45 protein-coding genes, 2 tRNA genes and 1 pseudogene (2 of these 48 cut by a window edge) are annotated in these 57,671 nt (G+C 56.2%); 21 read left to right on the forward strand and 27 right to left on the reverse strand.

The window, feature by feature from the left end; genetic code table 11:
• The 6 genes from ACZ25R_RS23495 to ACZ25R_RS23520 all read left to right on the forward strand — a co-directional run.
• On the forward strand, window positions 1-893 hold the 3' portion of the coding sequence (locus ACZ25R_RS23495) for a GumC family protein (protein WP_472462365.1). Its footprint begins 586 nt before the window's first position; the window shows 893 of its 1,479 coding nt (coding positions 587-1,479); its start codon lies off the left edge, out of view; the stop codon is at window positions 891-893.
• A 17-nt stretch (window positions 894-910) separates the two neighbouring features.
• Window positions 911-2,239 carry an O-antigen ligase family protein gene (locus ACZ25R_RS23500; protein ID WP_472462366.1) on the forward strand — a complete coding sequence of 443 codons (1,329 nt, stop codon included), beginning with the start codon at window positions 911-913 and terminating at the stop codon, window positions 2,237-2,239.
• Window positions 2,232-3,008, forward strand: coding sequence for a polysaccharide deacetylase family protein (locus tag ACZ25R_RS23505; RefSeq protein WP_472462367.1), 777 nt, complete (start codon window positions 2,232-2,234; stop codon window positions 3,006-3,008). Before ACZ25R_RS23500 ends, ACZ25R_RS23505 begins: the two co-directional genes overlap by 8 nt.
• Complete coding sequence (locus ACZ25R_RS23510) at window positions 3,005-4,246, forward strand: glycosyltransferase family 4 protein (protein ID WP_472462368.1); 1,242 nt, start codon at window positions 3,005-3,007, stop codon at window positions 4,244-4,246. The genes ACZ25R_RS23505 and ACZ25R_RS23510 overlap by 4 nt, the downstream gene beginning before the upstream one ends.
• Window positions 4,246-5,400, forward strand: coding sequence for a glycosyltransferase family 4 protein (locus tag ACZ25R_RS23515; protein WP_472462369.1), 1,155 nt, complete (start codon window positions 4,246-4,248; stop codon window positions 5,398-5,400). The genes ACZ25R_RS23510 and ACZ25R_RS23515 overlap by 1 nt, the downstream gene beginning before the upstream one ends.
• A 115-nt stretch (window positions 5,401-5,515) precedes the next feature.
• The gene (locus ACZ25R_RS23520; RefSeq protein ID WP_472462370.1) at window positions 5,516-6,739 is read left to right on the forward strand and encodes a hypothetical protein; all 1,224 of its coding nucleotides are present in this window, start codon (window positions 5,516-5,518) and stop codon (window positions 6,737-6,739) included.
• 176 nt (window positions 6,740-6,915) lie between these two features.
• On the opposite strand, the pseudogene ACZ25R_RS23525 reads toward ACZ25R_RS23520, so the two are convergent.
• From ACZ25R_RS23525 to ACZ25R_RS23540, 4 genes and pseudogenes are all read right to left on the reverse strand, one after another.
• Window positions 6,916-7,050: pseudogene (locus tag ACZ25R_RS23525) on the reverse strand (amidohydrolase); the annotation flags it as partial.
• A gap of 191 nt (window positions 7,051-7,241) precedes the next feature.
• Complete coding sequence (locus ACZ25R_RS23530) at window positions 7,242-8,777, reverse strand: hypothetical protein (RefSeq protein ID WP_472462371.1); 1,536 nt, start codon at window positions 8,775-8,777, stop codon at window positions 7,242-7,244.
• 387 nt (window positions 8,778-9,164) lie between these two features.
• Window positions 9,165-10,415, reverse strand: a complete 1,251-nt coding sequence (locus tag ACZ25R_RS23535; protein WP_472462372.1) for a tyrosine-type recombinase/integrase — start codon at window positions 10,413-10,415, stop codon at window positions 9,165-9,167.
• The gene (locus ACZ25R_RS23540; RefSeq protein ID WP_472462373.1) at window positions 10,416-10,874 is read right to left on the reverse strand and encodes an Arc family DNA-binding protein; all 459 of its coding nucleotides are present in this window, start codon (window positions 10,872-10,874) and stop codon (window positions 10,416-10,418) included.
• 126 nt (window positions 10,875-11,000) lie between these two features.
• Between ACZ25R_RS23540 and ACZ25R_RS23545 the strand changes: the two genes are divergently transcribed.
• From ACZ25R_RS23545 to ACZ25R_RS23570, 6 genes are all read left to right on the forward strand, one after another.
• Window positions 11,001-11,189, forward strand: coding sequence for a DNA-binding protein (locus ACZ25R_RS23545; RefSeq protein ID WP_472462374.1), 189 nt, complete (start codon window positions 11,001-11,003; stop codon window positions 11,187-11,189).
• A gap of 390 nt (window positions 11,190-11,579) precedes the next feature.
• Entirely contained in the window at window positions 11,580-11,774 is a 195-nt protein-coding gene (locus ACZ25R_RS23550; protein WP_472462375.1) for a hypothetical protein, read from the forward strand.
• A gap of 762 nt (window positions 11,775-12,536) precedes the next feature.
• On the forward strand, window positions 12,537-12,887 hold the full coding sequence (locus tag ACZ25R_RS23555; RefSeq protein ID WP_472462376.1) for a DUF6074 family protein: 351 nt from the start codon (window positions 12,537-12,539) through the stop codon (window positions 12,885-12,887).
• A 157-nt stretch (window positions 12,888-13,044) separates the two neighbouring features.
• Window positions 13,045-13,656 carry a hypothetical protein gene (locus ACZ25R_RS23560; protein ID WP_472462377.1) on the forward strand — a complete coding sequence of 204 codons (612 nt, stop codon included), beginning with the start codon at window positions 13,045-13,047 and terminating at the stop codon, window positions 13,654-13,656.
• Window positions 13,657-13,672: 16 nt separating this feature from the next.
• Entirely contained in the window at window positions 13,673-15,073 is a 1,401-nt protein-coding gene (locus ACZ25R_RS23565; RefSeq protein ID WP_472462378.1) for a helicase HerA-like domain-containing protein, read from the forward strand.
• A 123-nt stretch (window positions 15,074-15,196) separates the two neighbouring features.
• Entirely contained in the window at window positions 15,197-16,099 is a 903-nt protein-coding gene (locus ACZ25R_RS23570) for a DNA adenine methylase (protein ID WP_472462379.1), read from the forward strand.
• Here the strand turns inward: ACZ25R_RS23570 and ACZ25R_RS23575 are convergent.
• Together ACZ25R_RS23575 and ACZ25R_RS23580 are read right to left on the reverse strand one after the other, a co-directional pair.
• The gene (locus ACZ25R_RS23575) at window positions 16,071-17,156 is read right to left on the reverse strand and encodes a hypothetical protein (RefSeq protein ID WP_472462380.1); all 1,086 of its coding nucleotides are present in this window, start codon (window positions 17,154-17,156) and stop codon (window positions 16,071-16,073) included. The two genes, ACZ25R_RS23570 and ACZ25R_RS23575, sit on opposite strands and share 29 nt — an antisense overlap.
• Window positions 17,143-18,324, reverse strand: a complete 1,182-nt coding sequence (locus tag ACZ25R_RS23580; protein ID WP_472462381.1) for a ParB/Srx family N-terminal domain-containing protein — start codon at window positions 18,322-18,324, stop codon at window positions 17,143-17,145. The genes ACZ25R_RS23575 and ACZ25R_RS23580 overlap by 14 nt, the downstream gene beginning before the upstream one ends.
• A gap of 194 nt (window positions 18,325-18,518) precedes the next feature.
• On the opposite strand from ACZ25R_RS23580, the gene ACZ25R_RS23585 reads away from it, so the two are divergent.
• Window positions 18,519-19,472: a hypothetical protein gene (locus ACZ25R_RS23585; RefSeq protein ID WP_472462382.1), complete on the forward strand. Its 954-nt coding sequence runs from the start codon at window positions 18,519-18,521 to the stop codon at window positions 19,470-19,472.
• Window positions 19,473-19,842: 370 nt separating this feature from the next.
• Here ACZ25R_RS23585 and ACZ25R_RS23590 read toward each other — a convergent pair whose 3' ends face one another.
• Entirely contained in the window at window positions 19,843-20,253 is a 411-nt protein-coding gene (locus ACZ25R_RS23590; protein ID WP_472462383.1) for a hypothetical protein, read from the reverse strand.
• A 99-nt stretch (window positions 20,254-20,352) separates the two neighbouring features.
• On the opposite strand from ACZ25R_RS23590, the gene ACZ25R_RS23595 reads away from it, so the two are divergent.
• Complete coding sequence (locus ACZ25R_RS23595; RefSeq protein WP_472462384.1) at window positions 20,353-22,602, forward strand: phage tail tape measure protein; 2,250 nt, start codon at window positions 20,353-20,355, stop codon at window positions 22,600-22,602.
• Window positions 22,603-22,663: 61 nt separating this feature from the next.
• Here ACZ25R_RS23595 and ACZ25R_RS23600 read toward each other — a convergent pair whose 3' ends face one another.
• The 5 genes from ACZ25R_RS23600 to ACZ25R_RS23620 all read right to left on the reverse strand — a co-directional run bounded on the left by ACZ25R_RS23600 (window position 22,664) and on the right by ACZ25R_RS23620 (window position 37,806).
• On the reverse strand, window positions 22,664-24,238 hold the full coding sequence (locus ACZ25R_RS23600; protein WP_472462385.1) for an HlyD family type I secretion periplasmic adaptor subunit: 1,575 nt from the start codon (window positions 24,236-24,238) through the stop codon (window positions 22,664-22,666).
• Window positions 24,235-26,421, reverse strand: a complete 2,187-nt coding sequence (locus ACZ25R_RS23605; protein ID WP_472462386.1) for a type I secretion system permease/ATPase — start codon at window positions 26,419-26,421, stop codon at window positions 24,235-24,237. The genes ACZ25R_RS23600 and ACZ25R_RS23605 overlap by 4 nt, the downstream gene beginning before the upstream one ends.
• Before the next feature lie 197 nt (window positions 26,422-26,618).
• The gene (locus ACZ25R_RS23610) at window positions 26,619-26,969 is read right to left on the reverse strand and encodes an Ig-like domain-containing protein (protein WP_472462387.1); all 351 of its coding nucleotides are present in this window, start codon (window positions 26,967-26,969) and stop codon (window positions 26,619-26,621) included.
• Window positions 26,970-27,097: 128 nt separating this feature from the next.
• On the reverse strand, window positions 27,098-36,544 hold the full coding sequence (locus ACZ25R_RS23615) for a beta strand repeat-containing protein (protein ID WP_472462388.1): 9,447 nt from the start codon (window positions 36,542-36,544) through the stop codon (window positions 27,098-27,100).
• Window positions 36,545-36,954: 410 nt separating this feature from the next.
• Entirely contained in the window at window positions 36,955-37,806 is an 852-nt protein-coding gene (locus ACZ25R_RS23620) for a tetratricopeptide repeat protein (RefSeq protein ID WP_472462389.1), read from the reverse strand.
• Window positions 37,807-39,804: 1,998 nt separating this feature from the next.
• Here ACZ25R_RS23620 and ACZ25R_RS23625 point away from each other — a divergent pair.
• Window positions 39,805-41,007 carry an integrase gene (locus ACZ25R_RS23625; RefSeq protein WP_472462390.1) on the forward strand — a complete coding sequence of 401 codons (1,203 nt, stop codon included), beginning with the start codon at window positions 39,805-39,807 and terminating at the stop codon, window positions 41,005-41,007.
• On the opposite strand, the gene ACZ25R_RS23630 is transcribed toward ACZ25R_RS23625, so the two are convergent.
• The 3 genes from ACZ25R_RS23630 to ACZ25R_RS23640 form a co-directional block, all read right to left on the reverse strand.
• Complete coding sequence (locus ACZ25R_RS23630; protein ID WP_472462391.1) at window positions 40,970-41,197, reverse strand: hypothetical protein; 228 nt, start codon at window positions 41,195-41,197, stop codon at window positions 40,970-40,972. The genes ACZ25R_RS23625 and ACZ25R_RS23630 overlap by 38 nt on opposite strands.
• Window positions 41,198-41,534: 337 nt before the next feature.
• Window positions 41,535-41,611: transfer RNA gene (locus ACZ25R_RS23635), tRNA-Arg, on the reverse strand.
• Between the two features lie 89 nt (window positions 41,612-41,700).
• Window positions 41,701-42,870 carry a M20 aminoacylase family protein gene (locus ACZ25R_RS23640; RefSeq protein WP_472462392.1) on the reverse strand — a complete coding sequence of 390 codons (1,170 nt, stop codon included), beginning with the start codon at window positions 42,868-42,870 and terminating at the stop codon, window positions 41,701-41,703.
• 179 nt (window positions 42,871-43,049) lie between these two features.
• On the opposite strand from ACZ25R_RS23640, the gene ACZ25R_RS23645 reads away from it, so the two are divergent.
• Together ACZ25R_RS23645 and ACZ25R_RS23650 are read left to right on the forward strand one after the other, a co-directional pair.
• Window positions 43,050-44,165: a D-alanyl-D-alanine carboxypeptidase family protein gene (locus ACZ25R_RS23645; protein ID WP_472462393.1), complete on the forward strand. Its 1,116-nt coding sequence runs from the start codon at window positions 43,050-43,052 to the stop codon at window positions 44,163-44,165.
• A 22-nt stretch (window positions 44,166-44,187) separates the two neighbouring features.
• Entirely contained in the window at window positions 44,188-45,357 is a 1,170-nt protein-coding gene (locus ACZ25R_RS23650; RefSeq protein WP_472462394.1) for a CobW family GTP-binding protein, read from the forward strand.
• A 180-nt stretch (window positions 45,358-45,537) separates the two neighbouring features.
• Here ACZ25R_RS23650 and ACZ25R_RS23655 read toward each other — a convergent pair whose 3' ends face one another.
• Both ACZ25R_RS23655 and ACZ25R_RS23660 read right to left on the reverse strand, forming a co-directional pair.
• A complete protein-coding gene (locus ACZ25R_RS23655; protein WP_472462395.1) occupies window positions 45,538-45,762 on the reverse strand; it encodes a sulfurtransferase TusA family protein in 225 nt (74 codons plus the stop codon).
• Window positions 45,763-45,795: 33 nt separating this feature from the next.
• Window positions 45,796-47,070 carry a hypothetical protein gene (locus ACZ25R_RS23660; protein WP_472462396.1) on the reverse strand — a complete coding sequence of 425 codons (1,275 nt, stop codon included), beginning with the start codon at window positions 47,068-47,070 and terminating at the stop codon, window positions 45,796-45,798.
• Window positions 47,071-47,389: 319 nt separating this feature from the next.
• Between ACZ25R_RS23660 and ACZ25R_RS23665 the strand changes: the two genes are divergently transcribed.
• Together ACZ25R_RS23665 and ACZ25R_RS23670 are read left to right on the forward strand one after the other, a co-directional pair.
• The gene (locus tag ACZ25R_RS23665) at window positions 47,390-47,842 is read left to right on the forward strand and encodes an SRPBCC family protein (protein ID WP_472462397.1); all 453 of its coding nucleotides are present in this window, start codon (window positions 47,390-47,392) and stop codon (window positions 47,840-47,842) included.
• Complete coding sequence (locus ACZ25R_RS23670; RefSeq protein WP_346305807.1) at window positions 47,835-48,377, forward strand: GNAT family N-acetyltransferase; 543 nt, start codon at window positions 47,835-47,837, stop codon at window positions 48,375-48,377. The genes ACZ25R_RS23665 and ACZ25R_RS23670 overlap by 8 nt, the downstream gene beginning before the upstream one ends.
• 34 nt (window positions 48,378-48,411) lie before the next feature.
• Here the strand turns inward: ACZ25R_RS23670 and ACZ25R_RS23675 are convergent, their stop codons facing one another.
• Window positions 48,412-48,687, reverse strand: coding sequence for an HU family DNA-binding protein (locus tag ACZ25R_RS23675; RefSeq protein WP_091880272.1), 276 nt, complete (start codon window positions 48,685-48,687; stop codon window positions 48,412-48,414).
• 171 nt (window positions 48,688-48,858) lie between these two features.
• Window positions 48,859-49,833: a LysR family transcriptional regulator gene (locus tag ACZ25R_RS23680; RefSeq protein WP_472462398.1), complete on the reverse strand. Its 975-nt coding sequence runs from the start codon at window positions 49,831-49,833 to the stop codon at window positions 48,859-48,861.
• Window positions 49,834-50,001: 168 nt separating this feature from the next.
• Between ACZ25R_RS23680 and ACZ25R_RS23685 the strand changes: the two genes are divergently transcribed.
• Window positions 50,002-50,955 (forward strand): ring-cleaving dioxygenase, encoded by a 954-nt coding sequence (locus ACZ25R_RS23685; RefSeq protein ID WP_472462399.1) that lies wholly within the window; start codon window positions 50,002-50,004, stop codon window positions 50,953-50,955.
• Window positions 50,956-51,110: 155 nt separating this feature from the next.
• Here ACZ25R_RS23685 and ACZ25R_RS23690 read toward each other — a convergent pair whose 3' ends face one another.
• The 3 genes from ACZ25R_RS23690 to ACZ25R_RS23700 form a co-directional block, all read right to left on the reverse strand.
• Complete coding sequence (locus ACZ25R_RS23690) at window positions 51,111-52,670, reverse strand: VOC family protein (RefSeq protein WP_472462400.1); 1,560 nt, start codon at window positions 52,668-52,670, stop codon at window positions 51,111-51,113.
• 217 nt (window positions 52,671-52,887) lie between these two features.
• Entirely contained in the window at window positions 52,888-53,037 is a 150-nt protein-coding gene (locus ACZ25R_RS23695) for a DUF1127 domain-containing protein (protein ID WP_091879951.1), read from the reverse strand.
• A gap of 245 nt (window positions 53,038-53,282) precedes the next feature.
• Window positions 53,283-54,221, reverse strand: coding sequence for a hypothetical protein (locus tag ACZ25R_RS23700; protein WP_472462401.1), 939 nt, complete (start codon window positions 54,219-54,221; stop codon window positions 53,283-53,285).
• Between the two features lie 256 nt (window positions 54,222-54,477).
• On the opposite strand from ACZ25R_RS23700, the gene ACZ25R_RS23705 reads away from it, so the two are divergent.
• The gene (locus ACZ25R_RS23705) at window positions 54,478-54,606 is read left to right on the forward strand and encodes a hypothetical protein (protein ID WP_472462402.1); all 129 of its coding nucleotides are present in this window, start codon (window positions 54,478-54,480) and stop codon (window positions 54,604-54,606) included.
• 71 nt (window positions 54,607-54,677) lie between these two features.
• Here ACZ25R_RS23705 and ACZ25R_RS23710 read toward each other — a convergent pair.
• The 5 genes from ACZ25R_RS23710 to ACZ25R_RS23730 form a co-directional block, all read right to left on the reverse strand.
• Window positions 54,678-54,754: transfer RNA gene (locus tag ACZ25R_RS23710), tRNA-Arg, on the reverse strand.
• A gap of 213 nt (window positions 54,755-54,967) precedes the next feature.
• A complete protein-coding gene (locus tag ACZ25R_RS23715) occupies window positions 54,968-55,921 on the reverse strand; it encodes an acetyl-CoA carboxylase carboxyltransferase subunit alpha (protein ID WP_223614118.1) in 954 nt (317 codons plus the stop codon).
• Window positions 55,922-56,136: 215 nt separating this feature from the next.
• Window positions 56,137-56,670 carry a hypothetical protein gene (locus ACZ25R_RS23720; RefSeq protein ID WP_472462403.1) on the reverse strand — a complete coding sequence of 178 codons (534 nt, stop codon included), beginning with the start codon at window positions 56,668-56,670 and terminating at the stop codon, window positions 56,137-56,139.
• A gap of 35 nt (window positions 56,671-56,705) precedes the next feature.
• Entirely contained in the window at window positions 56,706-57,632 is a 927-nt protein-coding gene (locus tag ACZ25R_RS23725) for a site-specific tyrosine recombinase XerD (RefSeq protein WP_472462404.1), read from the reverse strand.
• Between the two features lie 4 nt (window positions 57,633-57,636).
• Window positions 57,637-57,671 carry the end of a histidine kinase gene (locus ACZ25R_RS23730; RefSeq protein ID WP_223613573.1) on the reverse strand. Its footprint extends 127 nt past the window's final position, so 35 of the gene's 162 nt are visible here — the last part of the coding sequence; the start codon falls outside the window, past its right edge — the gene reads right to left on this strand; its stop codon occupies window positions 57,637-57,639.

Consider the following 57,671-nt stretch of genomic DNA (forward strand, 5'->3'; position numbering starts at 1 on the left):
ACAATCCCGATACGGCGGTGCGCATTGCCAATGCACTGGCCAAGGCCTTCCAGGAGGAAGTCGCCCAGGCGGAGGCCGACGGTGCCGGACGCGCGGCCTCAGCCCTGACCGACCGCCTGGCGGAGCTGAAGCAGGGCGCTTCCGATGCGGAGGCCAAGGTGGCTGAATTCAAGCGCGATCATGGTCTCCAGACCAGCGCCGGGGAGCTGATCAGTTCGCAGTCCATGGCGCAGATCAACGTGAAGCTGGTGGATGCCAATGCCCGGCTGGTCGAAGCACAGTCGCGCTACAACGAGCTGACAGCCTCGACACCCAATCAGACGAGCCCGTCGGCGACATTGCAGTCGCCCACGCTCGCCAGCCTGCGCGCCCAATATGCGACGGTCAAGCAGACGGTCGATTCCATGTCGATCACCTACGGGCCGCGTTATCCCGGACTGATCCGCGCCCGGTCGCAGCTCGGCGGCCTGGAACAGCAGATATCGCAGGAAACCGGGCGTATCCTGCGGGCGGCGCAGGTCGATCTGGACCAGGCGAAATCCGTGGTCGATGCGCTCAAGCAGCAGGCGGCGAGTGCACGCTCCTCCGTTTCCATGGACAATGATGCACAGGTTCGGCTGAACGATCTGGAACGCGACATGGCGACGAAAATCGCCATCTACCAGACTTTCCTGACGCGCGCCGGTGAAACGACGGAGCGCCAGCAGCTCAACAGCACCAATATCCGGGTGATCTCGTCCGCCATACCGCCCCTGCGCCGCAGCTGGCCGCCGCGTACGGCCTTGCTTGCCGCCGGCGGAACATTTGCCGGATTGGGCCTGGGCGCCTGCCTTGCCATCGCCACCGGCCTGCTTGGGGTCATGCGCGCCGAGCGCAAGGCGAAGAACAGTTAAGCAGGATACGTTCTTTTATGGGAACAATCGAAACCAGAACTGCGCCCACGACCTCCGCAGCGGGTGGTGTCGGCGCATTGCTGTTCGTGGCGATTTTCCTGTTTTTCTGGATCACCACCACGCCCTATGTCGATCTGACGGGCGCGGCTTCGGTCGATCCGAGCGCTGGAAACTCCAACGTGGTCAATCAGCTTGTCACGCTGGTTCTCTCGGCAGGATTGATCGCCTTTGGGCTCAGCAGCCCCATGCGCCGGACGATCATGCAGCCGCGCGGGCTGCTCGTCCTGCTGTTCGCCTGGTTCATTCTGGTCTCCGCGCTGTCCGCGCATCCCGATATCGCCCTGAAACGCATCGTCCTTGCCATTCTGGTTTGCGTGAACGCCAGTGTCTTCCTGCTGCTGCCGCAGTCCGACCGGCATTTTGGCAGGCTGCTTGGCCTGGCGACGCTCATCATGCTGGGCTTTGCCTATTTTGGCGTCATCGCCCTTCCTACACGGGCCATTCACCAGGCATCGGAAATCCGCGAGCCGATGAATGCGGGTTTCTGGCGCGGTCAATTTCCCCACAAGAACGTCGCGGCCGCCGTCATGGTGATGGCGGTGTTCTTCGGACTGTTCGTCCATAGCGCAGGCCAGAGACTGGCAGGTATCGCGATCATTGTCCTCTCGGTGGTGTTTCTGCTGCACACCGGCGGCAAGACATCCACCGCCGCATTGCCGGGTGTTCTCATTCTTGCCTGGATATTCGAGCGCTGGAAGTGGACACGGGCGCTGATCGGCATTGCCGGGATTGCACTGTTCAACATTCTTGCCGTGGGATCGGCGGTGTTCGAACCGATACGATCCCTCATCACCGCTGCCGGCATCGATGCCACCTTTACCAACCGGACGGACATCTGGCGTTTCGCCTTTTCCGCCATCGCCCAAAAGCCCTTTACCGGTTATGGATTCCAGTCATTCTGGCAAACCGAGGAACTGGTCTACAGCGGCGGCAATGTCGAGACGTGGGCCGTTGCCGCCTATAACGGCCACAACGGCTATCTCGACACGCTTTTGACAACCGGGATACCGGGGCTGGTTCTCACGCTTATATGGTTGCTTTTTCTGCCGCTGCGCGACATAGGCAGGGCGGATAAAGCAGCCAACAATCCCGCCCTCACGCGGCTTTTTGTTCGCGTCTGGCTGTACGGGATCTATACAGCCTGCGTGGAAAGCATGTTCTTCCAGAGCGGCAGCCCGTTATGGTTCGCATTCCTCTTCGCCGTGTTCGGCCTGCGCCTGCAAGCAAATGCCAGCATTGTCAGCCCAACACCTTCACAAGGTAGATTGACGGTCGCCCATGCCTGACATTCTGAAAAAACTGGACTATTGGTCGGACCGCATCACCGACAGGCTGATGCGCCGGATGCCCGGACCGCGCCTGCATATACCCGTATCGCGCCCGGTCGTGTCCTTCACCTTCGATGACGTGCCCGATACGGCGCTGACCAACGGCGCACGGATATTGGAAGGCCATGGCGTCCGCGGCACGTTTTATATCGCCGGGTCGCTGGAAGGACAGATCGAACCCGGGCGCACGCTGATTTCCCGCGAGGGATGCCGGGCCCTGGCGCAGCAGGGTCATGAGATCGGCTGCCATACCTTCTCCCACACGAAGGTGTCTCATATGGGCAACCGGCGGCTTGCCGCGGATCTGCAGCGGAACAAGGCCTATCTCGACAGTGTTGCACCACAGGAGGGCCGCCGCAATTTCGCCTATCCCTACAATGCCGGGTCGTTCCGGGGACGCGGCATTTTCGGCAGCCGTTTCGAAACCTGCCGTGCCGGCGGCGAACGCATCAATCGCGGCGCCGTCAATCCGGGCTTTCTCTGGGGCGTGGAAATCCGCCAGCCGGAAAGCCATGCGCGCGGCCTGACCCATTGGATCGATACTTTGATCGCGGAGCCTGGCTGGCTCATCTTTTTCACCCACGATATCGCGTCGCAGCCGACGGATTTCGGGTGCACGGCGGAGACGTTCGAACGCCTCGTCGCCCATACGCTGGCGCTGGGATGCACGGTCCTGCCGGTGCGGGATGCGCTGGAACAGTTCAGCGCGGGGAGGCATCCGTCGTGAACGCCTCCACCCCGTCGAAGCGCCTGCTCGCGATCAACAATTATTTCTATCGGCGCGGCGGCGCCGAAGCGATATTCCTCGAGCACATGCAGCTCTTTGCCGAAATCGGCTGGGAGGTCATTCCCTTTGCCATGCAGCATCCGGACAATGATGCCTCTGCCTGGTCGGAGCATTTTGTCTCCGAAATCGAGTATGGGCGGGAAAGCAGCCTTTTGACCAAAGTCGCCCAGGCCGGCAAGATTATCTATTCCTTCGAAGCGCAGCGCAGCATCGAAGCGCTGATCGAGCGGGCCCGGCCCGATATCGCCCACGCGCACAATGTCTATCATCACCTCTCGCCCTCGATCTTTGCCACGCTGAAAAAGGCGGGCATTCCGACCGTGATGACCGTGCATGACCTGAAGCTCGCCTGTCCCGCCTACAAGATGCTGGTTGACGGCCATGTCTGCGAGGAGTGCCGCGGCGGCCGGATCTACAATGTCGTGCGGCACCGCTGCATCAAGGGCTCGCTTGTCCTCAGCGGCCTGGTGTTCCTGGAGACCATCGTGCATCGCGGGCTGGGGCTTTACCGGAACAAGGTCGACAGGTTCGTGGTGCCGAGCCGGTTCTACCGCGAGAAGCTGATCGAATGGGGCTGGCCGGCGGAACAGCTGGTCTATATCCCGAATTTTGTCGATACGCAGGAATTCGCCACCGGCTGGAGCGAAGGCGACTATTTCGTCTTTGCCGGACGTCTCGCGCCGGAGAAGGGGCTGGTTACCCTGATCCGCGCCGCGGCGCTGGCAAGGCAGCGGCTGGTGATTGCCGGAACCGGCCCGGACGAGGCCATGCTCAAGGCCCTCGTTGCGGAGCTGGGTGCGGATGTCACGTTCGCCGGATATGTCTCGGGCGACAATCTGCGCCGCCTGATCGGCGAAGCCAGGGCATTGGTGTTGCCCTCCGAATGGTATGAAAACGCGCCCGTCAGCATATTGGAAGCCTATGCGCTCGGCCGGCCGGTCATCGGCGCGGCCATCGGCGGCATTCCGGAAATGATCCGCGAGGGCGAAACGGGCATGACCGCCATTGCCGGCGATGCGGATGACCTGGCGCGTGCCATCGGTGCCATGGCGGACATGACCGCCGCCGCCCGTTCGCGCATGGGCATGAATGGCCGCGAGTGGATCGCCCGCGACTTCTCGGCGGCTGCCTATCGCGACCGCATGGTCGATCTCTACGCCACGCTTGGAGTATCCTGATGGCTAACGGACGCGGTGCAGCAAAGCAACCCACGGTGATGATGCTCGGCCTGCGCGGCATCCCCGAGGTGCAGGGCGGTGTGGAAAAGCATGTCGAGGAACTCAGCCGGCATTTTGTCGACAAGGGCTGGGATGTCACGGTTCTCGGCCGCAGGCGGTACCTGCTGACACCCGATCCCTATACGTGGAAGCGGGTGAAGGTGCATCCGCTGTGGTCGCCTGGTTCGGTGAAATTCGAGGCGATCGCCCATACGGCGCTCGGCGTGCTGTTTGCCGCCTATCATCGACCGGATATTCTGCACATCCATGCCATCGGTCCGGCGCTGATGACGCCGCTGGCCCGTCTCTTCGGCCTGAAGGTCGTCGTCACCCATCACGGCTATGATTACGACCGGCAGAAATGGGGCGGCCTTGCCAAGCTCATGCTGAAACTGGGCGAGAAGGCCGGCATGCGCTTTGCGCGCGCGCGCATTGCCGTGTCCAACGACATCGCGCGGACAATGGAAAGCCGTTACGGCGTGCCGGTGCACTATGTGCCGAACGGCGTGACGGTCCGCAGGAGCCAGACGGATACGGGCATTCTCGGGAAACTCGGGCTCACGTCGCGGCGCTACATCATGCTGGTTGCACGCATCGTGCCGGAAAAACGCCAGCACGATCTCATCGCGGCCTTTGCCAAACTGGCCGATCCTACGGTCAAGCTGGTTCTGGTGGGATCGGCCGAATACATGGCGCATTATTCGCAGGACGTCGAAAAACTTGCCGCTGATGTTCCCGGCGTGGTTCTCGCCGGCATGCAGACGGGTGATGATCTTTCCATCCTCTACGAGAATGCCGGGCTGTTCGTGCTGCCTTCGAGCCACGAAGGCATGCCGATTGCCTTGCTTGAGGCGATGGGTGCCGGGCTGCCGGTGCTTGCCAGCGACATCACGGCCAACCTTGCAATCGGCCTGCCCGAGCAGGACTATTTCCCGCTTGGCGACATTGAGCAACTGGCCGCGGCGATGCGGTCAAAACTCGCCGTGCCGTTCGATTCCCGCAAAGCGGCGGAGCAGGGCGCTCTTGTGGCAGAACAATATGGCTGGCTGAACATTGCCGACCAGACGCTTGATGTTTACGACGCGGTTTTGAAGCGCAAGATGCCGAAAGCCTAAGGCTGGACTCGAAATGATCAGGTCATTTTTATGAAGTTTTCCGCATTATTGCGCTTCTATTTTTATCGCAAATCTATATTCAACAATGCTCAGTGGTTCCAATACGGGTGATATGGTGAATTATACTAAAGCCGTTTCCAATTATTTTATGCCTGCAGTTAAACATCGTTATTTCTTGGTACTTTTCATCGCTGCGATAACTATTGCGTTACGAAGGCCCGATCAAATCTCATTTCCTGAAGTATGGAACGAAGATGGTCTATTTATTATACCGCAGGTGATTGAGCGTGGATTCATGGCTATATTTGAGCCAGTTAATGGTTATTTAATTCTTCCCTCCAGACTTATCACATACATCGCACTGTTCATTTCATTCGAACATTACCCCGTAATTTCTACTATCATCGGTATCGCTGCCCAAGCTGCATGTGTTGCGGCAGTTGCGGCGTCCCCCACATATCTGCGAGGCCGGATACTCTGCGCTGTCATGATGGTAATTCTTCCAATGAACGCCGAGGTCTATGCACTGCCTCAATACACATTCTGGTGGACAACGTGCTTGCTGTTTCTAGCACTCATATGGCGCCCGGGCGAAGCTCTGATACTGCGCTACACATTTATCCTGATTGGCTCGCTGTCCTCACCGACATGCATAATACTCCTTCCTTTGTTCGCACTCAGAGCCGTCTTAACCAAACGGTGGCGCGAAGACGGACTATCCTTTTTGCTTGTTGCCGTGGGCGTTGTTATTCAATTGTATTACGTGATGATCGGGGACCCTGCCAAAACCGAGAACATCGAACTAGCCGACATTATACCAGCAATTTCAGTGTTCTTTGGTGGTATGAGTTTTGTTGCCTCGACTTGGATGGAATTGTCAGTAGCTCTAGGAACGGCGGCCTTGCTGCTTTTTGGTGTATTGGCAGTTCAATCTGATACGCGGTTCGCTTATGTCCTGCTTGGGCTAGCTCTTGGCGCGACGATAGGCAGTTCGTTGCTGCGGGTGCCGATAGAGATGATATCCCCTGTCGGTAATGGTCCGCGATATTTCTTTTTTCCACTTGTTCTCATGTCCTGGATGCTGGTCTGGCTGATATTCAGCGCGAGTTCAATTGTCCGGGGCGTGGCCGTCATAGTGGTATTGGGGTGGATACCAGTAACCATTCACAATTTTCAGCGTGGTCAGGATCGTCTTGAGGCTTGGAGTGAAGCAGTGAGCAGGTGTCTCGTTGAAGGGGCTATCATGCCTGTTCACCACGATGGAAACACGGCAAGTCACCATCAGATCCCCTATTCTTTGGAATTATGCCAGCAGGCAGAAGCGAACGACATTTGGTGATGTTGTCCGCTAACGGCATCAGGAATTACAGTATTACAGACAGACGCACTCTTTCGTCGTAAGTGCTTTGGTATGTTGCAGTTGATCGGCGGATTATTCATCTCGGCCAATGAACGTCTTGGAAACGCTCAAACACAAGTGTGGGGAACGTGTTACTGCCTAAATTGTAGATTTGTGGTGATGTTGAATTCGTCTGTTGCGGCCATGATGGGCCTCTTGCGGATGGCGAACTGGCCGATGGGCAGGCCGGGTGTATTGTGCATGCGCAGACTTCGGAGATGGCGAAGTTGCTCCATCATGCCCTCATTGACCGCCTTCCTTCGCCGGCTGGCTGAACATCGCGGACCAGACGCTCGGCGTTTACGGCACGGTTTTGAAGCGCAAAATGCCAAAAGCCCAAGGCTGGAATGACTTTGGCTAAGCTTAGTTGGATGCAGTCGACCACTGCAAGGGGCTTGCCGCCAGTTCTTTTCGGTGTCGGGTCAACCGTTTCGTTCTCTGTTCACATTGAAAATTGAAAAGCAGTTAGAGCAACTTGAGCCCCGACGGCACTTACCGCAATCCTTGGCCAACGTCGTGCTAAGAACACCACAAAGCCGGCAACAATGGCGATCTCCGGGAAATAACTGCCCTGATGCACTATCGCTCCCAACGGATCATATAGTACGGCCCACCAAATTATGAAGTTAAGAGCGATTACTAGACAAAGGGGCCGTAAGCTATTGTCCAGCAACCCGAGCGGGATAAGCATGAAGGCAAGTCCTAGCAAACCACCAGCAATGACGACGCCATAAAACTGCTGAGAGCGAACCGTGGCAAGCTTGGCAGAGGCTTGTCCATCTTGCTGAATAAAAAGAGATTGGGCAGCGCTAAGTGTGCCTGCGTAGCTATCCTTCAGCCCCATGAACGATCGCCAGAAGGCTTGTTCGCGCCCGTGCACCCACCCAGTCAAGGTTACGTCGGCATATGCGTCCTTTAACGCTGTTGACAACGGCCGGTTGTCAACACCTTCAATGCCGACGCCGGCGAAGTGCCATTTTACCAGCCGATCCCCAGGGGGATCTACAAATTGCTGATAGGCCAACCACGGCGAATAAAGCACCACAACACACAGAACCGCCGAGGCAATATATTTAAGATTGCCAAGTCTTCGCATCAACAGAGCCGCGATGAACATTCCTAGGAGCGTGAAAATTGCTGACCCGTGCGAGAGCAATGCCATCGCGCATGACGTTCCGACTACTGTGCCGTCGATAACAGTCGTGCGTTTTCCATAAAAGTGCAGGGCAAACGCCACGGCGACAAATCCGGCTGCTAGAAGCTTTGGCCATACAAATACGCCATTGACAATTGCGATCGGGGTAAAGGTTACAGCGATCATTGCTAAAGCCGCCGCAGCTCTCGTCGAATTCATTGCTCGCGCCAGACACCACACGCCAATCAGCACAAACATTTGCACTGCAATAGCCAGTGCTTGATATCCGAGCCCCTTGTTTCCAACAATTGAAACCACCGGACTCAGTAAATACATCCCTGTTTGCAATGGCGGTCTGTCACTTGACAACCAGTCGCCGTAAAAAGGTGATGGCACATGGCCCTTCAGAATTGCATCTGCGAACACCATAGGTATTTCGTTATCGCCGGGTAATTCGTGGGTGAAAATTTTTGCCGCCACTCGCATAGGAGAGGCGCCTGAATGATCGGCCCCGTGAACAATGAGGAAAAGGCCGGTTGAAACGATAGCTGCTATTGCGAATGGCAGTACCAGACTGATCCGTTCACTGCCGTGTAATAATGCGGTAGTCGCCCAGAATAGAAGGCAAAGCGAAACGCCTACTCGAAATATCGCTTGATATTGAGGTATGCTCCATGACAGCCAGAATATAAGAAGAGATGCCACGGCGAAGACACAGATAGCCCCAGCAATCGCCTCTATCTCTCCCACCCAACGTCGTAAATTGGATGCGATGCCCCATAACGTAAAATATACGAAACCGATCTGGAGGAATACTATTCCCGTGACTATCAATATCCGCATTGTTGCGACTGTTCCATTTCACACTATCTTTGCCGTAGGTACCATGCGTGTGCGGTTCCTTAAAGCATGCGGGTAAGTTTTTTCGGCTTTTGAACACCCGCAACATCACGTGAGCCACCCCAGCATCACAACGGCCATGTAGTCCGACTGGAAAAATGTTGAAAACCTCGTTTTTGGCTGATTTGCGCGTTGCGCATCGCCAGCCAAAGACCGGCTCGGGAACCCCCGAATAGGAACGCGTGAGGAACGCTGGAACGTGAGACTATTTAAGTTATTGATTTTATGGTGATTCCGACTGGATTCGAACCAGCGGCCTACAGATTAGGAAGATTATTTAACTGATTTAAAATCAAGTAGTTATGGCCGTATGTCGCGTCTATGTCGCGTTCATTTTAAAAGAGCTAGCTCTGCGGCGGCTAATTCTGCTGCATCATCGTGGCGTGGGAAGAGGTGGCCATAGGTATCCATTGTCAGTGTAATGGACGAGTGGCCGAGCCGTTCTTGGACCATCTTCGGAGGCAGTGACAGCCCTCCATCCTCCCGGCGGTTGATACACCAAGACGCATAGAAATGCCTGATCGCATGAAACCCTGTGTATTTCGATCTCAAGACCGGATTTCCGTCCTTGTCGATCTCGCCGGTATTGGTGGTGACGCCGGCAGAAACTTGTGCTGGAGAGAAACCGAGCTGCATGATTTTCGATAGGGACTCGACCTTGCCCAGACTGTTTGGGAATACAAGCTGTTCAGGCCGTATCTCGTCGGTGAGATGCTTTCCCTTCGAATCCTTTTGTCCAGTTCGGGGGCGGGGACATGAAAGCCGCCACGCCTTCAACGTATTGGCCACCAACGGCGGAATAGGTATCGTCCTCTCTCCGGCTTCCGATTTCGGCCGGCCGATTTGATTGAACCTGTCAGCGCGCTGCCGTACGTGAATTTCCCGCTTTTCAACATCCACATCCACCCAACGCAGGCCGCGGATTTCAGAAGCGCGTAGGCCGGTGAATATCGCGGTTAGAAGCAATGGTCTCCATTTGCCTTCCAGAGCGTCTATGATGGCTTTTATCTCTTCGCGCGAGGGAATATCCACCCCAATGCGCGGCTTGCCCCTCTGGCGTTTCTCTAGGCGTCTGTCCTTGCCCTTCTGACGTGCGCGGCCTTTTTCCCTTGCCGCGTTCCGAATGACCAATCCGCGTTCTTGCGCATCGGCTAGGAGAGAACCAAGGCTGACTAGCACCTTGCGTACCATGGACGAGGATCGGCCTTGCTCCATCATGTCATCCTCAAAGGATCTGATCACCGGCACGGTCAGGCGCGAAAGCAATGTGGATCCGAGAAAATGATTGATATGCAGGTCGAGGTGTTGCCGGTATTGAATGATGGTACCGCGCTCCAGCCCATTCTTTTCTGCGCGTTTGATCCATAGTTCGCCGGCCTCTTTGACCGTCGCGCTGGCGCTGTCGGCGACATGGACGCCTTCACGAACTTCCACGCTTGCTGTGGACGCAAAAACATCAGCCTCTTTTTTCAATCTGAACGTCTTCAGCCGGCGCGTGCCTTTGGTATCGGTATAATCGACAACCCAGGCAGTTTTCTCTTCGCCCTTGGCATTCGTCCAGTTACGCTTGCGGATGGACATTTAGTCCTCGTTAAATTTTGTGTCGGTTGAGAGCAGATTCTGGATGAATTTCGGTTCTCGCTTGGCGCGCTCGATCTGGTGCTCGAGTTCTGAATTATCACCTTCGGCCGCCTTTTGAAGGGCGTACGCCAAGTAATAAATAACACTATGCGAAAGCGCCCCAGCCCTCTTAAGCGTTTCGTTTTCTTGCAAAACTGCGTTCAAGTATCTGCCCATGAGCTCGCGGACTTCCATTCTCTCGACGCCCCCGCTCGTGGCAAGTTCGCCTTCCATTGGGACTTTCAATCCCGACGTCACTGACCATGGATCGGGAAACTCGCGCTCCAGAACAAGCACGATTTCAGCATTCATCGATCTACCTTGGGCATCTGCGGATGCCTTGATGCGATCTCTAAGGCCGTCGGGGAGTCGAAGCATAAACTGATCTTGCTTATCGCTTGGGTATTTGGGGCGCGCCATTTCAGTCTCCGTAATTGATAGTAGCGATTACGTATATTTTCCACTTGATGCAAGTATACGGAGTCGCTATGGTTAAAAAGTAGCGAGTCGCTATATCCCTCGAAATGCGAAACTATGGAGTGCAACATGACACCCGAAGTCGAACCCATGGACCTTCTTTGGGAGGTATCAGAAATCGCCAAACTCATTGGTCGGACGGAACGGCAGACCTTCCATTTACTGTCGACCAGTCAATTGCCTGCAAAGAAGGTGGGTGGGCGTTGGGTGGCCGAGCGTGGCCAACTGATTCGCTTCTTTATGGAGCGCGCAGCGTGACGATACTCCCTGCAAAATGCGCCGTGTGCGATGGGCCGTTCCATAAATTGCGAGGTGCGCAAACGACTTGCTCGAAGGCATGTAAACAGTCTCTTCACCGGATGGAGAAGTGTAACACGCAGTGGTTGGATACCTCTGATGTGCCGAATGCGAGCGTGGCCCTGTCTCTCGTCCCGAATTCGAGCGAATTTACTCGCATATGGGGACCAAACAAACTGTCCAATATTGAGCTTTGCTTAATGAGGCTGGAGCCGACGGGTATTCGGTTAAGCGGCGGTGCAATGCTGTATCGCAATATTCCGCCAGAACCACTGGCGGAATCAAAAAGCTCGGTCAGTGCGCCAACACTGCCGAGCCACAGTCTTAAAACTTCCCGCACAGGAAAATTCCATGAACCAAAACGCTAATACCATAGCCAACTACGATGAGACAACCGGCGTAAATGCTGCTGCCCGCTGGCTGGCTTCTCAGAAGAGGCAGCCTGCGTCCATCACGCCGAACCTGAGAACCCGCTTTAGCCTGACTGCGGAGGAGGCTGAACAGGCTATTCGAGAAGCCCGGCTGATCCATGCGAGGGCGATGTGATGGTCTCGCATATAAACAACATTCCGACGGGCCAGCTGGGAAACATAAGGGTTACCAAGAGCGCCATCACGATTGGCAAGTGTGTCTGGAAAGAGAAACTGGTCAAAACAAACTCATTTTCCGTTCGAATTCTGCGTCTACGGGAGATTGAGAGGGTTATCAGTAGCAGGTACGGTCAATTTTTACCTCGAACGGACGTCGCAACATCGTTTATTCGTGCGGCCGCATTGGCGCTCAGCAGACAGGATATGTTTGAGTGGTGCAAGCGATGGGCGCCATGGACATTGGCTGAGGCCATTGAGGCCATTATCGAAGAGACTGAAGGTCGCCGTTATTGCCAGCGGGCTGACGACGCTGCTGAGATGCTCGGGGTTACCTACGTCGAACGGGAGGAGCTCGGGCTGAATACGATCGGAGCCTGTGACGTACCCGCATCGCAGCGAAAACAATTTGCAAAGGCTCACAAGCAGAAACGCGATCGAGAGCGTCAACGAGAAAAACGACGCGCCGAAGGGCAGCGTGATCGTAAATCGGTTGACGCTCAATCGTTGATGCATAGCCGTCCATGGGAAGCCGAACAGATGTCGCGTCGAACCTGGTACCGGCGTCGTGGCACAGCAGTGTCGCAAGTAGGTAATATTATAATTGGCGACACTCGTGTGCCAAGTAACGAGTTTGTCCAGCCTCCCACTCCTGTTGGGAACGTGCTGCCTGACGTCGCGGCCCCGGGGGCCAAGGGCCCCGGGCCTCGGGTTGTCACACTTGGCTCAAGTTTTGGAACTTCATTACAGCAACACCAAATCGGAAAAGCTCATGGAGAGTGATCAAATGGACTTTTTCCAACACGAATGCCGTGTCGTCCCGTTTCCTGTGGACCGGCAACTCTTTTTCATTCGCGAAACTGCAAGGTGCCTATCTAGCAAAAACGGCCACGCAGCGGGCCGATTCTGGAAAATGACATGTAATCGGCTCTACGGCCAACTTCAGATCAAAGGAGTAGAGCGGCGACAGATCCTGCTGGAGATCGATCGCTTCGCACACGCCGTGCACAGAGAATTGCAGCGTGCGGCTTGGGCTGAATGGAATTCAAAGAATCCCGGCGGTGCAGCATGATTGGTGTCGAGGTTGGGCCGGCCTCCAAGGCCGAGCCCCAGCAAGCGCAACCAACTATATTGGAAGCGTGTAGGCGGCATCCGTCGGGACGGACCAACGGAGACGCTCTGGAGAACTTCACCAACAATTTCAACAGATATTCGTCAGGAGGTTCCCTGTGAACGATGATACCCAAGCAAAGCGCGGCCAAATTATTTCATTTGTAAAAACAGAGTCTCAAACCTTTGGTGCAGCGGTATTAGATCAACAGCTTGCCCGTGATTTCGCGAAGGACCGAGCACAATGGCCACAGGAAATATCGCAATCTTCCTATGCGTCGGAATTTCCAACCTTTGCTGCAGCAGTCATGAAACAAGGCCTTCCTCCGTCCCTGTTTCGCGGCCTCTGCCAAAGCCTCCTCGATAATGATTGGATCGCAGAGGCCATCGCTGAAGACATTCAAAACTTGGCGCCAAGACAAATGGATTGGCGATCTACAACGGCAAACCGGCCAACAAGCAGTCAACTTTCCATCCTCATCGACAACCATCAAGCCTCGCTTGCCGAGGTCGATATTGCGATCGAGCAGGATCCGAGTGAGGGGAGTGAACGCTTACAGGCGGCGTTTGAAAAGGAGCAGATCGCACTTGGACAACTTCTGGAATACTCACCTCGAAATCTTGGTGAAGTTAATTTCAAATCCTCCTATTTTCTTGAACGCTCAGATTTTCTGGGATGTGAGGATCCTCGCATGTTGATGTTCCTACGAGCAATGGTGCAAGTCGCTTAGGATAAGGGGATATGCAATGAAACTCGATCTCGGTATTACGTTCGACGGCACCGCAATCAATCTTCCGCTGAAGTTCGCAAACCGGCACGGCCTCGTGACCGGCGCAACAGGCACGGGCAAATCCGTCACCCTGCAGCGCATGGCCGAGGAATTCTCCCGCAATGGCGTTCCCGTGTTCGCTGCGGATGTGAAGGGAGACCTTTCCGGGATCACCACCGCATATCCTGCAGCGTTTTGGGACATTTTCGGGCGGCATGGCATGCCGATCCGCACCAGTGTGCAGGAAATGGGCGCGCAATTGATATCCCGCATGCTCGGGTTGAATGAGACGCAGCAGGGAGCGATCGAGATCGCATTCCGGATTGCGGAGAAGGAACAGTCGTATCTCCTCACGCTCGACGATCTCCGCTGGTCCCTGTCCGATATGCTGGACAATCGCGAGGATGTCTGCAAGCAGCACGGGAATGTCACCGCAGCGTCGATTTCAGCCATCCAGCGCAATTTGCTTGCGCTCGAGGCGCAAGGCGGCGCCAACCTCTTCGGCGAGCCTCCGTTCGATATCCTTGATTTCATCCGGACCGACACCGCCGGCAAGGGGATGATCAATCTGCTGCATGCGGACCAATTGATGGAAGCGCCGAAACTGTATGCCACCTTCCTCCTCTGGCTGCTCACTGAGCTGTTCCGGCGTTTGCCGGAGGCCGGTGACCTGGACAAACCGAAGCTTGTTTTCTTCTTTGACGAGGCTCACCTTTTGTTTCGTGATGCCCAGCGCCCGCTCGTCCAGAGTATCGAGCAACTCGTGCGCCTGGTGCGGTCTAAGGGTGTCGGCGTGTATTTCGTGACGCAATCCCCGGCGGACGTACCCGATACGGTCCTGGCGCAGCTCGGCAACCGCGTGCAGCACGCGTTGCGCGCATACACACCCAGCGAACAGCGGAACGTCAAGGCGGCCGTCAACGCGTTTCGACCGAACAAGGGTGTTGACGTCAAGGCGGAAATCACTGCCCTCGGGGTTGGGGAGGCTCTTATTTCCCTGCTGGAAGAAAACGGCGTGCCTCGCCCCGTCGAGAAGGTCCGGATCATCAAGCCAATTGCTCAGATCGGGCCAATTTCCGATCTGGAACGTGAGGTGATCTTGTCAAAATCGGCAGTGTCCAACAGATATGGAGTGGAGCTTGAACCTTTCGAGGCAACCCACGCTTTTGGAAATCGAATGAAAACTCAACGCAATATTGCGTTCGACCCAAACACTGCGGAGCAACCGCACGAAGACAGTACTTATCTGAAGTACGTCCCCAACTTCAACGAGCTCAATGCAGATCCGAACCGGCCGAGTGTTGTCATTACGCTTATGAAAGCCTTATTCTGGGGAGCATTCGCACTTGGGGGCATAAAATTGGCAGGTCTGTTTTGAACGCCATACGAAGAAAATGAATGATCGAAGCATCGATTGAGCGCCGCAAGGGGACTATTGGCTGGGGACCGATGGCAAGGACGGTTATAATTGGTCCGATTTTGATAGGCATGTAAGCGTTCAGTGAATATAACACACAAAAAGGGGATTAGTTTGCTTCACGAGGTAGAAATCGAGAGACGACGTACGAGCACCACGTCGACAACCCCCTTTCGGTATCCAGGAGGCAAAGGTTTTTTTGCAGATTTTTTGGCCTCGCGTCTCACTCAGATGCAGGCCGATGAAAAGGTTTATGTCGAACCCTACGCTGGCGGAGCGGGTTCGGCGGTTCACCTCTTGCTCGAGAATAAAGTCCACAGGATTGTTTTGAACGACGCAGACCGGCGGATTTATTGCGCCTGGCAAGCGCTGCTTTTTCAAACTGAACGGTTTTGTAGGAAGCTACGCGAAACACGTCTCAACATCGAGAGTTGGCGTGAATGCGCTGATTTAGTAAAACATCCCGCTGATGCAGATGCCTTTGAGTTAGGTTTTGCTACATTCTTCTTGAACCGCACCAATCGATCGGGAATCATCCTCGGTGCAGGACCGATAGGCGGGTATGAACAAATCGGGACGTGGAAACTCGACGCGCGTCTTTATCTAGAGACGACAATTCAAAAAATCGAGAATATTTCGAATCTCCGAGATAGAATACAGCTGTCGAATGAGGATGGCCTAGTATTTTTGCGGGGTTGGGCTGATAATCCGGAAGCTGCGTCATCATTGGTCTTTATCGATCCGCCCTATGTCAAAGCGGGTGCCCGTCTGTATATGGACACAATGAATGAAGCAGCCCATCGCGAATTAGCGGAATTTATAAAACAAGCTCAGCTTACCAACTGGGTAATAACATACGACGATTGTGATCTCATAAGGGAGATCTATCGCGGATTCGATCTCGCCAAACTTGCTGTAAATTATTCATTGCAAAAGAAGCGCACCACCTCAGAGTTGCTCATTCTGCCAATTCAAAACGAGAAATAACCCCCGTCGGCATCCTCACCTGCAGAGCTTTTTGCAGTGGACGTGCAATAGCCATCAACTGATCATGCATTGCTGTCTGAAAAGGCTTGTGGCTGTCGAAATTATGGAGTGCAGTCCCGAGCCGTGCCAAAATGTCATTCCGCGCCATGTATATACAGTTTGCACTGTTGCAGGTTTCGGATTCTGCGATGCTAGCGGGGAACGGAACAGCCATTACTCCTGTGACAGCCGCGTTTGGGAAGGTTGTAAAGAAACCTCGGAAACGTTGTATCTGCTGGTCACCCATGATCTTGTTCCGGCGCTGGTCTTGCTGAATAGTGGCTCCGACCAAGAAAATCTGGCTATCATTTGTGGCAATTCCGTTCAACGTTTGAATTCCAAGAACGTCAACGCCCCCATCGTTTGCACCAATCTGGCTTGCGAGTAACTGGTTTTCCGTCCTAGTTTCGCCGCTACCGCAAAACTGTGCAAACTCCGCCAATCGGACCAGTAGTTCTTTTGAACTTCGCGAATCGCCTAATCGCTGGGTGCGTATCTCACCCCGTCCAGACAACGCGTAGGCCGATATAATTTCGAATAATTTTGCGAACTGGCGACTGAACTGCCGCTGATAAAAACGCTCGTCGTATTCTCCGACGAGCGAAATGAGATTGTTTTCGGAATCATACAGGTAGAACAACGACATAAAAATGTAAGCAATGCCAGGTGATGTCAGATCCTTTTCTGCCTTTCGGCGCAACACGAGCGTGTCATCTATTTCAATAGAAAATGGCGAATGACGTCCGAGATCGTTATGCCGGGCTGTTAATAATTTGATCAAATCACTGGTGATCTGTTCCTTAGCCTCGTCAACAGCTATATTTCGTTCTTCGATGTAATATTCATAAAGGCCGTTCGCGGTCTGCGCGGTGGCATAATTCGATGCAAGTTGGTCGTCATCCCATTCAAGATCCTCAAGAGTAAAAATGCCGTTGAACCATGCTATGCACTCTGCAACTACACTGATTTCCTCGATATTTTCATGGGAAACAACAGGCGAAAATTCAATCGTTGGCATCATCGACCTTGTTGTTGACCGAACTAAACAGATCCACCTGAAGTCCCAGCTTCTTTTCTTGTTGGATTTGCCCAAGGCTGGTGTACGCAAATTGCGCATGCCGACGCGTCAGGTTCAGCTTACTTAGTGAATTAGCAAAGTCTTCATCACTCATATCCGCAGGCAACGACGCTACTGCATCGTTCACCTTTTTTGCCTTCGACTCCAAAAGATTGACCTCTTGCAGCCACTTGTCTGTTGCAAACCCTGCTTCGTCAGAAGCTCGTTCAAAGTCACCGGTCCACTCCAAAGTAATGGTGGCATCAGAACTTGAAAGAATCTTCTGTAATTTAGGTCGGTCCTGTCCCTGACTGACAATGACGCTTTTCCGGTCCTTGTATCCAAACAACCACAGACATAGGTAGCGTAGCTTGTCGAGATGAGCATGCGGTATAGGATTTTCAACTACATTGAGCGGCGTAAGTGCTTTTAACCCAAGCCCCAAGTATTTCCGGGTGTCGGGGTTCGGCAACATTGTGTAAAGGTGAGAAAAATCCAACGCGTTAGTGGCCAAAATTTCTTCATCAATGAACCCATTGTTTCGGGCCTGCTCGAAAACTTTGTATGCGACCAAGGTTCTAAGCAACATATTACGGCTATCGCCCAGTCTCTTTGACATTTCATCAATTGCAGCATCGGCGCCTTCTGTTTTGAGCAGCGATTCAAAAAATCGAACACTGAATTTTGCCTTGGCTAATGATCCCCATGTGGATGCGCCATTGATATGTTTAAATCCAATATAATCATCCGCATAGGAACGATCAGGCACGAGGTAAACTGGGAGATTTTCGACAGATTCGCGGAATTCCTCCGGTAGAGCTGGAATTCGCTTAGAAAAATGGGACTCTACCCGCTCCGGGTCCAACAACAATTTTGCTGCTGCGAGTCTCCGATTGCCTTCGACTACGATCCGCTCGCCGGCAACATTCTCGAATGCCACGAGTGGCTCGAAGCGCTCGAAACCCTTTTTCGAAATGGAATCAAAGAGTTCTGTTAGATTGGCCCGCCTAAGCAGGATCTCTAGCGCGTCCTGCTCGTTGGCAGCCGTTGTCAAACCAAACCGTGGATTCTCAAGATCAAGTTTCAGTTGCTCAGGATGGAAATATTCGAGGTTAAGTTGAGGTGTCATGAGACCCTATTGCTCGCTTTTGTTTCCCTGCAAGGAAACACACATTTCAAGATTCTATGCAAGATCTCAACGTGACGGAGCAACTGGTAAGCTCAAACGTTCGAAATGTGCTCACCAAACTTCTACAAGGGCTTCATTCAAGTTGAATGCGATGATCTCAGCGCCCCGGTCACGCCGCCGGCGGAAGGTAGCATATGACCAGCAGCGTCGCTGACATTCCTTCTTTGCGTGCCAAACACGCATCTCACATATGCACCAAGATGCGAGGCAGCGCCGCATTCCGTCGTCATCTTTCAGGAGGCCGATCGGCCAAGCAGGATGCAGCTTCTCACCCTTATCCTTATCACCAAGCAGCACGTTCTCTATGTTGGATATCTCGCGGGCTGGGGATTGCTCTTTCGCACATATGCGGCCAAGCGAACAATTGGATAGAGCATCCCACTAGTTATTCCTCAAGAATCATTGTTATGGAAATCTACGCGTTGGTAACCGTGGGAGCAAACATGTCCAATAAAGCTTGGAACTCGATGATCCAAAGACTAGCGTTTTGGGGAATGGGATCGTTCACCGCAGTGTTGTTGATAGGACCGACAGTATTCAGTCAGAATCTTTGCGACGGGCCTGATTGCTTGCGAGAATGGATTTCCGCCTTGAGCGGTTACTTCGCCGCGATGGGAGCTCTGATCGCGGCGGGTCTTACGTTGCCGCCGCTTCTTAAGCAAGCTAGCGAGGCAAAACGCCAGACGGACTTCGCTCTTGGTGATGCGGACCCGACATTTCGTGTGACTCGCCTCGCCGGAGCCACTGTAGAAGTTCGCTGCGTCAACTGGAACCGACGAGACTATCAAATCAATAGCATTGGGCTTGCTGATGAAAACGGAGCGTTCGAAGTTCGGTTATATGAATACGCCGTCAACGATGGGAAAATGATGCATGATCATGGTCTTGGATACTATGGAAGCAAAATTATACATGGTTGGGAAGACCGAAGTTCGAGGCCGGATACCTTAACAGTTCGTATTGATATTCATCCGAGAATTGGGGTTTACGGCGAGAGTCTTCTTCCAAAAGTCATTTTCATTGCAGGTATTTTGGCAGACACTGAGAATATGCCGCTTTCCCATACGTTTCATTTGCCTACGCATTAGTTTCTCCACTCCGGTGGCAAAAAATAGAGGTTTTGGACCCGATGGTGAGGGCGAGAAGGGCCCATTGCTAGCTCTCGCGGCCGCTAGGACAATCGGCGGCCTATCTATCAAAACAGACGACGTGACCAGGGATGAAACTTTTAATACAGAGAAGATGGCTGGCTTGGCTTCGATTAAGTGGGCGCTCCTTCAGCTCATTCCTATCCGGTCACCATCTCAGGTTCTGGCCTATAACTACAATATCGAGGCACTATTTCTCGCTAATCTCTGCAAGCTGTCGGATGACGCGTTGGAAATCAGGCGGAGTTGTATTCGTTCCTCAAACACGCTCTTGAGACCTCGATAGTATCCTTCCAAATAAGTGATGAGTCTAATCGTTATACCGGCCATCGGTCACCGCCGCGTACAAATCATCCGACAGCGCGCAGACTGAAATCCGGCGCAGATACTCCTCAGGGGCGATGCTGAGCTTTTTGGCCCGTTGGGTAAGGAGCGTTCGCTCGCGCGCCATGAGTGGAACCGGAACGGTCGCGACATGCCGGCCGCCTGTCGGTGTCATTGGCAAACGCCACCGCCGCCACATTGCTCGGATGGTCGCCGAATGCACGCCATCGTTCAAGATATTGGCGATCTCAGTTGAGGATGCACCTTTTCCCGTCAAATATGCCACGTGGGCAGCCTTGGCGTTTGACCATCGTTCAACGAATAATTTCGATCCGCGGAAACGGTCTGCGTGGTGCTTCTTCCTGCGTGTTTTCTTCGGCATGGGATCAGGCGTCATGATGCTTTCCTCTATTTTTTCATAAAAAGTTGGATGATATTTAGAGTTTTCAATGAATTATCGTGGATAATTACTAGAAATTTATGAAGCGGAGATGGAATGATGGCGAAAACCTTCCTCGGGCAGCTTGTGTTGCGACTGCAGGACGAAATGTCCGGTAAGGCCAAGAAGGCCGCCACAGATGTGACCGGATCCATGAAGAAGATCGAGGATCACGCACGCCGGCTTGCTGGTGCGCAGTGGGGCGCCAGTTTCCAGCGACAGATCGAGAAAATGGGTGCCTCGGCACGCGAGCTTGAGATCGTCCGTCGGTCTTGGGATCGAATGCAAAAGGATATGCAGTCGAAGAACCTCGGAACTGCGATGAGGAAATCGGAAATCGGCGCGTGGAAGGTCGCAACACTCTCCCATCTTGCTCAAGTCCGCAGTGGTTTGCGCAGCACCGAAAAGGAAGCTCGCCGGAGTGCCAAGGCTATTAAAGCTGCTATGTCTGCAGCCCTCAGGCCCGCATATGTGGCCGCCGGTGGTTACACCGGTGCCTACATGGTCAACAACCTCGGGCGAGAAGCTGTGATAGCTTCCTCGGAGCGCCAGCGCGAATATTTCCGTCAGAAGATGGCAAATATTCCCGAGAATGAACGGGAACAGATGTTCCAGAGATCCAGCGAGCTTTCGCAAAAATACCCGTCGGCCGGCATTACGGATATTATGGAAATGGCGCGCGGTGCGATGGCTACTATGGGCTCAACAGAGCGGGGGCTTGCCGTGCTCGATCAGATGGTGAAGGGCTACGTCACCCTTCAGTCCACGAAAGGTACAGATATCGCCGGTAACTCACTTGCGCGATTGATCCGCGGTATCGACAATCTTGGCCAGAACGACGAAGGCGATATTGGTATCAAAGCTACCAGAGATATCATCGACGGTATCATCCGGTCAGCTCAGATTGAAGGCCAGGACATTGATCCTGGCATGCTCTACACAATGGCCCGCAGAGCGAAAATTGCTGGTCCGGGATTAAGCACCGATTTCATCATGTCGACGGCACCTGCATTGATGCAGGACATGGGTGCGGAAGGTTTTGGCACGGCGCTGTCTTCCGCATTCCAGGCATTCGTTATCGGAGCCAACAGCAACTCCAGCAAGGTCAACATTGCAGAACAGCGCCGTCTGGGAATACGAACAGGAGAAGGAAAGGGCACCCTTGTCGATTCCAAGCTATTTGGCCAGGATCCATACCAGTGGGTGAAGAAGAACCTTATTCCTGCGTTGCAGCGCGACAATGTTGACTTGAGTGACGGGACAGCAGTTTCGGAAGCGGTCGCCAAAACCACCAAAAATACCAAGGCGTCGGAACTGCTGACTAAAATGATCACGCAGCGATATCAGATTGACAAGAACATGGCGTTCTACAAACGGACGCAGGGCGTGGATGCCGCCGACCAGGCAAGGTTTGATGACCCCTTCGTGGCGTACGAAGGCTTCGTCAAGTCGTTCCAAAATCTCGCGGCGGCCATCGGCGAAAGCGCCATGCCGGTCATCGTTCCCGGGCTCAATGCCATTTCCAACGCTGTGAACAAGTTCTCTGCGATGGTGAAGGCCGGAGATCCTACCGTTACCACGGGCCTCGGCATTGCAGGCGTCGGCGCGGCTGCCTTCGGAACGTACAAGGTCGGTGCGGCAATCTATGGACTGATCACCGCCGGCACCAACCTCAACGTTGCCGCACTTGCACTACAGCAGGCTGCAGCGATGCAGAGCGGCGGCGCTGCTGGTGATCTTTTGGACGCAGGAAAGGGCGGCGGAAAGAAAGGGCTGCTCGGGATATTGGCCGGCGGTGCCGGCGCGATCCTCAAATCTCCAATCGGAAAGGGTGGGGCGTGGCTGGCCGCCTTGTACGCGCTGCAGCGGGGACTTGATGAGTCTCCCACGAAGGATCCGTCCATGATGGATCCGGAGCAGTTGGTCAGGAAGCACAATGCCTATCGGGATCGCATGAACCCGAGCCAGGCCGTGCCTATGCCAAACTATACGCCCGCGCCAGAGAACAAGGGGTTCTGGGAACAGATGATGACACCAGTGTCGTCGCTTGGACAGCCCGCCGGAGTGTCGTCAACGCAGATGGATGATATTGTGAAGCAGTCGGCCGACATCGGTCGGCAGATAGCTGAGAACCTTTCACCGACCGCTAGGCCAGAGATTGACACCTCTTCTATCGATGCGGCACAGGCGAAGATCGATCGGATTAAAGCGTCTGTGACATCGCTGGGTGGTATGATCTCCGACGCTCAATCGAAGGTTGATGCCCAGATGCGCCGTAGTTTTTCAGACTACGGCGTGTCTCCATAAACGCGTTCACATTGCACAATGGGCCACTGAGTTAGAGAGGCGTCGGGTTGGTCAAAACCTCTTATCGCTCCTGCATGGCCTGCGATGATATCTCGGCGAGCGGCGAGAACAGATATTCGAGAATGCGGCGCTTGCCGGTCTTGACCTCGACGGTGACCGCCATGCCGGGGGAGAGCGGCATCCATCGCCCATCGACGTTGATGACAGTGACATCCGGCCGGATGGTGACTGGGAAGACCAGGTTCTGCATGCGCTGGGCATTGCCTGTGGGAATGATGCTCTGCAGCTCCTTGGCCGCCGCGCCTTCCAGCGCTTGAGCGTCGGGCTCGGGAATGGCGTCGGTGGCAACGCGGGTCACCTTGCCTTCGATGATGCCATAGCGGGTGAAGGGGAAGGCCTCGACCTTGATGACGGCGGTCTGGCCGCCTCGCACAAAGCCGATGTCGCGGTTGGGAAGGTAGGCCTCGATTTCGAGCGCGGCGTTTTCCGGCACGATGCGCATCAGCTCGCTGCCTGCGGTGACGACCTGACCGATGGTGGTGACGGCCGAGGCCTGCACGGTGCCATCGATCGGGCTCAGGATGGTCATGGAGGAGCGGCGCTTGCTCGCCTTGATCAGCTGCTGTTCGAGTTCGTCAACACGGCGCGCCGCTTCCGACTGCTTCTGCACATTGTCGGAGAGGAAACTGCCCACGAGCTTTGCCGCCTCACTCAACGCGACCTCAAGCGCGGCCCGCGCTGCGGCCAGCTGGCCGGTCTGGGTGACGAGGCTGGCCTCGGCCTCCTGCTGCGATTGCAGGGCATCGATGACCTGGGCGCGGGAACCCGCCGCCGTCGGGATCAGCTCGGTGCGCATGGAGACGCGCTCGGTCAGGGTTTTGACCAGGGCCGTCTGCGCGGCGATCGTCCGGGTCAGGCTGTCGATCTCGGTCTGGCGCTGGCGCCGCGTCGCGTCGAGATTGGCAAGCGATGAATGCAGCTGCGTCGTATCGGCCCGGTAGATCAGCTGTTCGCGGCGGCGGATCGGTTCGGAGATGCCGGCGGGAAAGGCCAGCGGCCGCTCGGTGATGCGGCCGATGTTCCAGATGCCCTTCTCCTGCCATTCGGCAACGGTCGCCAGCACCGCCTCGCGGCGGGTGACTTCGGCGCGGAACGCCTGAAGGCTGACGGCAAGCGCGGTTTCCTCCGACTTGATCTCCGTGTCATCGAGCGCAACCAGAATGTCGCCCGCCTTGACTTGGCTACCGTTGGTGACCGGAACGGTCTTTGTCCGCCCGAGCTCAATCGACTGCACGATCTTGACCCGGCCCGCCGGCTGTACCTTGCCCTGTGCTGTCGCCACGATGTCGAACGTGCCGAGATAGCTCCAGACAAGGGCGCATGTCGCCAGGATGCAGATGAACCAGATGAAGGCGGTGCGGATGGGCGAGGCCGGTGTTTCCAGGATCTCCAGTGCCGCCGGCAGGAATTCATTGTCGGCGCGCTGGCGTTTGATCGTCTTCAGCGCTTTCGCCGTGATCTTTTCTTGTCCCGGCTCCTGCCGCGTGGGAGCGGGCTGATCAGGATTGACCGGGCCGGGCTCAGCGCGTTCAGGCTTTGAGGGCGCGGCCTCAAGAGGTGCCTCTGGAGGTTTCATGCCTGATTGCTCCCCGACTGCAGCTGCCACAGATGGGCATAGAGACCGTTCTCTCTGGCAACAAGCGTGTCGTGCGTTCCCTCCTCGACAATGCGGCCATCCTTCATGCCGATGATGCGGTTGCAATAGCGCACGGTGGCAAGCCGGTGGGCGATGATGATCACGGTGCGGCCGCGCACGATCTCGCGCATATTGGTAAGGATGATCCGCTCGCTCTCATAGTCGAGCGCACTGGTGGCTTCATCAAGAATGAGGATGGGCGGGTTGGTGGCGAGCGCCCGGGCAATGGCCAGCCGCTGGCGCTGGCCGCCGGAAAGATTGGCGCCGCGCTCCTCGATCAGCGTATCATAGCCGCGCGGCAGCTTTGAGATGAACTCGTCGGCCCCCGACAACTGCGCCATGCGCATGGCGGCCTCGCGCGACATGGCGGGGCTGGCCAGCACGATATTGTCGTGGATGGTGCGGTTGAACAGCATGTTCTCCTGCAGCACCACGCCGATATTGGAACGCAGCCAGGCGGGATCGACCTGGGCAATGTCCTGCCCGTCCATGAACACCTGGCCATTGCTGGGGATATAGAAGCGCTGCACCAGCTTGGTCAGGGTTGATTTGCCCGATCCCGACGGGCCGACAATGCCGATGACTTCGCCGGGCCGGACCGTCAGGTTGATATCCTTCAAAACATCCTGTGCATCGGGGGCATAGCGGAAGGTCACCGACTTGAAGGTCAAGGCGCCCTTGGGTGCCGGCAGCGAGACGGCAATGGCCGGGCGCGGCTCCTGCGGCGCATTCAGGATATCGGCAAGGCGCGAGACCGAAACCTGCACCTGCTGAAAGTCCTGCCAGAGCTGCGACAGGCGCAGGATCGGCTGCGCCACCTGGCCCGCGATCATATTGAAGGCAACCAGCGCGCCGACGGTCAGTTCGCCATTGATCACCGCCTGCGCCCCGAAGAGAAGAAGCGCGGCACTCGTGACCTTGCTGACATATTGAATGGCGTTCTGGCCCTTGGCGGCAAGCATCGTGGCGGCAAAGGACGAACGGATATAGGCGGCCAGCCGCTCCTCCCACTGCGCCGCGACAACCGGCTCGACCGCCGCCGCCTTCAGCGTCTGCACCCCGACCACCGTCTCCACCAGCAATTGCTGGCTATAGGCACCGCGGTCGAACTTCTCGTCAATGCGTTCCTTCAAAAACGGCCGGATGAGGAAGCCGATGGCGAGATAGAACGGAATGGAGGCAACGACGATCCAGGCGAGCTTGGCCGAATAGGCAAACAGCACGAAGATAAAAATGATGGTGAAGATGAAGTCGAGGCCGGAGAACAGGCCCTGCCCGGTCAGAAAGTTGCGGATGGTTTCAAGCTCGCGCACCCGCGCCACGGTCTGGCCCGCCGCCCGGGTCTCGAAATAGCTGAGCGGCAGGTTGAGCAGGTGCCGGAACAGCCGCCGTCCCAGCTCCACATCGATGCGGTTGGTCGTGTGCGACAGCGCATAGGTGCGCAAGTATTGCAGCACCACATCGAACAGCCCGATGGCGGCAAGCCCCACCACCAAAACGATCAGGGTGGAATAGCTGCGATGCGCCAGCACCTTGTCGACCACCACCTGGAAGAACAGCGGCGTGACCAGCGCAAACAGCTGCACGAACAGCGAGGCCAAAAGCACATGGCCGAGCGAGCGGCGATAGCGCCACAGCGACGGCAGGAACCATTTGAAGCCGAACGTGTCGCGCGACACGCCCGCCCCCGCGAACCGCCGCTGCACCAGGATGAACGTGCCGCCGGTCAGCTGCAACAACTCGTCAACCGGCACCTCGCGCGAGCGGAAATCCACCGGATTGACCACACGGCACATCCCCTCGGCATTCGCTCCGCCAAAAATCGCAAACGAGCCGTCGATGAGGCAGGCAATCGCCGGAACCGGCAGCGCCGCGACCCGCTTGCCGCCCCGCGCCACAACCTTGCGCGCCTTCAGGCCGATCGAACCTGCCGCCCGCAGGATATCGTCTGCCCCCGCCGCACCCTTCAGCGCATATTCCCGCGCCAGCGTCTCCGGCCGCGCGGCAATCCGGTAATAACCGGCAATCGCCACAAGCGCGGACAAGCCGCTGTCCGCTGCACGTTCGTCAGGCACACCACCCGCCGCCGGTGGATCCACATCCCCCGAACTTACCCTGTCCATGTTAGTTACCACCCCGTGCGAGCCATTATTGGCTCGTCATTCCTTGCCCAATTGCTTCGTTCCTCCGTCGCCACAGATCAGGGTACGACCAGGCCCCTGATCATGGCGAGATTCATGCAGCGGATGCCGTGCAAAATGACGCCCACTTGGCCGTGCGACCGAAACCACAGCCCCTCTTAAAACTTCAGTGCTTCGCTCTAACGAACCGTTATTTTCATATTCATGGTCGCTGTGCCCAAGCGCGCATCCTCGACGGCAAAGACCACGGTATCCTGCCCCTTGAAGCCGGGTTTGGATTGATAAGCCAGGGTGCTTCGATTTAACGCTTTAGCGATACCATTTTTCGGAGGCGAAACAATTTTAAGGCTGACGGTCCGACCATTTATCGTCATTGGAAAAGAGCATGCCCGGCCACTTTTGACGGTGGCCAGGGCTGTTGCTGTGGCGCCATAGTGGAATTCTCCGGTCCCATAGCAATCACCGGCATTAGCGGGGGAGAACCACAGGCCGGCGCTCACGAAAATAGTCGCAACAATATAGCTTTTCATATTCATCGGGTTCCTTACCGGTACAGATACGTGATGGATTGGACCCATCAACCCACTCATCGCACACGAATGAGTGCTGATAATCCGGGGCGGCGCACAAAACGACGTCCCTGAGATACCGCCGACCGTCAGGCTGCCGGCGCGTTTGCCTGCGACGAGCGATAGGCGAGCGTTGCATCGCCAACCAGATGCCGCGTCGTGCCATCCAGCATCTCATAGGAACTCGTGCCGGTCAGCGCCGATCCGTCGGGGAACTGTGTTGCTCCTTCGATGGACGGGATGAGATTGATGAGCTTGATCCCGGCCTCCGACATGGTCTTCAGCTCGCCCGGATCCGAGATGCCGTTCTGGTTGGCATCCTGCCAGACACGGAACTCGTTCCAGCGCGCATCCTTGTCGTCAAGCACGCCATCATGATTGGTGTCGAATGCCAGCCGCAGGCCTTCGAGATCCGAGGCCGGGTGTCCAAGGGCTGCAACGTCTTCCGGTGTTGCCCACAGCGAAAAGGCAATTTCCCTTGCCTGATCGATGACGCCGTCCCCACCTGCCTGTCCATTTGAGCCGAGATCAATGGCGAGCATGCCGTCCTGCGGACCGACCCAGGCGGTTCCATCGCGGACACCATCGCCATCCCAGTCAAAGCGAGGACCTGCGTTATTGGCAAACTCCACAGGATCAAACGGGCGAAGATCGATATGGTTGTCACCATTCAGATCGAGAAGAACCGGTTGACCATGTGAGCCTGGTCCACCCCCATTATTGGGCGGGATCAAATTACCCCATCTGTCATACTCCCTTGTGCCCACCACATTCCCGCGGTCGTTCACAAACCATTGGGTGCGCGTACCGTCATCATTGATCTGATCAGCCTCGGTCTGCTGACCGGCTGCGTTGTAGACATTGTATTTGATGGCCCAACTTGCCGTGTTGTACGCATCAAAGGTGTAGCCGATGCGTGACCCATCATCATAAAAATCCGTTTCACTGACTTTTCGATTTTGGGCGTCAAAGTGCGAACCCCACCAGCTCATAGGGGATGTGTTGGCAACATCCCATCCGTTTTCGTCGCGTGAACCATCATCATAGAAGATGGTGGCATAGCTCTGACGCCCTTGAGCGTCAAAATGAATGCCCCACCAGCTGCGATCGGAGGTATTCGCAACATCCCAAAAATTTTCATCGCGCGAACCGTTGTCATTATTCCAGCTTTCGAAGGTTTTCTGACCGGCGGTATTGAAGTATTGCGTCACACTTGACCACGGTTGCGTATTAGCCTGATCCCAAGTGTAGGCTGTCCTGGTCCCGTCATCGTTGTAATTCAACTGGTATGTAAGGCGGCCAGCCGTATCGAAATATTGATCAACTCGCGACCAACTATACACACCTACTGGGTCAAAAGTGATCGCCACACGTGTACCGTCGTCATTAAACTGATTCTGATAATGAAGCTGACCCGCAGTATCAAAAGTCTGCTCAATCCTCGACCACGGCTGCGTATTTACAACATCGTAGGTATACGCCATCCGTCCAACACCGCGATTGTAGTTGACCTGATAGGTAACCCGGCCCGCACTGTCGAAAGTTTGTTCTATTTTCGACCAGGGTTGCGTGTTGGCATAATCATAGGTGATCCGCCCTGTCAGTACTCCAGCAGCGTTGTAGAAATTGGTCAACTGCGGCGTGTCGAAACCCGGATAATATGTGATGTCAGCTCGCGTCCCGTCATCCATGTACTGGGTTTCGGAGACCTTCTTGCCGTCGGCATTGAATGTCTGCTCAACTCTGCTCCACGGATTGGCATTCAATGGATCGTAGAGTGTCGCAGTGGTCGGGACACCTTTCTTGTTGATCCGCGCAATGCTCAAGGTTTGTCCACTTGCGGCATCGAAGGTTGATGCCGTTGATGTTCCGTCATTGGCCAGCAATGTCTCGGCGGTCTTGCGGCCCTGACCGTCCGTTGTCAGCTCATGCAGCAATTTTCCGGATGCCGTGATGTTATCGACAACAGTCTGTTTCAACGTTCCGTTGGTGTTTGTGTCCACCACAGTAAGGGTGATCGATCCGTCATTGTGGGTTACGGAAGTCTCCGTGTGGCCAAAATAACCGTCATTGTCGCCGTCCTTGACCAACACGGTCGTAAGACCGTCGGCGCTCGTCGTTAACGTGCCCCGCGCCTTGACGCTGCCATCGGCATTCGTCTCGGTGATCGTCGCTTTGGTCGAACCGTCGAGCTGTTTCTCCTCGAGCATATAGACTTCATAGGTGCCATTGCCATCGTAGTCGGAACTGACAATTCTCGTTATGCCGTCAAGCGAGATTGTAGTTTGAACTTTTGCCGCAATCGCTTTTACCCAATTGACCTGCCCGGCCGGAAGATTGATCAATTCACGGGCTTCGGTATTGTTCACGATGGTTTCGGTAATCGCACCGTTCATTTCGACAATTCGGGTCTCCGTTTGATCGGCGGTGCCGTTTCCATTTGTATCCTTGCTCGTGATGCGAGTTCTGCCATCAGCACTCACAGTGACCGTAGTCTTCGATACAAGTTTACTAGTATCATCTGTGTCGGTTATAACACTGCGCTGGCTACCATCGGCATTAAACGAGTTGATGGTCGTGCGCTTACGATCGGCAGCTCCGTCACCATCCAGATCCCACTCTGTGGTTGTCGTCAGACCGTCAGCCGAAACCTTTGCTGTCGTCCGGTTGGCGATTGTACCGTCTGCACGCAGACCCGTGATGGTTGATGTCACCGAACCATCCACAGCCTGGATGCGCTGTTCGGTCTGATCGACCTTCCCATCGCCGTCGGCATCCCGCTCAATCGTTACACGGCGCTTGTCGGGACTCGTCGTTGTGACAGTCTTGTCCAGGAGCAGACCAGCAATACTCGATGTCGTTGCGGTATTGACCACAGAGCCATCGGCCAGAACATCGCTCACATTCTTCAGGATGCGCGATGCCTGTCCTGTCCTGTCCTCCTGCGTCGTGATCGTGCGGCCGTCCGCACTTTGGGTGGTGATCGTCTTTGAGACCAGACTTCCATCAGCCTTGGTATTGGTGATGGTTCGCGTCTTCGTACCATCGGCGTTCAACGTTGTGACGTCCGTTGCCAACAGGTCGTAGATACCTGTGCCAGTGGTGTCACGCTTTGTTGTCACCACAAGCCCGTCAGCGGACGTTGTAATGATGTGCCGGCGATTGAATACGCCGTCTCCATATTTGGTGATCGTTTGGGTGCGGGAACCGTCACTGTTCAAGACAGTAGTCACAGTCTGGCGCCGGTTCAAGTTACCACTGCCATTGAGATCCCACTGCGCATCTCTCGAGAGGCCATCAGCCGAGATGTCGATGATGGCTTTACCCTTGAGAACGAAAGTACCGCCCGATGCAGCAAACGTATCCGTTGTCTGCGTCTTCGAACCGTTGGCATTCAAGACAGTCGTGCGAACGGTTCTGGTATCAACCGTGCCATTGCCATCGCTGTCATAGTCCGTTGTCTCGATGAGCCCGGTCGCGCTTGTCGTCACCTTCTTGCTGTCGATGATGGTGGTGCCATCGGCTGCATAATCGGTTCGCGTGCTCGTCACACTTCCGTCAGCGTTCTTGACGGTGACTTCCTTTTGGTTGTCTTTGCCATCACCATCATTGTCAATGATGACAGTGGTCGTGCGCCCGTCGCCACTGACAATGGTGGTCGTCACGCTCTCACGTGAAGCATCGGCCTTGTAATAGGTGACAGCCCTCACACTGCTGCCATCGGCACCCAGCGCAGTGGTATCAATCATCGAACGGCTGAAGTGTTCGCCATCGGCAAACATTGGTACATTCCTGGAAAGACCGTCTTTACTGAATGTCGTAATGGTCTTCTCGATTGCCTTGCCACTGCTGTCGGATCGTATGATCGTCTGCGTCCGGCTGCCGTCCGCATTGAGGACCATAACGTCTGTTGTCACATCCTCGTAAATCCCGTCACCATTGGCGTCGGTGCTGATCTTTCTTGACAGACCATTGGCTGAAATCTCTGTGATTGACGCGCTGCCGAGCGTGCCATCCGGCTTGAACTGGCGAAAAGTCTGTGTCGTCGAGCCGTTGGCATTGACAATGCTTGACCGACGCAGATCGATCTTGCCATCACCGTCAATATCCGTCTCAGTGGTGACGGTTCTGGTGTCAGCTGAAATGGTGGTCACCGATTTCGACAGGAGCGTCCCGGCATTACTGAGTGTTTCGGTGGTCTCGATCGTCGACCCGTCAGCATTGATTGCTTTCGTTGATTTGACCAGCCGGTCAACCCCACCATTCCCGTCACTATCGAACTGCGACGAGGATACCAGGCCATTGGCACTTGTTGTCGTGACGGTCTTGCCAGTCAGGCTGGAACCGGAATAGCTTTGCGTTGTCTTGGTGGTCGAACCATCGGGATTCAAGACCGAGGTTTCCACGACCTTCGTATCAATGACCCCGTCACCATTGAGATCCGTCTCCGTGGTCTTGATCAGACCATTGGCACTGATGGACGTGATGGTTTTGCCTGTCGTTGCTGTGCCGGCAGTGGTGACAACCGTTGTGGTTCTGCTGCCATCGGCTTGTCGCGCCGCGGTGCTGACGCTCTTGGCATCAAACGTACCATTGCCATCGATATCATCCGACCGGGTGATTGTCAGACCGTCGGCACTGGTTGTTATGACCGCCTTTGACAGGAGCGCGCCCGTGGAATTGGCTCGGGTCGAGGTGACCGTCTTGCTTCCATCGGCATTCAACACCTGAACATCCGTCAGATCGACATTGCCATCACCATCCATGTCCGTCGTAACAGTCACGGTCTTGTGGTCGGCACTCGTCAGCGTGACGGTCTTGACCAGCAGCGTTCCATTGCCCGCCGTTGTCGTGACCGTCTGCTGCCGGCTGCCATCCGCATTGATGACAAGCGTTGTGCTGGAAATCTCGTCGGCAACGCCGTCGCCGGTCGTGTCTTTCTCCACGGTCTGAACGAGACCATTGGCCGAAGTGGTGACAATGGTCCGGCTGATCAGGCTGTTATCGGCGCTGCGAACACTGGAAGTCTGCGTCCGGCTGCCATCGGCGTTCAAGGCAGTCACGTCGGCCCTGACGGTGTCATCTGTCCCATTGCCGTCAAGATCGGTCCGAAGCGTCGTGGTCAGGCGATCCGCAGTCACTTCCGTGACAGTCCGGGCGTTCAGCGAGCCATCCAGGTTGAACGTGCTGACGGTTTCGCTTGTCGATCCATTGGCATTGACCAGGGAAACGCGCTTCGTATCGATCTTCCCATCACCATTATCATCGACCTGCGAGATGATCATCCTGCCATCGGCAGAGCTTGTCACCGTCGAGCGCGAGAGCAGGACGCCATTCAATAATTTTGTCTCGGATGTTTCGAGGACCGACCCGTCGGCGTTCAAGCTCTTTGTCCAGCTTGTCACCCGGTCGATCGTCCCATTGCCATCGCTGTCCACCTGCGTCGTCGAGGACAGCCCGTTGGCGGCTGATATAACGATGGTCTGTGACGTCAGGCTGGTACCGACATAATTGCTCGTTGTTGTCGTCTTTGATCCGTCTGCATTGAGAACGGAGACTTGCGTGGTTTTGGCATCGATGATGCCGTTCCCATCAAGGTCTGACGTGACCGTCTTCACAAGGCCGTTGGCGCTTGTCGTCGTGATGGTCGTTGATATCAGCGTGGTGCCCGCCGTGACCGTTACCGTTGTGTCCCGCGAACCATCATTGTTGATGACCATTTTGCTCAACGTTTTGGCATCAAACGTGCCATTGCCATCGAGATCATCAGACTTCGCGACGGTCAAACCATCGGCGCTTGTCGTGGTCACCGATCTGGCAAGAACGCTTCCAGCTGCATTCGTGCGCGTCGATGTAATCGTCTTGCTGCCATCAGCGTTCAGAATCTGCACCTCGGTCAGGTCGCTGCTTCCGTCGCCATCCAAGTCCGATGTGACCGTTGTTGTCTTGCGGTCAGCGCTCGTCACGGTCACGGTTTTGCTCAAAAGCGTGCCATTGCCGGACTTGGTTGTCTGGGTCTGGCTGCGGCTGCCGTCCGCGTTCAGAACGATCTGATTGGTGATGACCTGATCGATGGTTCCATCGCCATTGAGGTCCTGGCTTACCGTCTGTGTCAGGCTGTCGGCTGATGTTGTGGTGATGGTCTTGGCCGTCAGAACGCCAGTGCCACTTGTGGTCGTGACTGTTTGCGTCCGGCTGCCATCCGCATTGGCAACGGTAACATCCGACTTGATCTGGTCAATGATACCATCACCGTTCAGATCAACCTTGGTTGTGGTCGTCAATCCGCCTGCCAGGGTTTCCGCAACGGTCTTGCTCTGCAGCGATCCATCGGGATTGAGATTGGACTGTGTGGTGGTGGTTGAACCATCGGCAGCGATGATCACGCTTGTGCGTGTATCAACAGCGCCATCGCCATTCCGGTCCTCATCAATCGAAATGGTCTTGCCGTCACCGCTTGTGATGGTGACGGATTTTGACAACAGCGTGCCGTTGCCGCTCTTCGCCAGGACAGTTTGCGTACGCGTTCCATCTGTCCCTACAACCGTAACCTGCGACGCAATGCGGTCAAAAACACCGTCTCCGGTCAGATCACTCGACGTTGTCTGCGACAGGCCGTCCGCGGATGTGACTGTAATCGTCTTGTCACGCAGGCTGGTATCGGCGTTGAAGCTCGATACCGTCGTCGTGATGTCGCCATTGCCACCCACTTCGATGAGCGTGGTCTCGGTCTCATCAAATGTGCCATTGCCGCTGTGATCGTATTTGACTTCTCTTCTGCGATTATCGGCGCTCGTCGTCGTCACGGTGCGTGCGATCAGCGAACCATCGGCATTTTTGGCATCAACCGTTTTGGTTCGGCCGCTATCCGCATTGTTGACCGTCGTTTCAAGGGTGGTCAGTTCAAACACACCATCGCCGTTGGCATCCGTCTGGTTCGTTTTCGACAGGCCGTCGGCGCTCGACGTCGCCTTGATCTGCCTGGTCAGTGTGCCATCGACGCTGAATGCTCTCGTCGTGGTCGTCGATGAACCATCGGCATTGGTGACAAGTACCTCACTCTGGTCGTCCCTCCCATCGCCGTCCTGATCAACGGTTGTGGTGATCGTTTTCCTGTCTGCACTGGTCACGGTCACCGTCCGGTTCAACAGAGAACCGTCGGCATTCAGATTGGATATGGTCCGGATGCGCGTTCCATCGCCACCAATGACCAGATTGTCCGTCTGCGAGCGGTCAAACGTGCCATTGCCATCATCGTCAAACTGCGTGCGGATACTGTTGCCGTCGGCGCTGCGCGTGACCAGGTTGCGGAAGGCCAGGCTGCCGTCCTTGTTATACGCCAGAATGTCTTCGGTAACCGTTCCATCCGCATTGGTCGCGGCCGTTCGCTTGATGATGTAACCGTTCGGATCCTGGGCCAGAACCGCATCACCCACCTTGCCCTTCGTGCCGTCGGTTCGCGTGAATTCCGTGGTTCCCGTGATCGCTGACCCATCAGCAAAGTTCTGGCCTGTGCCCTTCGGCATCAGGTCGATGGAAGCAATCCCAAGCTCATCCAGCGTCTTCATCACGCCGTCAACCATCACCTTGAATTCGCCCCAGCGCGCATCGCCGGCATCGAGCTTGCCATTGTGGTTGGTGTCGAACACGTTGCGGATGGCTTCAAGGTCGCCCGTTGCCGACTTGTCCCATTCGGTGAAGACAAATTCGTTCGACTGGTTGATCTTGCCGTCATTGTTGGTGTCGATGACCAGAACACCCGTGCCCTTGCCCGCCCAGGCCGTCCGATGCTGATAGCCATCACCTTTAAGATCAAGGAACTGTGAGGATGACGACAGCGTATCGACCGTCAAGCCATTGCCGGAAAGATCGAGCAGGACGGGATTGCCCCACGCACTCTTGTGGTCCGTGTTCTTTTCGCTTTGGCTTATGCCATGATCCGAGGCCGGGTTGTGCGCGCCCTCGTGATGGGCACCTTCGCCACCCGTGCCATATCCACTATCCAGGCCTATACGGTGAATGCCAGTCAGCGCACTGATGAGCCCACCGATCGCACCGAAACCACCCTCAACAAGCCCGCCAATAGCGCCCAGGAAACCGCTCAAATTGATGGGCTTATCGGCAGGGATCGGTACCCTATTGATCGGAATGGGTTGATACGTCACCGGTCTGGCAACAGGCACGGCGACCGGTCGCGTAACAGGTGTGGGGGTTGGCGCAACAGCTGCCACGGGATTGACTGGTCCAAAGTAACCGAGAGCATATTGCGGTAAAGAGGTAACCTGACCATAGGTGACATTGACAAAGCTTTGCTGTGTAGCGCTTGGCAGAGCCGATACAGGCGAACGAAAAGATACGCCGCCCAACCCGGTTGCATCCGGAAGGCTTTTTGTCGGGCTTGTGTTCACGCCATCCAGATAACTTTTGGCTGCCGCCGCCAGCCTGTCTGCCCTTTCCTGCTGTGCCGCTTCCGAGCGCATCGGTGCGCTTGGCTGGGAATGCAACGACTGTGCCGCGTCGCGCCTGTCATGAAGACCTTCAAGGTTTGCACCCGACCGCATGCTGTCATAATCGCGCATGCTTTGGATTTCAGAACCCCGATACGATGGTGAATTCGACTGGCTGGCCGGAGTATTGAATGCACGATCGTGCGCGATCGCGCTATCGACGGCTGCACGGCGGTCGATCTCTGCTTGTACGCGCTCCGGAGTAAAGGGCGCCGTTGGCGAGCTTGCCCCAATGGTGGGAGTGTAATGAGTTTCGTATGGATTGCGTGAAATACTAGGTTCCGGAGAGAAAAAATGCGGATCGTATGGTAGCCCATTAATGTGCTCTGACGTGGAAACCGGGTTGCGGAACCCTCCCCAGTCCGCAGGAGTCATCATTTCCTTAGGGGTGTTGAACCCTTGATAGTCGGGAAGCTGATCAATATCCTTTAAGGCTAAGGCAGGCGCTGTATAGGCAAACTGTCTATTTACGTAAGTCGTAGGTCGTTGGGTACTGGGATCAATCTTCCACGTCGATGTTTGCACACCCGAACCAGCCATATAAGGTTCATTGAAATTGAGATTGATGTTAGTCGACATGACCGGTTGGTTGGCGTCGCTAAATACGCCATGAAACCAATTTCCAATTGCGTAGTTCGAAGCAGCGCCTGCTGCAATACCTGCGTAGCCCACCGCTGGTGCGGCCACCCCCGACATACCCGCAAAACCAATAGTTGCCGCGCCAATGACCACGTCGGAACCAAGCGTAACGCCGTACTGAATTCCTGTCAGTACGGCACTGCCAATATAGCTATATTGGGCTTCTCGATATTGTGCAAAATCCACTCCCAAAGCTGCATAACCAATAGCCCTGGTTGTTACGCTCTGAATACTCGATACATTAATCGAAGCATCCTCTAACGCTTTAAATCCAACCGACACTCCAAATTGGGCTGCATTGGTGGCGTCGCTGAGGGTATTGAGATCGACTGGCGACGGAATCCCACCCGGGTGAACCTCGTTGTTTCTATTTGGCCCCACTTTCGTCATCCTTACCTGTTGGATCCATCAATTTTTTTTCCGGATCACCGTTGTCTTTGTTGTCAGTCCAAGCTGAGGTTATGAATTTATCTTTGATTAGAGCCTGCCCCAAGACGCCAAAACCCCCGACTATACAATAGTATGTCCAAGAAGGAGCTTGAAAAAATGATAATATAGAAACAGATATAATCATAAAAATGAAATACAATATCAAATACATCCAACTGGATTTCTTTAATAGCTCATCCATTATATACGGCTTGCGTTTATGTTCCTTATTTCTACCATTCATTTAGCTTAAAATCACCCATAGTTATTTTACAATTCAAGTAAAGTCCGACAAAGCAACATATACAACAAGCGACATTATATATGTCCAAACTATCTCTCGCTGGTGCAAACTGGGCTTGAGAATTCAATTATTTCTTTGCATTATAAGTAATGCGATCGAAATATCGAAGCTCCAATCCCGCGACTAGTACTGCACGAATATCACGCTCATCATCTATTGTATCTCGTAGTATTTCACGCTGAATGGCACTCTTTTTCGACGCTGATGATTTAGCGAACCACTCGCCTGCGAGCGTGGTATTTTTGACGGTGCCAAGCCCTACTTCGTAAATGACGGCCAGCATGTTCTGCGCAAGCCCATCCCCTTTCAATGCGGCCTCGAGGTACGTTTCTGTTGCTTGTTGGTATAGTTTGTTCGCTTTGGCCTCATCTCTGGCAACACCACGTCCAGTTGCATAAAGATTAGCCAATGCCATCTGTGCCTCGGGATAATTCTGTTCAGCTGCTTTTAAATACCAGCGGTATGCTTCCGATAGATTCCTCTCCCTCCCGTTGCCGCGTTCGTAACCAGCAGCCTTTGAATATTGAGCAACGGGGTATCCAAGCTCCAATGATCGTTCGAAAAATTTTGCCGCCTTGGCCTGATCTTCCGATGTACTTTGGGAAGTGGGTGCGACCAAGCGAGCCAAGCTATAAGCCGCTGCACCACTGCCTTGGCGTACAGCTAAGGTAAACCAATGTTCAGCGATTTTCCGATTCATCGGAACTGGTGCTGTGTTATATAAGTAAACGCCAATCCGATATTGAGCATCAGCGTCACCATTGTCTGCTCGCCTCTCCAACTCATCAAAAGTTTCTTTATCTTCAAATGTCGTTGGATCGCTATGAGTAGGGGGCAGGGGGAATATTGTTAGTATAGCAATCAAAGCCAGCGGTGCCGCCACAACTCGCCTGCGTCCAGACCCTAACATGATGAACATTTCCCCAATTCTCACACCATATGAAAGAAACTTATTGGCAGTAAACTTGCAAGTCGATTTTCAGATCTGCGGTAATGATGGGGCGATCATTCACCAGGCCGGTTGGGTGAATTGCAAGAGTTGAGCAAGTTGTGACTACAGTGTACAGACTCGATAGCTATGAGAAACCGAGTATTTATGATTGCTGAAGACTTGTACTGTGACTTTAGGTGCATTGCAGTTTGGTTTCCGTATACTGGTTTTACAAATGTTCATCTAATCCAGAGTTATGGCTTTAATTTAAGCCGAACCATCAAATATACCCAGAAAATCCCAGATTAGAATCTGGCGCACACCGTCCCTCCCGCTCCATTAGACCTTTGAAATAGGCTTCACAGCTCGACAACATCTACCATTCAGTAGAGCCAAGAAATAGGTATCAGCACGGCACCTATTCCACGCCGGAATACAGCACGACGCCAACTTGGCGCTGCGACAAAAATTGACTCGGATCACACCCAAAATGAAAACAATTCAAGTGCAATGAAGCGGCACGCTGTCAAACAGGCGAGCCTGAAAATCTTCGTTGCGAGACTTAACAGGGGCGCTTTATGGCGATCAACGCAGAATACCTCAAGATAGATAATACGGTACCGATCCCGTCAGTTAGTTTGGATATAACCGGACGTTACCAGCAAGCGATCTCTCGTGGCGACTGATGAGAGGCACGATCTTGATCTACGTCTATTGTAGTCGCGCCCAATAGGCGACTTCGGGAAAATTCCATTGAGTGCCTATCGTAATCTCTATCGGGGGTCATCGAAGCTGCAAACCAGCCCAATCCACAGCCTTAGTTAACGATTTCTGACCGGGACATTTGCGGGACAAACCCGGGACAGATGCCTCAGATAGAATGGGGAGACGCAAAAGTGGAATTTGCTCTCTCTACTCTATCTTAAATTTAAGATCGAGACACAATCACTCGGGCTCGGATCGGCTTGGCGCCGACCGCCCCGTCAACTTTATCAATCTATATATAAGAGGGAATAACGCGAGAAAATCGCAGTTTTCCCCTCCCGTCAACGGTCCGGGCAAACACTGCTGCCATGCCCCATTGCCGTTAACCATTCAATGACCTGCATTTCCTCGCTTTTCAGCGCTCAAAATCATGCCCGTTAACGCTGCCAAAATGGTCGATTTCCCTTGACAGGAAGCCGTCAACGAATCGGTTTTTGACACCTACGGGGAGGAACCCCCTTAGAAAAGATAACTTCGCCGAGATTCCGGGGTGCTGCGCCCCGCTCTGAGAAGGCCTCTCATACGGTCCCTAAAGTCTTTGCGAGGGGTGCTCGTCGCCGCAGGGTGAGGCGCACAGCAGCCTGTTGCATCATGCATGTAGGGCGAACTACCTCGCATAGGACGCGCGCTGGTGACGCTCATTACGCTCGCATTGACCAAGGTGTGGTGAGGTGCAAATCAGAGCAGCACACGCATCGCGACCGCGCATGCCCAAGTCAGCATAGACAGAGGCCAGCGCGTGAGCGCATGGCCGTCAATACTTAGTGCAAGCCTCCAAACTCTCTGCCCCACCCGTCAGCCAGGTCGAACGATGTGTTGGCAGCTGGAATGCGACATACTCTATGTACATCAACAACGGGACAGGAGCGGGACAAATGCGGGACATTCGTCGGACAATTGAACTTGCGCCCACAGGACCCCTAGCACAGTAACGACATCCTACTGTTGAACAATCTGGCCGTCTTTTGGACGATGAGGCATCAGAAAACTTAGCGTTTGTCGCGAATTGATTTTTTTCTCCTTACCAGATGAAAATAGTCTCCGATTGGACCATCTATCGAGGCCATTCAGATGAGACGAAATCGTAGTGTCAGTTACGCAAAACGATACATTCAAGAGCGAGATGGTATCCTCTACTATAAGCGCCGTGTACCAGGCAGCGTAGGCGACAGAGATCCGCGAGGGCCAATAATCCGGATATCTCTGAAAACTGATGACCTCATGATCGCGCTTGCTAAGCGCGACATACTTGAAGCGGCCGACAATGATCTATGGGGATCACTTATCTTAGACGCGGATGTTGACGGTGCTCGTCTGAGATATGCTGTCGCGAAATCCAGAGTTGAGGCCTTGGGTTTCTCGTTCAAATCAAATGTTGACGTTGTCAATGACCAAATTGAGCAGATCATAAAACGCGTGCTGGCTAGTCATGGCCAATTCCGTCAGGTCCAGCGGGGAATCACCGATGCCACGCTCACATCGACCGACACAATATCTGAAGCGTTCGATATATACTGCGACAAGATCATGCGCTCTCAGCTGGCAACCAAAAGCAAGGTCCAGAAGGCTTCGTGGAAGAAGGTCAAGAAGCGGGCAGTTACACTCTTCAGAAAGCTGATCGGTGATAAGCCGATGGCAGAAATCACTCGTGAAGACGCGAACAAGCTTTACGTCCACTGGCTGGACCGCATCGCTCCTACGGAGGGGAAGCCGAGCCATACGGCTTCGATTGGCAACCGCGACCTCGGCAATCTCCGCGTGCTGTTTCGCAAGTACTTTGCTTACCTAGGGGACAAGGATCGCAAGAACCCATTCGCCGGCTTGTCATTTGCCGAGAAGAAAAAGCGCAAGCGGCCGCCTTTCCCGACCGATTGGATTGAAAAGGTGATCTTGAAGGTAGGGGCGCTCGCCGGCATGAATGATGAGCAGCGTGGCATAGTGCTGGCAATCATCGAGACTGGTGCTCGCCCGAGCGAAATATGCAACCTAACGGCCGAGGCCATTGTTTTGCACGGCCCGGCACCGCACTTGAAAATTGAGCCTCGAGACGATCCTGACGATCCGCGCGAAATCAAGACAGAATCGTCGATCAGAAATGTACCGCTTGTTGGTGTTGCGTTAGAGGTGTTCAAAAAACACCCGAATGGGTTTCCGCGTTATCGAGAGAAAGAAGCGTCTCTTTCGGCGGCAGCCAATAAGTACTTTCGAGAAAATCGGCTCTTACCGACTACCAAACACAAATTATATTCTCTGCGCCATTCGTTTGAAGATCGAATGAAAGAAGCGGGGGTTGATGAAGAGTTGCGACGAATCTTGATGGGTCATGCGATTGAGCGACCCAGATATGGGATAGGAGGCTCACTGGAGTGGCGCCGCAATGAACTGCTCAAGATCGAATTGCCTTTCGATCCCGCAATTGTCTGATCCGTTCCCGTACCGCGGCTAGGGTGTCGCTCTTCTTGCGGCGTATCTCAATTTCGCGCTCGAGGCGTTCCCAGAGGGGAAAATAGACCTCTCCCTTTTTGCCCTTGAGCTCAATCTGAATTGCGAGCTGGTCCAAGCATTTTTCCAGCATCTCGATTGTCACTTCTTCATCTGAACGCGGTATAGACATGGCAATTTCCGCAATAGGAGCCAGCTTAATTTACGGGGACTGTAGCAGCCCGTGAACCTGTTGATCAGATTCAATGCTAGCAGCGCTAAATGACAAACCGTAGTTCGAAAAAGTCGTCCGCGCTTTGCGTTTAGTTTGCCATCTGGGACTTCAGCCGAAGTTATCTAGCGGATCCCCGAATCTCCAACGCCCCTCCCGGGGAGCGCTTTCTATGTTGCATTCATGTCGCGTGGATTCGCCGCGCACCTGTGAAAACCCTTTGAAATCAATGAGAGCCAGTTGCAACATGATGCGACATCAGATCAGGGGTAATGCTGTAGTAAGTCATTGAAAATATTGGTGATCCCGACTGGATTCGAACCAGTGGCCTACAGATTAGGAATCTGTCGCTCTATCCTACTGAGCTACGGGACCATGCGGCCAGACATACTGTTTTTCCGCCGCGACGCCAAGTCTGAAGATGCGCGAAATGCACGCATCTTCAGGGGCCACCTCTCAAAATGTCAGGATGCGGCGGGAAGTGCGCTTTCGGCCAGCTGCACCCAGTAGCTGATGCCGTGCGGAATGACATCGTCATTGAAATCATAGGCCGGATTGTGCAGCGAGGCGCTCTCGCCATTGCCGATGAACATGAAGGCACCGGGGCGCGCTTCCAGCATATAGGAGAAATCTTCCCCCGCCATCATCGGGGCGACCTCCAGATTGACCGCCTTGCTGCCGGCGACGCTCTGCGCCGTGCGCGCGGCAAATTCCGTCTCCTGGTCGTGATTGAAGGTGACGGGGTAGTTGCGGTCGTAGTCCACCCTGGCGACAGCGCCGAGAGCCGTCGCCACGCCCTCGGCCACTTCGCGCAGGCGCTTCTCGGCAAAGTCGCGCATTTCGGAGCGCAGGGTGCGCACCGTGCCAGCGAGCTCCGCCTTCTGCGGGATGATATTGTGTGCATCGCCCGCATGGAATTTTGTCACGGACAGAACGACCGAATCCAGCGGATCGGTGCCGCGCGAAACGATGGTCTGCAGCGCGTTGACGAGCTGGGCGCCGATCACCACCGGATCGATCGTGCGGTGCGGCTGGGCCGCATGGCCGCCGCGGCCCTCAATGGTGATGTTGAATTCGTCCGTTGCCGCCATGATCGGCCCCTTGCGGATGGCGAACTGGCCGACGGGCAAGCCGGGCGTATTGTGCATGCCGTAGACTTCGGAGATGGCGAAGCGCTCCATCATGCCCTCCTTGACCATCTCGCGGCCGCCGCCGCCGCCTTCCTCCGCCGGCTGGAAGATCACCGCGACCGAGCCCTTGAAGTTGCGGGTTTCGGCAAGATACTGCGCCGCCCCGAGCAGCATGGCCGTATGGCCGTCATGGCCGCAGGCATGCATCTTGCCGGGGGTTTTCGATGCGTAGGGCTTGCCGGTGATTTCATTGAGGGGGAGCGCATCCATGTCGGAGCGCAAGCCAACCGTCTGTCCTTCGCCGTGGCGTCCGTGAATGATGCCGACGACGCCGGTCCGGCCGATGCCGGTGGCAACCTCGTCGACGCCGAAGCTGCGCAGCTTGTCCGCGACAAATTTCGCGGTCTCGTGGACATCGAACATCAGTTCCGGATTCTCATGCAGATGGCGGCGCCACCGGGAGACTTCTTCCTGCATTTCGATGGCGCGATTAAGCAAGGGCATAGTGTTGAAACTCCAAACGTGCGGACTACATCTGACAATTCAGTGAACAGTTCAAAGGTGTTTTGCCTTTTGCCTGCCACATAGGATAGATAAGGCCATTGCGACCCGGCGGGAAGCCCGGCAATGAAATCACAAGGCCATTTCCCTGGTTCTTTATACAGACAGGCTGGATATCTGGAATGCGGAAAACTGTAGCACTCTTTCTCTCGGGCTGCGTGGTGTCAACCACCGCGGGCCTGGCAACAGCGGCACTTGCGGGCCCGAACATCACCGTCGATGTCGGTACCGGCGAGGTTTTGTCGCAGGAAGATGCGTTCCAGCGCTGGTATCCGGCGTCCCTCACCAAGCTGGTGACCGCCTATGTGGCCTTCCGCATGATCGAATCGGGGCAGATCACCCTGGACACGCCGATCAAGATGACGGCACGTGCGGCAAAGGAGCCGCCGAGCAAAATGGGCTACAAGCCCGGCGCGCAGCTCACGCTGGATAACGCGCTGAAGATTCTCATGGTCAAATCGGCCAATGATGTGGCAATGGCTGTCGGCGAGACCCTCGGCGGCTCGTCGGAAAAATTCGCCGTGCTGATGAATGCCGAAGCCAAGCGTCTGGGCATGTACGGCTCGCATTTCGTCAATCCCAACGGCCTGCATTCGGACGATCACTATACGACGGCGCGCGACCTGGCGATCCTGACGGTGCAGATGCGGCGCGAATTCCCGCAATACATGCACTATTTCGATATTGAGGCGATTGATTCCGGCAACAAGATCCAGGCCAATTTCAATGCACTGATCGGCCGGTTCCAGGGTGCGAACGGCATGAAGACCGGCTTTGTCTGCCCGTCCGGTTTCAATCTGGTCGGTTCGGCCACCCGCGATGGCCGCAATATCATCACCGTGGTTCTGGGTGAGTTGAAACAGCAGGGGCGCGCGACGAAGGCGGCCGAGCTGCTGGCAAAGGGGTTTGAAACCCGCGGAACCGGCAAGACGCTGGAGGCCCTGCAGCCCTATGGCCCGGCCACACGCGATGTCGCGGTCAACATGCGCCCGACCGTCTGCTCCAAGGAGGCCGCCGCCTCCGACAGCTGGGATGGCAAGGACGTCGAAGGGCATATCATCGAGGGTTCGCCCTATATGTACCGGATGGATCATGAACCGCAGGCGGAACTCGTTGCCTTGCTTCCTTCCAAGACCATTGCGAAGGGCAAGGACATGAGCCGCATCCCGATCCCGGTTCCGCGGCCCGACCGTGCATCGATCACCGATGCGGCCAACACGGCAAAAACAGTGAATTAACGCAGCAAGATAGGATGTCATCATGAGTGGCCTCAATGCCCCCATTCCGGTTTCTGTACTCACGGGATTTCTGGGGTCGGGCAAGACCACCTTGCTGAACCGCCTGCTGAAAGATCCGGCATTGGCCGACACGGCCGTCATCATCAACGAATTCGGCGATGTCGGCATCGACCATCTCCTGGTGGAGACGGCGAGCGAAGGCGTCATCGAGCTTTCCGATGGCTGCCTGTGCTGCACCGTGCGGGGCGAACTCGTCGATACGCTGGCCGACCTGATCGACCGTCTGCAGACGGGCCAGTTGAAGCGGCTCAAGCGGGTCATCATCGAAACGACCGGGCTGGCCGATCCTGCGCCCGTCCTGCATGCGATCATGGGGCATCCGGTGCTGCTGCAGGCATTCCGGGTGGACGGGGTGATCACAACCGTTGATGCCGTCAACGGCATGGCGACGCTCGATGCGCATGAGGAAGCAGTCAAGCAGGCGGCGGTTGCCGACCGCATCGTCGTGACCAAGACCGATATGCCGCAAGCCGCGCAGGGGCTGCCGGCGCTGCGTGCCCGGCTGGCCGCGCTCAATCCCGGTGCGGATATCATCGATGTCGGCGATGCGCGCACCGGCTATGCCGCCCTGTTCGAATGCGGTGTCTACAATCCCGAGACGAAAACCATCGATGTGCAGCGCTGGCTGAAGGCGGAAGCCTATCGCGATCGTGAGCATGAGCGTGAAGCGGTTGAGCATCACGCGGATCATCACCACCACGATCATGGGGAGCATGATCACGATCACCACCACCATCATCACGATGTGAACCGCCACGATGCGGCGATACGCTCCTTCTCGCTGACACACGATGCGCCGGTACCGCGCGCCGGTTTCGAGATGTTCCTCGATCTCCTGCGCTCGGCCCATGGCGAGAAACTCCTGCGCATGAAAGGCATCGTGCAGCTGGCCGATGATCCTGAACGCCCGCTGGTCATTCACGGCGTGCAGCAGATTTTCCATCCGCCGGCGCGGCTTGCCGCATGGCCGGAAGGGCGGCGCGAGACGCGGCTGGTTCTGATCGTCAAGGATCTGCCGGAAAGCTACGTGACCCAGCTGTTCAGTGCCTTCCTCAACGAGCCGAAGGTCGATACACCCGATCGTGCAGCGCTGTTCGACAATCCGCTGGCGATCCCGGGATTGAAAGTCTAGGCTTCAGCAAGCTGCAGTGGACGTTGTGCGTGGTTCGACGAGCTCACCATAAGGGAAGTGGTTTGGCTGCAATGCTAATCGCAAAAGTTGCAGAAAATAGCTCCCTGCGATCCTCCACCTCCCTCATGGTGAGCTTGTCGAACCACGCACTGGTCTTGCTGCAAATCTGCGAATGGTGCGTTAGCCGCGCTCGATGTGAAAGCGGTGTCCGCCCTCGATGGTCATCGTCTCGATCAGCCGGTGGCCGTCGTTCAGGCAGAAATTCGGCATGTCGATGACGGCGAGAGGATCGCTGGTTTCGACCCAGAGACGGCTGCCTCCGGGCATGGTTTCCAAGCGTTTGCGGGTTTTGAGCACCGGCAGCGGGCAGTTCAGACCACGCAGATCATAGATGTCAGCCGACATGGCAGGCCCTCCGGGCAGGCAAATAGACGTGGCTCAATTGCCGATGATTTTCCACCAGGCCTTTTTCGCTGGCTGTTCCGCCACCGTGGCTGTCACGTCCGGTGCCTGGGCGGGCGCTGCCGCCGGTGCCGGTACGCGTGCAATTGTCTGGCGTACCGGGGCAACGACATTGGCGGCGACCTGATTGGCGGTGGAAGCCGGTGCCGTGGTTGCGGCCGGGATGGCGGCAACCGTCATGCGGTGCCGTTTGCCGGCCTCGCGCTCGTCGCGGGCCTTGTCGGCGGCGACAGCGGAAGCGAGGCGGACCATGACCTGCGGCTTCAGCGCGGCGTCCTTGTCCTGCGGCGACAGGGATGGCGGCTCCTGGGTGACGCGTTCGCCGCGGGCGCGGCGGGCGCTCCATTCGGCGATGATCTTGGCTTCGTTCAGGCCCTGGATGGAACGGCTCGGCGCCTGGATGCTGCTCTTGCCGGCCATGGAGGAGAATGCGGCCTCATAATTGGTCTGATAGCTCTGATAGGCCATCTTCAGCGTTTCAGGCTGCTGCATGGGCGGGCATGTGGCCGTTGCGGCAATCGGTGCATTCGGATCGGTGGTGTTGTTGAAGACATATTTCTTCTCGCACACATCCACTTTCGGCGGCACCTTGGTGATCTCGAAGTGATCGTAGCCTTCCTTCAGGTTTTTCCAGAAGGGATAGTTCGGATCATCCTTGTAGCGCGCCATGTTGGCTGCAGTCATGCGGAACGGAAAGGCCTGGAGCTGGATCGAATCCTGCCCGCCCTTGAACGCGTCGCGGGCAAAGGCGTAGATTTCCTGAACCTGCGCATCGGTCATCGAATAGCAGCCTGACGACGAGCAGGCGCCGTGCACCATCAGATTGGCGCCAGTGCGGCCGAGCGCCTGGTCGAGCGCATTGGGAAAGCCCGTGTTGAAGGACAGGTAATAGCTGGATTTCGGATTCATCTGCCCGGGGCGCACGGCATAGAAGCCTTCCGGTGCCTGGCGGTCGCCCTCGATGAATTTCGGGCCGAGCTTGCCCGACCATTTGCAGATCTGGTAGCTCGTGACGATATCGTAGCGGCCGTTGTCCTTGCGTTTCCAGACTTCAAGAACGCTCTCTTCCTTGAAGATGCGGACCATGATCGGCGCGGTCATGGTCATGCCCTTGGTCTTCATCAGCTTGACCAGCTTTTCGGACAATTGCTTTTCAGATTTTGGTGCAAGGTCGGACACCGACGCGCCCTGGCAACCCGCCAGAAACAGGGTCAGCAATAACGGAGCAAGGATATGTGTCGGTATTTTCATCTTCGCAGCTGTTACCAGTTCGCTTCGCCGAAATTGTGTGGATTGAAATCCACAACCCCCTATTTGCATCCGGTATAGTTGATAAAGCCTTACTGCAATGAGTCAAATTGCTCAATCATGCAATTGTCACCTGCAATGAAGACAGGGCGGATTTATGGCGAAATACACTGTTTTTCCAAGATGATCCATCCGTTGCAACACGTACTTGCCCTGTAATACGCCATTGACAGGAAGCATTCGCCCTCATCAATTGTTGGTGTCCGGCCCGTGAGCGGCCGCGTTGCGTGCCCGTTTCATCAGCCGTGCAGGGAGGAACAGAATGGCAATTGCACCCTTTTTGACGCTCAAACGCCATCTGAAAGCGCCGCCGCGGCTGGTGTGGGCCGCCTGGACCGATCCCTCGATGATCGTGCGCTGGTGGGGCCCCACGGGAGCCAGAACCCTGAAGGCGGAAGCCGATCCGCGCCTTGGCGGCCGCTATCACATCGTCTTCGTCACCCCCGACGGCGAGCAGCACGATGTCAGCGGTGTCTATTGCGAGGTGCTGGTCGAGCAGCGCCTGGCCTTTACCTGGATGTGGATTACCCTGCCGGACCGGGAGTCGCTGGTAACGCTGGTGCTGGAACGGGTGGATGACGGCACATTGCTGACACTCATCCATGAGAAGTTCTACGACGAGGCGGCGCGGGATCGTCACAGGCAGGGCTGGAGCGGCGCGCTCGACAGTCTTGAGACTTTTATCAATCAACAGGCGGTGGATCATCGTGACTGAACATTCTGCAATCACATTTCGCCCGGCCTCACTGTCCTATCTGCCATTGATGGCGAAATGGCTCATGATGCCGCATATGCGTGACTCCTATCAGCCGGACCCGATAACTCCGCGCGAGGTTGCGGAGGAATATGGGCCATTGTTCACCGGCGAGACGCCGGATATCTGTCACATCGCCTATTATGGCGAGCAGCCTTTCGGTTATCTGCAATGCTACCGCAACGCGGACTATGAGGACGAGCTGCCCGCGCTCGACTATGGCATCAGCGTCGATCTGTTCATTGGCGAGCCGGACTATATCGGGCGCGGCATCGGTTCGCTGATGCTGCGGGAATATCTTGCGCAAATCGCCTTCCCGCATTTCACCGATGAGCGGTTTGCCTATATCACCCACGAGGCGGGTGATCTCGATGCGATCAGGGCATCGGAAGCGGCAGGTTTCCGGCCGGTTGACGAATTTGAAGAGGATGGCGACAGCGTTATTCTTTTCAGGTTCGAACGCAGCAGCAACGACAATAAAAAAGGCGGCGCCTGAGCACCGCCTTTCATGAAATCAGCACAAACGGTGATTAGCCGTTGAGGGCATCCTTCAGAGCCTTTGCAGGCTGGAAGGCAACCTTCTTGGAGGCTGCGATCTTGATCGTTGCGCCAGTTGCAGGGTTACGGCCTTCGCGAGCAGCGCGCGACTGTACCTTGAACTTGCCGAAGCCTGGCAGCGAAACTTCGTCGCCTGCGACGACGGCATCGGTGATGCCCTTAAGAACGCTATCAACAATCGCCTTGGACTGAACCTTTGTAAGACCCTGATCGGCGACAAGCTTCTCGATAAGATCGGACGTATTCATGTTGGCGGTTTCCTCAGTATATTCGTTGATCGAAGGCGTCTGTATGGCATGCGTTGCCGCCTCTGTCATCAGGAATAGGACGCATTTTCGGGGTTTATACCCAGTGTTTACAGGGTTTTTTGCAAAACCGGCTATGATTTTTCAGATCGGAGCCGGATGACGCCTGCAAATTCAGTCCGGTGATTCGGCCTGTGATTCCGCCGGTTCAGGGCTGCCGGTCTGCAGAGCGTCGGGCCTCTGCCAGATCGGAGGGTTGCCGATATGGCGCGCCACGTGGTCGATAAAGGCGCGCACCTTGGCCGAGACATGCCGGGTCGGCGGGTAGACCGCATAGATCCTGTAGGGCAGAGGCCTCGCCTCCGGCAAGACCGGGATGAGCGTGCCGCGCCGCAGCGCTTCGGCGGCGATGAACATGGGCAGGAGCACCAGGCCCAGTCCGGCGATGGCCATGTCGCGCATGGCTTCGCCATTGTTGGCCACGATGCGCCCGTGCATGGCAACCGAAATGGGTTCGCCGGGGGCCGCCGGGTTTTCGAACTGCCAGAGCTGGCTGGTGTTGACGTTGGAGTAATCGATGCACGCGTAGGAGCCGAGTTCGCCGAGGTTTTGGGGCAGGCCGTTGGCTGTGGCAAAAGCCGGGCTGCAGCATATGACGCGCGGGTCGGTGCACAGCTTGCGCGCGATCAGGCTGGAATCCCGCAGGATGCCGATGCGGATACCGGCATCGAAGCCGCCTTTGACGAGATCGACCATACGGTCGTCGAACTCAACAGCGATTTCGAGATCGGGATACTGCCGGGCGAAATCGGCAATCAGGCGGCTCAGGTAAAACGTGCCGAAGGTCATCGGCGCCGTGATGTGCAAGGTGCCGCGAATGGCGCTGTAGCGCTCCCCGACAGTGTCGGCCGCTTCGGTGAGCTCGCGCACCAGCGGCCGGACACGTTCGACAAAGGCGCGGGCATTGTCCGAGGCGAGCAGTTTGCGCGGCGAGCGCTGGAACAGTTCCGTACCGAGCGCCGCTTCCAGATCGGTGATACGCTTGCTGACCACGGATTTCGACAGGTTGAGCCGGGCGGCAGTCATGGTGATGCTGCCCGTCTCCATCACGTCGAGAAAAGTTAAGAGATCGTCGAAGCGCCATTTCATGGTTCTCTTATAGAGGACAACGGCGCAACAACAAAGACGGTTCAGGGAAAATCGTTCTGCCCTGCCGAACATGGGTTGCATCGAAGCGGGCTTTATATCGGCGCCTGTAGCGCAGATATTCACCCCAACGGCGCATGAGCGCCAGGCAACATCATTCAGGAGGCTTTCATGTCCCTACAATTGACAGGTATCCATCATCTGACCGCCATCACGGCGAATGCCCCGGAAAACCTGCGTTTCTATACGCAGACCCTCGGTTTGCGGCTCGTCAAGAAGACAGTCAACCAGGACGATACCAGCGCCTATCACCTGTTCTATGCCGATGGCGAGGCAACGCCCGGCACCGACGTGACCTTCTTCGACTGGCCTGTCGGCCCGGAACGGCGCGGCACGCACAGCATTGCGCGCACGGGTCTGCGCGTCGGCAGCAAGGCCAGTCTTGTCTGGTGGAAGGCACGCTTCAACGAACTTGGCGTCAAGTCGGACGAAATCGTCGCAATCGGCGGCCGTGACTCGCTCGATTTCGAGGACGGCGAAGGCCAGCGTTTCCGGCTGATCGATGATGGCGGCGCGGGCCCGTCGCATCCATGGGACAAGAGCCCGGTTCCGGCCGAACACCAGATCCGCGGTCTTGGGCCGATCACCATCAGCGTGCCTGACATCACCAACACGGAAGCCATTCTCCTGCATGTGATGAACATGCGCCAGACCAGCACCTATCCGTCTCCCGACGGGGCCGGTCATGTCCACGTCTTTTCCATGGGCGAGGGCGGCCCTGCTGCCGAACTGCATGTTGCCGTCCAGCCGGATCTTCCCGTGGCCCGTCAGGGTGCGGGTGCGGTGCATCACGTGGCGTTCCGGGCGCCGGATGTGCAGCAACTGCACGAATGGACGGAACGGCTGAAGAGTTTCCGCATGCCGTCCAGCGGCGAGGTCGAGCGCTATTACTTCCGCTCGCTGTATTTCCGCGAGCCCAATGGCATTCTGTTCGAGATCGCCACGGATGGTCCCGGCTTCACCGTTGACGAGCCGCTGGAAACGCTGGGCGAAGGATTGTCCCTGCCGCCGTTCCTCGAGGGCAAGCGGGCGTCCATCGAAGCAAATCTGAAGCCTCTGGTCTAACCGGAGGCATTTGGTGGTGCGTGGTTCGACAAGCTCACCATGAGGGAGGTTGAGCGTTGCAGGGGTTATATTCTGCAACGCTCATGATCGGTTTTGAAGCCAACCCAGTCCCCTCATGGTGAGCTTGTCGAACCACGCACCATGCTTTTCCGAAGTCAGGCCGGGCGATTCGCTGCAATCCACTGCCGCACGGCATCGATGTCATGCTGCCCGGTTTCATGCCCGGCATGGACACGCTGGACGGTAAGGTCCGCTCCGGCCCGCCGCAACAGCACTTCGAGATCGGGTGTCTTGGCGCCGAACAGGTCGTGTTCGCCACTGACCATCAGAATTTTCGCATGGCTCAAATCCGGCTGCGGCGTCTCCTCAAGAACATTCATCGCGCGCAGGAGAATCGCATTCCTGACAAGGCCGGGATGCAGCAGCATGGTTGCCACCAGCATGTTGGCGCCGTTGGAATAACCCAGAAACACCGTGCGTTCGAGATCGAGACGATAGGCCTCGGCGGCCCCTTCGATGAAGGCCGCCAGTGCTTCGGCCTCCGAACGGATATCCTGCTGGTCGAAGCTCAGGGGGCCGAAGCGGCGGAACCAGCGGCCGATGCCCTCCTCGTTGCTGCGCCCGCGTAAACCAATGAGGGTGGCATGCGGCGCGGAATTGGCGGCAAGCGGCAGCAGCGTGGTCTCATTGCCGTCGGAGCCATGCAAAAGCACAAGCGTCAGGCCATCGGTGTGGTCAGGCGTATAGACACGGTGCACGAAAGGCAGCTCGCGGTAGAGGAACCGCTCCTCGCCGGGCAGGCCGAACTGCGGCAGCATCACTTTGAGATTGCCGGCCTCTTCGGCAAAATGCGGCGGAATGAACAGTTGCGTGCCGAGCGTTTCCAGCGGCTCGTCCACAAGCATGCCGGGACCGTCGGTCGCCATCTCGAACAGCGTGCCGCCGGGCTCGCGCACATAGATCGAGTGAAAATACTTGCGGTCATGCATGGCGGTCGCGTCCGCCCCATCCCTGATCAGGCTGTTATAGGTCTCCTGGACATGGGCGATATCGGGCGAGCGGAAGGCGATGTGATCGACCGTTCCGGTGCCGGGCGCCGAACTCCAGAAGCCGCTGGCATCGCGCACATCGACACAATCGCCGGTATCCGAAACCATCCGCACGATCGTGTCGGTGCGCTCGCCGGCGTGAAAGCCGAAATAGGTTTCGAGAAAGGCGCAGGTGGCCTGCGGCTGTTCGGTGAGGACCGTGGCGCCGCGGATGCGCCGGATGGCGTCGGCCGCGGCAATACCCCGGGCGGTCCACGGCGCGGTGCCCGTTACCCCTGATGTTCCGACGAGTTTCACGATCACGCCGTCGGGGTCTTTCAGCCGCAGGACCGTTTCGCCGAACTCCTGTGCGGGGCCGGTGACGGCAATGTTGTGCTGGAGCGCGCGGGTCAGCCAGAAGCCGATGGCATCCGGGGCGATGGCAAGCGCGATTTCGCTCGGCTGCCCGTAACCCACCCGGCCGAGCGATCCGTCTTCCCAGACGAGAAAGGTGACCAACGAACCGGGGGTTGCCGATGTGTCGCCATAGAGGAGGTGAAGCTGGGTCGCGTCTTCATAGCCGCCGGTGCGCTTGACGAGGCGAAGGCCGAGAAAACCGGCATAGAAGTCCACATTCGCCTGAACGCTGCGGGTGATCAGGGTGATGTGGTGGATGCCGCTTGTCATGAAGTTCCTCCGCCTGTGGATCATGCGACCAATATGCGGCGATCAATACGGGGAAAGCCAGCGGGCGGCAATCAGGCAGGGCCTGAAAAAACAACACCCACCGCGGGAGGAGGTGCGGTGGGTGCTATTTGTAAAGGCCGGCTGGGAGGAGGAGTGCCGGCCTTTGAACGTTCGGAACCTGGGAGGAGGTCATCCCGAACGTTAACTTTGAATTCGATTAGCGCGCAGCTGCGGCCTTCTTGGCAACGAAGGCGATATCGCCACGGGAGATGCCGAGGTCGTTCAGTTCACGTGCGGACAGGCGGTTCAGTTCCGTGACGGTGTCACGATAACGGCGCCAGTTGTTGTAAGAGCGGATCAGGTTCATTTCACTCACCTTGGTAACTTATTGTTTGTTGGATCATTTCTTGATCGTGACCTGCATATAGTCGATGCCCGGCGAAACTTGCAGTGACAAGAATGCATAGCTGCTTTGCAGGAAGTGCGGAGTGGATGGCCAAATTGGGGCGGGTCGAATCACGTCAATCATGACGGCCTTGAAGGGGTGCAAAAACCCGCTTCCATCTTGCCGCGGCAGCCGGCCCGCCCGGCATGGCCGCGACGCCTGTCCGGTTATCGCTGTCCGTGACTGCGGACCTTTTGAACGACCCTTCGCAGCGGCTGCGTCATCCGCCACGAGGTGCTCGATCGGATGGCGGTCAGTTCCTCCTGCAGCCGCAGAATAATCTGCGCCTGTTCCCGTGACATTTGCTCAAGGGCGCTGTGGTCCGGATTGTGCCTGTCCATGGCTGCGGCATGAAGAAGCCGCATCTTCTTGATCTCGCGCCGCAGGGCAATGTTGTCGAGCTGCTCCAGTGACGGAAAGTCATCCGGTGCCGCCGCCGGGAGTTTTGGCAGGGTTTGCACGGCAATTTCCGATTCCACCCGTACTTTTTCAGGATCTATCAGGCTCTTGTGCAGCGGCAGAATGGATTCGAGGCTCGCCGACGGGGGCAGGCATCCCCGGAGCGTGGAAAAGAGATATTCGGGGTCCTGGGTGAAACGCGGAAAGGCGATGAGATAAATCGGTATTCCCGCCCGCGTCAGGCGCTCGACAAGGTGATGGAATCCCACGGCCAGCAGCCGGGCCTGATCGACGGGATCGAGCGCATACACCGCGCCTCCGGGCGTTTCTCCCCAGTGGTCCCAGGTCCGTGCCTCGTCGGCCATCCATTCCTGGGTGTGATGGAGTCTCTGCAGTTCGAGAATGATCCGGCTGCTTGCCGCTTCCGCCAGATTGCGTATGGGAATGATGACGCCGTCAATCGTAATGTCGGTGCGCTTGAGCACCTCGTCGATGAACTGGTACAGCCAGGGGGATTTGACGACGTAGGGAAGGTTCGCGCCGCCATGGAGAACCAGATCCTCCAAACCGGCATTGGCGTCCTCTATCAGATGGGTCTGTCCGTTGGATCTGGTGATGTGTGTGGTCAGTCCCAGGGCATCGAGATATCGGACGAGAAGGCTCGTTCCGGCCCGGCCTGTACCCGCGATGAGGAGATGATTTGCCATGCGTGTCTCGTATTATCTGGCAAACAGATACACCCGGCCTTGGGCGGAAAACAGTTACAAGTTGTTAAGTTTGTTGATCGCGAAAAAGCCCGTTTTCTGGGCATGGGGACGCCGCCTGCGGGCAGACTTTTCGGCGCCGCGGCGGGGAGGGCAAATCGAAATCCCCGATTGAACCGGTATTGAGCATGGCCTTGCTGTCGGTTCGCCGGGGCTTGGGCCAAGATCGGGCTCCTGATCCCCACGCGAGAACGAAGCCGTGTACGACGAGTATGACGACAAACAATACCTGCATTATACGACACCCGTCTGGGTGCATCTGCTGGCCTTTGGCGTCGTGGTGGGGATTGCCGTGCTGATCTGCGAACTCTGCCAATCCCTGGCCTAGAATCAGGACTGCTGCGACATCGGCCAATGCCGGCCGCGCAAACAGGGATATCGATTTTCGTCGGGAAGGAATGGCGCGCCCGAAAGGATTCGAACCTCTGACCCCCAGATTCGTAGTCTGGTGCTCTATCCAGCTGAGCTACGGGCGCGTGCCACACTTGCGCGTTCGTCTGCGCAGGCCGGTTCGTAATCGGTTGGGCTGTGAATTGCAAGCAGCTTTGGCAAAAAAACCGCAACAATTTTTTGCCGGAACGTCGCACCCCGGTTTATTCGGCGGCTTAGCGCCTTTCCGGCCGCGTGCACCCGCGTCTTTCCGGCAGAAAAGAAAAGGCCCGGAGAATGTCCGGGCCTTTGTGCAGGTCTTAAAGGTTGCGCCCGATGGCGAGGAACTTGTCGCGCCGGTCTTTCCTGAGCGCTTCGCCGTCCATCGAGGCCATGGATTTCAGGGCAACATTGATGATGTTGCCCGTCGCCTCGATCACCGCATCCTTGCCGCGATGGGCGCCGCCCGTGGGTTCGGGAATGATGCCGTCGATGATTTTCAGCTCGTACAGGTCCTGTGCGGTGATGCGCATGTTGGTTGCCGCATCCTTGGCGCGGGTGGAATCGTGCCAGAGGATCGATGCCGCGCCTTCCGGCGAGATCACCGAGTAAATCGCATGTTCGAGCATGTAGACGCGATTCGCCGTAGCAATGGCGATGGCCCCGCCGGAGCCGCCTTCGCCGATGATGACGGAAACCATCGGCACTTTCAGGTTCAGCGATGCCGCCGTGGACCGCGCAATGGCTTCCGCCTGTCCGCGCTCTTCCGCGGCGATGCCCGGAAAGGCGCCGGCCGTATCGACGAGCGTGATGACCGGAAGGTTGAAGCGGTCGGCCAGGTCCATGACGCGCACGGCCTTGCGGTAACCTTCGGGCATGGCCATGCCGAAATTGTGCTTGAGGCGGGACTTCGTATCGTTGCCCTTTTCCTGGCCGATCACGGCGACGGCCTGGCCGTTGAAACGGGCAAGACCGGCCTGGATGGCCTCGTCTTCGGCAAAGTTGCGGTCACCGGCGAGCGGCGTGAAGTCCGTGAATAGCTTGCCGATGTAGTCGACGCAATGCGGACGGTCGGGATGGCGGGCGATCTGCGCCTTCTGCCAGGGGGTCAGCTTGCGGTAGAGATCGCGCAAAGCTTCGGCCGACCGCTTTTCCAGGCGGGCGATCTCGTCATTTGTGTCGAGCGCGCCGCCTTCTTCCGCAAGCTTCTTCAGTTCGAGAATCTTGCCATCGAGATCAGCGACCGGCTTTTCGAAATCGAGATAGTTGTACATGGACGACGTGTCTGCCTGCATAACGGTGGATTTTTCACGACCTAACTGGCTGTTGCGGACGCTCATGTCAAGGAAGCATGGCGGACAAGGCGCGTTCGCGGCGCCAGTTATAGGGATAATTCCGGCGAAGGTGTGGTGGAAACCCGTGGATAAGGACGAAGTTCAGGGCCTTGCCTGCGTGGCGGGCCTGACGGAAGAGCCATAGCGGGCGCCGCTCATGCATCCGGTTTCCTGGTCGATGCCCGGGGTTTGCCCGGTGCCGTCTTGCGTTTCCGCGCCGGTCTTGCCCGCTTAGCAGGTTTTGGGCGCTGCCATCCGATCCATTCGCCTTCGCCGTCGTAATAGTGAAAGCCCTGCGATGCATTGTGCAGGCCCTTGCGTAGCTCGTCGATGTCGAGACCGGGCATGTTCTGCAGAAGGACTGGCGGAAGATGGTCGATGTTCAGCCAGTCCGCGTGGAAATAGATGTGTTCGGGAGCCTTTTCGTTGTCAACGATGATGAACCATTCGCTCTCCATGTAGTCGCCGAACCAGGGGTCGGGAAACATGGCCTGTTTGAAGGAGAAACCGAAACCGTCGATCTCGTCCCAATCCCAGTGTTCCCGCCAGCCCATGGAGCGGATCAGCTGGCTGGATCGCGTGAACCCGGTTTCGTCGAAGCGCATCACTTCGCTATCGGCTTCGACAGGCGCCGGTTCCGGTCTCGAAAACAGCTTTTTCAACAGCCGCCACATAGAGAGTCCCGCCAAGTCTATGGTCCCGCCTGTTTCGCGGGGGAATGGGTTCAGTCTGCCAGAGGGTGGTGCTCCGTGACAAGGCGGTGCAACCGCTCCTCCATGACATGGGTATAAATCTGGGTCGTTGAAATATCCGAATGACCCAGCAATTGTTGGACCGCACGCAGGTCCGCGCCATTCTGCAGGAGATGGCTGGCGAAGGCATGCCGTAACACGTGCGGCGAGATTGCTGAAGTCACAAGTCCGGCACGGGCGGCCAGCCCCTTCAATTCGCGGGCGAAAACCTGCCGCGCCAGAAAGCCGCTTTCGGAGATGGCCGGGAAAAGCCAGGGATTGCCGGCAAGGTTCGGCAAGGCATCGCGCACGGCGAGATATGTGGTCATTGCCACACGGGCCTTGCCGGAGAGCGGGACCATGCGGTCCTTCGAGCCCTTGCCGCGCACCATCAGAAAGCGGTGATCGGAGCGGGCAACCGTCACCGGCAGCCCGACCAGTTCGGAAACGCGCAAGCCCGTCGCATAGAGAATTTCCAGCAGCGCATGCAGGCGCAAGGCGCGCAGATGATCGCCCGCCGGGGCCGCCGCGTCCAGGGTTTCCAGTTCGGCCCGCCCAAGCAGCTTCTCGACATCCGCCTCGCTGAGGATTTTTGGCAGCGAACGGTCCTTCCTTGGCGCGTCCAGCGTGCCCGTCGGGTCGTCGGTGCGGATATTTTCCGTATAGAGAAAGCGGAAGAACTGGCGCAGCGCGGACAGGCGCCGTGCCTGTGAGGTCGCGGCATAGCCGCGTCCGGCGATATCGTCGAGATAGGCGCGGATTGTTGCGGGCTCCGCCATGGTCAGCTGCACGCCGGCGGCGCTGGCAAAACCCGCCGCATCCTCGAGGTCGCGGCGATAGGACTCCAGTGTGTTCTGCGCCGCGCCCCGTTCGGCGCTCATCATCTCAAGAAATGTCTCTATCGCTGCTGCTGCACGCATGGCTCTACTTCGGATTGCCGGGTTTGACATTAAGCTTTT

This window comes from Phyllobacterium sp. RCAM01083 (genome assembly GCF_055685835.1).

What these genes read in the sequence shown, in the direction of transcription:
- ACZ25R_RS23500 (WP_472462366.1), top strand. Translation starts at nt 911, where the DNA reads ATGGGAACAATCGAAACCAGAACTGCGCCCACGACCTCCGCAGCGGGT.
- ACZ25R_RS23505 (WP_472462367.1), top strand. Translation starts at nt 2,232, where the DNA reads ATGCCTGACATTCTGAAAAAACTGGACTATTGGTCGGACCGCATCACC.
- ACZ25R_RS23515 (WP_472462369.1), top strand. Translation starts at nt 4,246, where the DNA reads ATGGCTAACGGACGCGGTGCAGCAAAGCAACCCACGGTGATGATGCTC.
- ACZ25R_RS23530 (WP_472462371.1), bottom strand. Translation starts at nt 8,777, where the DNA reads ATGCGGATATTGATAGTCACGGGAATAGTATTCCTCCAGATCGGTTTC.
- ACZ25R_RS23535 (WP_472462372.1), bottom strand. Translation starts at nt 10,415, where the DNA reads ATGTCCATCCGCAAGCGTAACTGGACGAATGCCAAGGGCGAAGAGAAA.
- ACZ25R_RS23540 (WP_472462373.1), bottom strand. Translation starts at nt 10,874, where the DNA reads ATGGCGCGCCCCAAATACCCAAGCGATAAGCAAGATCAGTTTATGCTT.
- ACZ25R_RS23545 (WP_472462374.1), top strand. Translation starts at nt 11,001, where the DNA reads ATGACACCCGAAGTCGAACCCATGGACCTTCTTTGGGAGGTATCAGAA.
- ACZ25R_RS23550 (WP_472462375.1), top strand. Translation starts at nt 11,580, where the DNA reads ATGAACCAAAACGCTAATACCATAGCCAACTACGATGAGACAACCGGC.
- ACZ25R_RS23565 (WP_472462378.1), top strand. Translation starts at nt 13,673, where the DNA reads ATGAAACTCGATCTCGGTATTACGTTCGACGGCACCGCAATCAATCTT.
- ACZ25R_RS23575 (WP_472462380.1), bottom strand. Translation starts at nt 17,156, where the DNA reads ATGCCAACGATTGAATTTTCGCCTGTTGTTTCCCATGAAAATATCGAG.
- ACZ25R_RS23580 (WP_472462381.1), bottom strand. Translation starts at nt 18,324, where the DNA reads ATGACACCTCAACTTAACCTCGAATATTTCCATCCTGAGCAACTGAAA.
- ACZ25R_RS23585 (WP_472462382.1), top strand. Translation starts at nt 18,519, where the DNA reads ATGACCAGCAGCGTCGCTGACATTCCTTCTTTGCGTGCCAAACACGCA.
- ACZ25R_RS23590 (WP_472462383.1), bottom strand. Translation starts at nt 20,253, where the DNA reads ATGACGCCTGATCCCATGCCGAAGAAAACACGCAGGAAGAAGCACCAC.
- ACZ25R_RS23595 (WP_472462384.1), top strand. Translation starts at nt 20,353, where the DNA reads ATGATGGCGAAAACCTTCCTCGGGCAGCTTGTGTTGCGACTGCAGGAC.
- ACZ25R_RS23600 (WP_472462385.1), bottom strand. Translation starts at nt 24,238, where the DNA reads ATGAAACCTCCAGAGGCACCTCTTGAGGCCGCGCCCTCAAAGCCTGAA.
- ACZ25R_RS23605 (WP_472462386.1), bottom strand. Translation starts at nt 26,421, where the DNA reads ATGGACAGGGTAAGTTCGGGGGATGTGGATCCACCGGCGGCGGGTGGT.
- ACZ25R_RS23610 (WP_472462387.1), bottom strand. Translation starts at nt 26,969, where the DNA reads ATGAAAAGCTATATTGTTGCGACTATTTTCGTGAGCGCCGGCCTGTGG.
- ACZ25R_RS23615 (WP_472462388.1), bottom strand. Translation starts at nt 36,544, where the DNA reads ATGACGAAAGTGGGGCCAAATAGAAACAACGAGGTTCACCCGGGTGGG.
- ACZ25R_RS23620 (WP_472462389.1), bottom strand. Translation starts at nt 37,806, where the DNA reads ATGTTCATCATGTTAGGGTCTGGACGCAGGCGAGTTGTGGCGGCACCG.
- ACZ25R_RS23625 (WP_472462390.1), top strand. Translation starts at nt 39,805, where the DNA reads ATGATCGCGCTTGCTAAGCGCGACATACTTGAAGCGGCCGACAATGAT.
- ACZ25R_RS23630 (WP_472462391.1), bottom strand. Translation starts at nt 41,197, where the DNA reads ATGTCTATACCGCGTTCAGATGAAGAAGTGACAATCGAGATGCTGGAA.
- ACZ25R_RS23640 (WP_472462392.1), bottom strand. Translation starts at nt 42,870, where the DNA reads ATGCCCTTGCTTAATCGCGCCATCGAAATGCAGGAAGAAGTCTCCCGG.
- ACZ25R_RS23645 (WP_472462393.1), top strand. Translation starts at nt 43,050, where the DNA reads ATGCGGAAAACTGTAGCACTCTTTCTCTCGGGCTGCGTGGTGTCAACC.
- ACZ25R_RS23650 (WP_472462394.1), top strand. Translation starts at nt 44,188, where the DNA reads ATGAGTGGCCTCAATGCCCCCATTCCGGTTTCTGTACTCACGGGATTT.
- ACZ25R_RS23655 (WP_472462395.1), bottom strand. Translation starts at nt 45,762, where the DNA reads ATGTCGGCTGACATCTATGATCTGCGTGGTCTGAACTGCCCGCTGCCG.
- ACZ25R_RS23660 (WP_472462396.1), bottom strand. Translation starts at nt 47,070, where the DNA reads ATGAAAATACCGACACATATCCTTGCTCCGTTATTGCTGACCCTGTTT.
- ACZ25R_RS23665 (WP_472462397.1), top strand. Translation starts at nt 47,390, where the DNA reads ATGGCAATTGCACCCTTTTTGACGCTCAAACGCCATCTGAAAGCGCCG.
- ACZ25R_RS23675 (WP_091880272.1), bottom strand. Translation starts at nt 48,687, where the DNA reads ATGAATACGTCCGATCTTATCGAGAAGCTTGTCGCCGATCAGGGTCTT.
- ACZ25R_RS23680 (WP_472462398.1), bottom strand. Translation starts at nt 49,833, where the DNA reads ATGAAATGGCGCTTCGACGATCTCTTAACTTTTCTCGACGTGATGGAG.
- ACZ25R_RS23685 (WP_472462399.1), top strand. Translation starts at nt 50,002, where the DNA reads ATGTCCCTACAATTGACAGGTATCCATCATCTGACCGCCATCACGGCG.
- ACZ25R_RS23690 (WP_472462400.1), bottom strand. Translation starts at nt 52,670, where the DNA reads ATGACAAGCGGCATCCACCACATCACCCTGATCACCCGCAGCGTTCAG.
- ACZ25R_RS23695 (WP_091879951.1), bottom strand. Translation starts at nt 53,037, where the DNA reads ATGAACCTGATCCGCTCTTACAACAACTGGCGCCGTTATCGTGACACC.
- ACZ25R_RS23700 (WP_472462401.1), bottom strand. Translation starts at nt 54,221, where the DNA reads ATGGCAAATCATCTCCTCATCGCGGGTACAGGCCGGGCCGGAACGAGC.
- ACZ25R_RS23715 (WP_223614118.1), bottom strand. Translation starts at nt 55,921, where the DNA reads ATGTACAACTATCTCGATTTCGAAAAGCCGGTCGCTGATCTCGATGGC.
- ACZ25R_RS23725 (WP_472462404.1), bottom strand. Translation starts at nt 57,632, where the DNA reads ATGCGTGCAGCAGCAGCGATAGAGACATTTCTTGAGATGATGAGCGCC.